Here is a 57,671-nt window from a genome sequence, read left to right as displayed (position 1 = left end):
GGGGAAATGTTACCCAAGGTGCAGGTTTCAGTGAAATTAACGGCCTTTTATTCCCAATTTGACCCTTTAGATGCGGATGGGAGTGAGGCAAAAGTTAGCGATCGCATTCGTATTTTATTACGTCGGGCTAAGGAATTAGGGGCGGCTGTCCATTTTGATATGGAACAATATGCCTATAAGGATATAACTTTAACTATTCTCAAAAAACTTTTACTGGAAGAGGAATTTCGCCAACGTACCGATATTGGCATCACTCTCCAAGCATATCTGCGTGACAGTGCAGCAGATGCCAAAGATATGATTGCTTGGTTAAAGCAGCGGGGTTATCCTCTGACTATTCGCTTGGTTAAGGGTGCCTATTGGGATCAGGAAACTATCAAGGCAGCACAAAAGCATTGGCCTCAGCCTGTGTATAACGATAAGGTGGCGACGGATGCCAATTTTGAAGCCATTACCCAGTTATTGTTAGAAAATCACCAGTATGTCTATGCTGCCATTGGTAGTCATAATGTGCGATCGCATTCTCGCGCTATTGCCATTGCCCAAAGTCTGAAAGTCCCTCGTCGCAGTTTTGAGTTGCAAGTCCTCTATGGGATGGGTGATAAGTTGGCGAAGGCTTTAGCTGATCAGGGTTATCGGGTACGGGTTTATTGTCCCTATGGTGAGTTATTGCCAGGTATGGCTTATTTGATTCGGCGGTTGTTGGAGAATACGGCGAATAGTTCGTTTTTACGGCAAAATTTGGAGAATAAACCGATTGAGGAATTGATAGCACCGCCAGTTGTTGATTTGTCTCACGCAGAGGCGCAGAGGCGCAGAGAGGAGTCCGCTAAGTTTGTTGGGGCAGCGGATAGTGATTTTGCACAGGAGGGGAGGAGAAGGGTTTGTCAGGAGGCTTTCCGGGCTGTGCGTCAGCAGTTGGGGAGAATTTATTTACCTTTGATTAATGGGGAGTATGTACAGACGGATACTGTGATTGATTCTGTAAATCCTTCTCAGGTTAGTGAGGTGGTGGGGAAGGTAGGATTAGTTAGTGTGGCCCAAGCTGAGGAGGCGATGGAGGCTGCTAAGGCGGCGTTTCCTGGTTGGCGAAACACTCCTGTTAAACAACGGGCGGATATACTGCGAAAAGCTGCTGATTTGATGGAACAAAGGCGGGCAGAACTTTCTGCTTGGATAGTTTTGGAGGTGGGGAAACCAGTTAAGGAAGCAGATGCAGAGGTTTCAGAGGCGATCGATTTTTGTCGCTATTATGCGGCGGAAATGGAACGGTTAGACCAAGGTGTTGTTTATGATTTAGCCGGGGAAACTAATCGTTATATTTACCAGCCTAGAGGCATTGTGGTGGTAATTTCTCCCTGGAATTTCCCCTTGGCTATTGCTTGCGGGATGACTGTGGCAGCTTTGGTGGCTGGTAATTGTACTTTGCTTAAACCTGCGGAAACTTCCTCGGTGATTACTGCTAAACTGACGGAAATTTTAGTTGCCGCGGGCATACCCAAGGGTGTGTTTCAATATGTGCCTGGCAAGGGTTCTCAAGTGGGTGCCTATTTGGTCAATCATGCCGATACTCATGTAATTGCTTTTACTGGCTCTCAGGAAGTGGGATGTAGAATTTACTCAGAAGCTTCTATCCTCAAACCTGGTCAAAGGCATATGAAGCGAGTCATTGCGGAGATGGGCGGCAAGAATGCTATTATTGTGGATGAAAGTGCTGATTTAGACCAAGCAGTTGCCGGGGTAGTACAGTCAGCCTTTGGTTATAGTGGCCAAAAATGTTCTGCTTGTTCACGAGTGATTGTGTTGCAACCTATCTATGAAACCTTTGTCCAAAGGTTGGTGGAAGCAACTAAATCTTTGAATGTGGGGGAAGCTGAGTTACCAAGTACACAGGTAGGCCCAGTCATAGATGGTAATGCCCAAGGGCGCATCCGCGAGTATATTGAACAAGGTAAACAAGAGGCGAAACTAGCTTTAGAGTTACCTTCGCCATCACAAGGGTATTTTGTTGGCCCTGTTATTTTCTCCGATGTTCCAGCAAATGCAATTATTGCCCAACAGGAAATATTTGGCCCAGTGTTAGCGATAATTCCGGTGGCAGATTTTCAGACAGCTTTGGCTGTTGCTAATGGCACAAACTACGCTTTAACAGGTGGGCTTTATTCCCGCACACCTTCCCACATTCAGCAAGCACAGAATGAGTTTGAAGTTGGGAACCTGTACATTAACCGTAATATCACTGGGGCAATAGTCGCCCGTCAACCCTTTGGTGGGTTTAAACTTTCTGGTGTGGGTTCCAAAGCTGGTGGGCCTGACTATTTATTGCAATTTTTAGAACCAAGAACCATCACAGAAAATATTCAGCGTCAAGGTTTTGCACCTATTGAAGGTGCAGAGTAAACCAGTTGCTGTTGTAGGGGTGGGTTTTTCCTCCCCTTTTTTCTATGTTGTCTATTTTCAAGTTGCACACCAGAAAATTAATGTTCAAATAAGTCTTTAAACTGCAATAAATCCAAGGAAACGATGGTGGGTAAGGCTTGGAAACAATTTTGGGCTAATTCTAGCCTTTCTTCCCTTTCTAGCATGGTTTGCAGTTTCTTTTGGACGGAAAGTAGATAACGCACATCGTTAGCAGCATAACTCAATTGGGCCTCGGATAAGTTGGCAGCGTTACCCCAATCTGAACTTTGGGCACTTTTATCTAGTTCTACCTGTTCTAATTCCCATACAACATCTTTGAGTCCATGACGATTTGTGTAGGTACGGGCTAACTTGCTGGCTATCTTAGTGCAGAAAATGGGTTGAACAATGATTCCTAAATGATGACGTAAGGTGGCCACATCAAACCGGGCAAAGTGAAAAACTTTCAGGATGTTGTTAGCTTCGAGGAGTGTTTTGAGATTGGGTGCTTGAGTTTGTCCCCTAGCAATACGGATAGCTGTAACTTGGCCTGCGGGGTTACATAGTTGGACTAGACACAGGCGATCGCGCTGTGGTAATAATCCCATAGTCTCTGTATCGACAGCGATCGCTTCGGCTGTTAGATAATGGGAGAGGGCATCTGCACTCAAATCGCGATCGCAAACCTGAAAGTCTTGTAAAGTCATGGAACTGTGAATGATAAATGATAGTGTCTATCGGAACAGTCGTCTTTCAGACACTAGAATATTATCTTCCACAGTATCTATCTCGTGTTTAAGAATATTTGTGTTAAATAGACTTCACCCTTACTGTTGGCAGCTACTCCTACGCCTGTGAGATTATAACGTCCTTTCAAATTCTTTAGATGTCCAGGGCTGTTAATCCAACCAATCACCGCTTGTTGTGCTGGATTACTATATCCCAAGTTAAAAGCTACATTCTCGGCAGCACTATTATATTTCAAGGGAATGGCTTTAACGCGCATTTCAAATCCATTATGGCTAAAAGGAACTTTTCCATTGGCCATATTTTGACTGTGAATTCTCGCTTGGTGGGAAATATTAGCATTTAAAGTTAATTTTGGCAGTCCATGGACTGCACGATATTGATTTATTTGCTCAAAAACTGATTTTTCTAGGCTAGTAGTCTCAAAAGTAACATTAGATGCTACCGCTTGGGTGAAGATGCCAAATGACTGCTGATTTTTAGATGTTTTGTTTGTAGAACTATTACCTGGAGTAGAAGCAGTCATGAATCCACTAGCCAGGACAAGCGTACTTAAAGCAATGCCAAAAGCAGTTTGTCGTAACATAAATAATGAGGGAGTTTATGGAGTTTTCAGACATATACCCTATCTTCTGATCCCCAGAATATGTACCAGGATACTATTAAGTAATCATGAAGTGTACGGTTGCCTGTTGAGAGCAGTTATATCTTACTAGCAAATATTCTGGCTATCACTTCATCTATCTTGGGTATGTTGTTTCTGACCAAATAGTATCTCTTGGTAGATGCTAAATTTAATGTTATTGATACTACATTATTAAATAATAATTCCAGCAAAAAATAGTATCCACTGATAGATGTATCTCGTGAATACTAAATTTTTTTACAATTAACAAATTGAGTAGTTATCGACTCCGTAGAAAAATTTGGGTAAAGTATACTTCTCCTTTATTATTAGCCGCTACCCCAATCCCAGTAAGGCTGTAATTACCTTGGATATTTCCTAAATGTCCAGGACTTTTCAACCACCCTTTAACAGCTTGGGTTGCTGGGTCACTAAAGCCTTGATTATAAGCGACATTTTCCGCAGCGCTACTGTAAGGAATACCTATAGCTTGCAATCGTTGTGGAAATCCATCATGGCTAAATGCGACTTTGCCAGAGGCCATATTTTGACTATGAATTCTCGCTTGTTGATCTATCTGAGAATTGCGGGTCAGCAATGGTAAATTCTTAGAGGCTCGATAGGCATTAATTTGCTGAAATACCGCAGCTTCTATATTAGCTGTGTTTGTTGATTGTGCCAGTTGGTTACTTTTGACACTCATGGATGAAGATAATTGTGGATAAGTATTAATAGGTGCGGACACAGCATTCGTTCCACTAGCAATTACCAAGGTTGTGACAAAAATTCCGGAAATAGTATTTTTGATCATGATTGCGTTTCCACCCTTATGACTATTTGCGTTTTTTTATAGCTGTATACAAGGCAGTTAGGATATTAACTACAACTAAAACTGTTACTGATAAAGGCGTTTAGCACTGTAACCCCGAAGGGGTGCGCCAGTCGCTCATGGGGGAAACCCCCAAGACCGCGCTGGCTTACCTGTAACCTGTTCCCTGTCACCTGTTATATCTACAAGAGAATACAAAAGCTATGGTTGGTTGCCATTCTACAAAAAAAGCTGAGTGTTATAATGCAACTCAGCACGAAGGAATATATTTATAGCCGTAAACAAAGCAGTTAGGACATTAACTACAGCTAAAACTGAGATATCTACAGGCTTTTAGCACTGTCACCTATTGCCTGTCACCTGCTATAACTGTGAATTCTTAGAACTTCAAAGATTTAGCAACTGTTTGTACATCTTTATCACCCCGTCCAGAACAGTTAATCACAATTTTTGGACTACCGCTAAGTTGAGGACAGAGATATTCCAAATAGGCGATCGCATGGGAAGTTTCCAAAGCAGGTATAATACCCTCAAGCTTAGATAAACGTTGGAACGCGTCTAATGCCTCAGCATCGGTGATACTGTAATATTCTGCTCGACCGATATCTTTCAAGTAGCTGTGTTCTGGCCCCACACCAGGATAATCTAAACCAGCACTAATAGAGTGGGCTTCAATGACTTGACCATCATTATCCTGCAATAAATAGCTCATCGCTCCATGCAAAACACCTACTTGACCTTTAGTCAAAGTAGCCGCATGTTTACTAGTATTTACACCTTCCCCAGCAGCTTCCACACCAATTAATCGCACAGATGGCTCATTCACGAACTCATAAAATAGACCCATCGCATTGGAACCACCACCCACACAAGCCATGAGAATATCTGGTAAACCACCCCATTTTTCCATTGCTTGAGACCTGGTTTCTTGACCAATGACCTGATGGAAATCACGGACTATCATCGGATAAGGATGGGGCCCAGCCACGGAACCAAGAATGTAATGGGTGGTTTCCACATTCGTTACCCAGTCCCGAATAGCCTCAGAGGTAGCATCTTTGAGAGTTCCAGTACCAGCCTCCACAGGACGCACTTCTGCCCCCATCAAGCGCATTCTAAACACATTTAAGGCTTGGCGTTCCATATCGTGAACACCCATATAAATCACACATTCCAGTCCAAACCGCGCGCAGACTGTAGCCGTAGCTACCCCATGTTGTCCCGCACCAGTTTCGGCGATAATGCGCTTTTTACCCATGCGCTTGGCTAACAAAACTTGTCCCAAAGCGTTATTAATTTTATGTGCGCCAGTATGATTTAAATCTTCACGTTTTAAATAAATTTGTGGACCTGTGCCATCAGGACGGGCATAATGAGCAGTCAGTCTTTCCGCAAAATATAACGGTGTTGCACGTCCAACATAATCACGCAACAACTCTCCTAATTCTGCTTGAAAATTAGAGTCATGGCGATATTGCTGATAAGCTGATTCTAGTTCAGCTAAAGCTGGCATTAATGTTTCTGGAACGTACTTACCACCAAAGCGTCCGAAACGGCCCAGATGGTCAGGAACAGAAGTTGCTAATTGAGAATTTGGGGATAGGGGAGTAGTAGTCACAGATTGGCTAAAATCAAAGAACAGAGTCAATTTTAATTCTAGAACTTCTAGGATGCCTAATCCCAGCCATCACCAGAAAACTATCAGGAAGTTCCTGACCCCAATTCACGAAAATTCTCATCCATATAAGTTTTATGCCTAATTCCCATTCTCAATCTGACAAACGTGTTGTCTATCAAGAATTTGGTAATGATAACGCTGCTGCTTTTGAACGCCCTACCCCTGACTTACCACCCCAACAACAAAACGTCAGAGTCCAAGCTACTCGTGCGGGACGGAAAGGGAAAACCGTTACTGTTATCACTGGTTTTCAAACTAAGCCGGAAACTTTAACCGCTTTAGTCAAACAATTAAAAACCCAATGTGGCACAGGTGGCACAGTTAAAGATAACGAAATTGAAATTCAAGGCGACCATAAACAAAAGATTTTAGAGATTTTGCTGAAGCTAGGTTACAAGGCCAAAATTAGTGGCGGTTAATCTCCTATTTCCAGCAAAATTAAGCTTTATTTAAAAATCACCAACTTCCTCAGAGTACGGTTTACCGTAATATTTCAGGAATCATCGCTGCGATCAGTGTTGTTAGTGGAGCATAATTAAAATCTGTGATTTTGATTTGTACAGATTTTTTTTCAATCATTGACTGGAGGTTACCTATGGACTTAGTGAGGATTTTAGTTGCGATTTTTCTACCACCTCTAGGAGTATTTTTACAGGTGGGTCTTGGCAAGGATTTTTGGATTAACTTACTTTTGACATTTTTAGGTTATATCCCTGGTATTGTTCATGCGGTGTGGATAATTGCTAAAAAATAGTCACTTATTAGGAACTATGGAGATAGGTTGAAGATTGGTCTATCTCCCCCTTATGAACTTACAGCACTTAATCTTTTAGCTAGAATTACATAATCATCTAAAGCATAATGAGTCTGATACTTCTGAACAGTATATTTTTGAAGTATTGGACTCATTTTTGATTGTTTTGGTAATTTTTCTTGGGCAAATTTAGCAAAATCGCCGCTAGATAATATATTTCTCAAGCCAGTTGATGTTAAATATTTATACCATACTAACTCCAGTCCTAAATTTTTCAAAAAGTTCTCCACCAGATTTTTCTCTTGGCTTTTATCTTCTTTTGGTTCAGCATCACAAATTTTGAATAATTTCTTATCTTGTACAATTAGTAAAACATATCCTTGGTCATTTAGACATTGTGTAAATATTTGCTTGTAAATATGATTGGCTTGTTGACTCTTCTCTAAATCATTAAAAAAGCAGTGAGAGACAATGATAAAATCAAAGAAGTTTTTGGGAAGTTGGCTAGATTTTATATTCAGTGTAAAAATATCGGCAGTTACAAACCGAAAATAAGCATTCATATCACTCATTTGAGATTCTATATATCTGCGCCAAAATTGCAATCCTCGATACTGGAAACTTTCTTGCTTTTCTAGGGAATAGTAAGAGATGTGCATTGGAGAAATTGCCATTAAGTTACTACAACTTTGGAGAAATAAAGCCAAGCCATAAGCTGCTGTACCTGGGCCTGCTCCAATATCCAAAATTTTCAGTTGAGTAGATATTAATCCCTGTTGGTAAATTAAAAACCAAGCTAAAGATAAACAATATACATTTTCTAAAAAATATTTCATGAAATAAATATGAGGAGTCAGACTAAATCCATAATCTGGATCTTGTCCCACTTTCAAACGATGCAGATCCTCCATAGCATCTTCTATTTTGATTCTCAGTTGTGTTTCAGAATATTTTTTAAACTCAGTTTCTATATATTCAACTAATTGTTGTTCCAAATCATCAAATATTTCTGCATCTATCCCAGTTACTTGGATTTTATAATCATCATGATCAACTAAATTAAAAGTTGTATATATATATTGGAGGAAATCTGGTGCTGGGTTTAATAATAGATTGCTTCCCCGCTGTGATACCTCCGTCACCTGTTTTCTTAAATTGATGATTTCTCGCTGATGTTCTATCGCTGTACGTTCTAGTTTTAGTTTATCCTTAAACAATTGTTCTAGATAGGATAACTTGAATCCAGCAGATTGAATCTGTTTCAATAATTGAATAGCTTTCCTTGTATTTCCACTATTTAAGGCAGATTTAAACTGTTGATGCAGCCACCACTTAACGAAAATATTACTCATAAGTAAATCCTGCTTTTCCTTCTTTTATTTCTATTCCTGGTAGTTGAGAAACCAACTTTTCTTTGAATTGGAGATATCCAAAATGTTTGGAGTCATACCACCAAGCGTATTTATTTTTAATTTCCTTTGCTTCTTGACGAGTTGAAGCTACCAACGAACGCTGATCACTAGGATGAAAATCTTGAATTACTACTCTATCGGCAATAGCCAATTTTTGAATAAAGTCTGATTCATCTGTTGGTAATGTAGGTAGTAATGGTGTAATGGTCACTGAAAGTTTTGGCACAAATCCTTTTAAACTATCAATACTATGTTTAATTTTGTAGATAGCATTAAACCTAGCTTTAATACTAGGAGAACGAGGTTCAAAATCTTTGCGTACAACCTCACTGCCTGAGGGAATACTCATATTAATCCGTAGGTGCTGGAATCTTTGTAAATAATCAATATCTCTAGTAATAATCGGACTGCGCGTTTGAATTACTAAAACAGGACGATATGGCAACATCACTTCCAATAATCTGCGAGTTAATTGCAGTTTAGATTCCAAAGGTTGATAAGGGTCTGTCACACTACTCATGTAAATCTTGGGAGAAAGATGAGGATTTTTGCGATACCAATTTTCTAGTTCTTTTTCTAAAATATCCGCAGAATTTTCTTTAAAAATTACCCATTTACCCCAATCATGACGCATTTTATTATTAGGGCTGAAAGCGGCAGCATAACAATAACTGCAACCGTATTGACAGCCTCGATAAGGATTAATAGTAAAATCATAGGCAGCAATAAAACCGCTAGCTTTGGTCAGTATTGATTTAGCATTTTGAGCATAAACATTTGTATCACCAAACTTTTCCCTAACCAGTTTGGTTGCGGCTTGATCTGTATAACCTTCATACTGTGCTTTTGACATATTTAATGAAATGAAAATTGCACATTCATCAGAATAAAAGGTTATTGTTATAAACTGAAAAATATCTCACTGCTGGAACTGTTGATAGAAAAGTCTATTTTGACAATCCATGTAAATCTACATTTGTATTTATAAATCTAGTTAAATATATTTTTTATACTTTAACGATAGTATATTTACTTAAACTGACGCGATCGCTAATTTGCTTCACTTCATTGTGAATAGCTACAATATTCTACAGAAAATTGATATTTTTGTCAAATCGCAAATAAATACACATAGGCGTGATGAATATGATAATAATTAACTTTATTGAGATTATAGATAATAAAAATACGTATTTACTACCTTGATAATTCATTGATGTATAAATAAATTAGATTTTACGGCTAACAAAATACTGGTTGAGAAAATTATGCCTCACATAGTCAGTAGTAACAATTTAGCTATGGTCAGTGAAACAGTTTCCCAAAGTTGGCAAAATACAAAAAACTTGTTTCAAAAACCTAGTGAGCAAATGATGAACTCACTTGCAGAATTAACGAATCAATCTCTCAGCAATTTGACTGCAACTCAGGAAAAAGTTAACAACCCTTGGCATCAAACATTAAATCACGTAGTAACTCAAGTTACTGATACAACTGTAACAGCCATGAATAGCGTTACTAGCACTGCCAAACCAGCAGAAACTTATGTACGCGAAACATTAGGAAAAACTCAAACTTACCTACAAGATACCTTAGAACAAGCAGTCAATTTAAGTAACAGCGCTTCCCAAGTAATTGAAAAGCCTATCAATAATATTATTAATCATCAAGTAGATGTGATAACTAATTGGATTAATAATCATCCAACTATATTTTGGTTGATAAAATTACTAAATTGGGCTATTAATCATCCAATTACTAGTTTATTAATAGTATTTATAGGGTTATTTATTGTATGGAAGCTGTTTCAATTATTTAGTCGTATACTTGAACAAGGTTTGTTGTTTACACTCAAAACTCCTATTAAGTTCATCTATTCCCTGTTTTATTTAAGTTGGGATATTTTAACTAAGAAATTATTAAATAAATCAGTATTAATCCAGGCGAATCAAAGTGATTTGCAAAGCGATAATCCCAACTCAGATCATAATGAAAAATTGCTATCTCTATTAAATAGACTAGAAACTATTAGACAGGAACAAAATCATATATTGCAGGAGATAAAAACTTTATTGACAGCAAATAAGTGACAAAAACGCTTTAATACAGTTTAACCATCATTTTTGCCCGAAGTCTCATCCATAACGTAGTGATTGTTATTAAAAATAGACCCAGAAATATATCTGAAATTTTACAAGATTTATGATGATAAATAACAAGTATACTCTCCATAATGACTGGCGGTAATAATGCTCCAATCACAAATATTAATCGATAAATAATTAATCTGTTTTTAACAAGAGTAGTCAGGATACTTAAACACATACCCATAGTAATATATATGAGTCCATAGTAAAATAGTTTTTGGTTAGGAGGAATTAAATTGAGTAAATTTAAGGAATAGGATTTGTTTAAATTATCTATATATACTTTAAATTGAGCACGTTGATAGGTGATGACAATTTTATGTGGACGCTTGTCAGTAAAAACTTTCGGTATACTTAATCTTAAATTAGCCCCGTTTTCTCCCAAAAGAGGTGTTCTTAATCGTATTTCTAAACTGTTTTTAAACTGACCCAATGTAAAATTTCGACGTAAATAACCACGAGAAATGGAAATAATTCGTGCTGGGCCAATTTGTAAGGTATTACCAGTAGCAACAGTAGTAAAAATTGTAAATTCTGAACTATTACGCAACTTTGTATTTACTAATGTAGCAGGAGTTTTTGTTTTTAACCACTGGCGATTATTTAAAGAAATAGAATCTGGTGATTTAATTATCGGTGTGTGACCTTGCCATAATAATTCTGACAAATTATTGCGCCTATCTTGATAATTTTTACCACCACTGAATTCATAAGAAGCAATCCAATTATTAGTCTGAATATCTATTTTTTGGGAATGTGATAATAATTTTCCAACTTCCTGTGTAGAGATAGCCTGATCGGCAATATGAACTTGTGATATACTACCATTCCAAGGTCTAATTCCTGTCGCTTCATTACCTAGTACCAATGGATAATGTAAATTCCAGTTATTGAGACTAGTGGCAAATTGCCAGTAACTGGACATGATAAATGCTAAAAATATATATCCAACTAAAACGAATAAAATTTGTTGAGGAGAACGAGAAATTTTACTATTTTCTAACCGATAAACCAGATAATTAAAGCTTTGCTTATTCCAGATATAAAAACAAATAAAACCCACAATGCCGCCGATAGTATTATTAACAATATCTGCTGGAGTTGGTGTTCTAGTAGGTAAGAAAACTTGCAGGATTTCTACCGTTGATGATAAGCCTGCACTCAAGAGAACCACTGATAACAATTGACTAAAATATTTTACCCGACCCTGGTGAATCAGAGCAGTAATGCTAAACCCTAAAGGCATAAACAATATTATATTGTTCACCATGTCATTAAAAGAACTAGCATTATCAAAACTAGCAATAATCCTGCGGGGGGAAAGATGGTCTGGAAAAGAAAAATCAAAGGGATAAGTAGTAGCTAAAACAATAAATAATGCACTCAAAAAGAGTAGAATTCTGTATTTGTATTTGCTGATATTTTGCAGGTTCATACTAATTGATTTTCTAGGGATATTTTGTGAATAAAAAGTCAGCTATATTTTGTTAATAGCCAATTATGGCTAATATTAATAAATCCTTTTTATATTAATTAGGTGTAGAAACAATAAAAAATCCTTACTTTTCCTTAAAGTTTTTAATAAAGAGGATTTATATCGCTTCAGCAATCATGGGTTATTAAAACAGATTCACTGTAGTGCTAATTTATTCAATAATCCCCAGTGACTTTCAGTGCAATTTTCTTGATAAGCAAGTATAATCAGGATGGTTGAGGGGTGAGACCCCTCAAAATATAGATTAAAAATATCGGTGATTATATTTTTGAAATTTTTTTATGTCAACTTGCTGAGTGCAGAGATTTGCAGTTTACTTTTTAAAATAAAAAAGTTTCTTTAATAATTAATCTTTTATTTAAAAAAATGCCAAATTGGCTAAATAGACATTCAAAAAATAGTATTCTGCTGAATATATACTGATGTGTGTTCTCAATTTGTTCATCAAAAAGTCAGTTTTTCAGTGCAATTACTGTAGATTGTCCACGAATTTGCATGAATATATAGTTTCCTAATCTCCAGCCTATCAATATAGCGGGCTGTTTCATTGCTGGGTGCTTGATAACGACTTCATGTAAATCAGAGACAAATCCAATTAAAAAATTTGCTGTTTACCAACATCTACTAATTTTAAGTGCATCTTTTGACCAGGCTGTAATGTATCTACTGTAAACAGCGATCGCCTTCAATTAACCACTTCATACTTGATCCTTCTCAATTTTGACGCAGAGGGATCAATTTACAGCCTCTAGTAACGTGAACATCAGGGTTAGACATGACTTACCAACTGTCTTCTTCTCACAACAATTCCCAATCAGGTATCACTCCTGAACAGTTCAATCAAATCATTGAAGCCATTGCTGATGGTAAATATTCCTGGGCTTGTGTACTAATTTTGCGTTTTATTGGATACAATCCTATTCATTATATCCCGCAACGTACCTACAGCCGTTTAATTAAAGATAACAGTCGAGTTGTCACCACATCACCACCAGCACCACAGAAGACACAAGCCCAAAATCAAACTTCTGTTCATCCCCATCATCATTTAAGTTTTATCTCCAAAGTACGCAATTATCAATAAGGTGAAATACCTACAATAACTAGAAGGTATAGTCCCCTTAATACCTAACGGGTGCATAACTGATTTTCCATGAGAGAACAAGTTATGTACCTGTACCCACAACTTTGTTGATTAACTGATTAACAACCATGTTAGTCCTAAAATCACTATGGATAAAACCTCTCACGGCAATTGCTGATAGTTGGCATAAGTTATCTTGATAGGCAATCTCAATCTTGTTGCTTGGACTCACCATCTATCAATCATTAAATCGGCGTTTTATATGTTCACTTGCAGGAGAAAAAGCTATCCTAGATCGTTGGCTATCTCATCTTCTTTAAGAGTGATCTAATGAACAAATTTATACTCAACCTTCTTGCTTCTCCAGTGCTGATTAGTTCCATTCTGACCATGGGAGTAATGGTAAATCAAGCCCAAGGGATAGAACCAACAAGCAAAAATAGCGATCAACTCACTTGTATCCGTAATAAACATAAAGTCGGTTTGGTTTGCGCTAGAGCTTCTGTACTTGCTCAAATTCCTACCTATCAACCTCAACAGGAAAATCTTCCTACACCCGGAGATGTACCAATGCTGGAGTTTAACGTTGAAGAGAGCGATATGGCGATCGATCTATTTGGTTGTGATTGCCCCGCTTGTATAAACTCTCTTCGTCAAATGCGTGGTGTTACACCTTTGGTGTACTAAGGAAGACGAGACAATAATTTTTTTTCATCATGAGGGTGTGTTATGCCAGAGGCTAACGCACCAGCCTTCTAATAAACGCTTCAATCAGACCTTCAATGGCGGTAAAAACTGCCAACCTCCAAACTAGCTAGCAAATAATTACAGCAGCCCAAGAAAATTTTTGCCACCTGCATTGACAATAATATGGCCAATTAGTTATATAGTTAATTAACAAGTAAATTTGTTTGTCTGCAATCTAACTACTACAAATCATTTAACATGGCAACTACATTGAGGCAGCCCAGTAGCACTAGCTTTTGGGATAATTTCTGCAATTGGATTACCAGCACACAAAACAGAATGTATATCGGCTGGTTTGGAGTATTGTTAATTCCTACTGCTTTAGTCAGTACAATCGTCTTTATTTTGGCCTTTTTAGCGGCTCCACCAGTAGACATTGATGGCATTAGAGAGCCTGTCACAGGTTCCATTCTCTATGGTAACAACATTATCACTGCTACTGTTGTCCCCACTTCTGCCGCTATTGGCTTACACTTTTACTCAATTTGGGAAGCTGCGTCTTTAGATGAGTGGCTTTACAATGGTGGCCCCTATCAAATGGTCGTATTCCATTTCTTAATTGCCATCTACGCTTATATGGGTCGCCAGTGGGAGTTAAGCTATCGTTTGGGAATGCGTCCTTGGATTGCTGTTGCCTTTTCTGCACCTGTAGCAGCTGCCACAGCAGTATTGTTAATCTATCCCATAGGCCAAGGTAGTTTTTCTGACGGGATGATGCTGGGCATTTCTGGAACTTTCAACTTTATGATTGTGTTTTCCCCTGAACACAACGTTCTCATGCACCCATTTCATATGCTTGGTGTAGCGGGAGTGTTTGGAGGCTCTTTATTTGCAGCAATGCACGGCTCCTTAGTGACCTCTAGTTTAGTCAAAGAAACTTCGGAAATCGAATCTCTCAATGCAGGTTACAAATTCGGTCAAAACGAAGAAACCTATAATATTGTTGCTGCCCATGGTTATTTTGGGCGCTTAATTTTCCAGTATGCCAGTTTCAATAATTCTCGCTCCCTGCACTTCTTTTTAGCAGCTTGGCCTGTAGTGGGCATCTGGTTTTCCGCACTGGGTATCAGCACAATGGCTTTTAATTTAAATGGATTTAACTTCAATAGCTCAATTTTGGATAGCCAAGGGCGGACAATTAACACCTGGGCTGATGTACTTAATAGAGCTAATTTAGGCATTGAGGTGATGCACGAGCGCAACGCTCATAACTTCCCTCTAGACTTAGCTACTGGTGAAGCCCAACCAGTTGCTCTTGCCGCTCCCACTATCCTGAGCTAGTTTTTGTCAACATTCCTACTGTTCATTTTACCTAACTTGCACCCTGGAATGGGTGCTTTTTTTCTCCTTGTTAATTCTAGACAAACTCTAAGTTTTCACTGGGGTTGAGTTCGTCAATAATCCGCCAAATTTCCTGTAACATTGGATCTAGACCAGTGCGAGCAACGGCGGAAACTAAAAAAACCGGAGCCAAGGAAAGATGATTTAACTGCAAAGCTAAAGCATCTAAATCAACAGTTTCCCGATCCACTGCATCAATTTTATTGAGGGCGATAATTTGGGGTCTTGCTGCTAAACCTCTGCCATAAGCCTGCAATTCCTGTTGAATAGTATTGAAATCACCAATAATATCTTCACTGGTGGCATCAATGAGATGTAATAGTACCCTGGTGCGCTCAATATGACGCAGGAAATCATGACCCAATCCTGCTCCTTGGGACGCACCTTCAATGAGTCCAGGAATATCCGCAAATACTGTACCATCGCCGGTGGGCTTTCTTACTACACCTAAGTTGGGAATTAAAGTTGTAAAGGGATAGTCAGCGATTTTTGGTCGAGCCGCAGATAATGAAGAAATTAAGGTAGATTTACCAGCGTTAGGTAACCCAATGATTCCTACTTCTGCTAATAGTTTTAACTCTAGACGTAAATGCTTTTTTTCACCTTCTAAACCGGGCAGGGCGTATTCTGGAGCGCGGTTACGGTTGCTTAAAAAATGTTGATTCCCCAGTCCACCTTTACCACCTTCAGCCACCTTTAAGGTTTGACCAGATGCTGTTAAATCACCCAAAATACTTTCTGTTTCCAGGTCATAAATAACTGTACCGCAGGGAACTTCAATAATTAAATCTTTACCTGATGCACCTGTGCGATTATTGGGGCCACCACGTCCCCCATTTTCTGCTTTAAATAGATGGTTATATCGAAAATCTAGTAAGGTTTGCAGGTTCTCCACAGCTTGGAAAATCACAGAACCGCCGCGACCACCATTACCCCCAGAGGGTCCACCGGCGGGAACATATTTTTCTCGACGAAAGGCGACAATGCCATCGCCACCTTTACCTGCTTCAACTTCGATGACTGCTTGATCAATAAATTGCATAATTGAATGAATTGTTGTTAGTGATCATTTGTCAGTTGCCACTCACAATTGACTACTGACAACTGAACTTAAATATATGGTGAAACATCTTCACCGCATTCGTCTGCGAGATAGGAAAGAGCGCGGAAGCGTAAACCTACAAGTTGCTCATATAAAGGGTTGATTTTGCATAATGGCGGGATGTGTACTATTTTGTGTCCAAATAAAGTGACATCCCTTTCAAAAGGACATTGGGAAGGAATCATTTTACACAAAAATCGCGCCACTCTGGGATCTTGAATTTCTAAACCATCTAACCAGTGACGGAGGGGTTGGAGTGCATCGGGGTGGGGTGCGGTGGCTAGCAGAATAGAGGATTGGCTTGTATTGTTGTCTTCTAGGGTATGACGTAAGGCTTCGATAAATTCTGTTTTCAGCCCTAAAGCTTGGCAGAATTGTTGCAGAACAGTGTCTTCACTGGGAGAATAGATGCCATCAGCGATCGCTACCATAAAAGCAGTTCGCAAAAAGTTTTCTCCTATTGCTGTTCCTGTGCCTAAAACCGTCCTTAACTCCTCTGGTTGAATTACCTCCAAACTATCCCATTGTAAACAAGGCGCTAATTCTTCCTTGGTTAAGTGAGTAATTAATTGTTGTTCTTGGTCATCAAAGTTACCATCAGCCCAAGCAATGGTTAGTAACCCGCGCAACCACACAGTTACTTGTTCGCTACTATAGGGAGATTGGGCAGTCGTCTTTGTCATTAGCTTTCCACCTTCTAGTTTTCTCATCCATCCTAAGCTACCTTCAATCTAGCTGTGCTGTGTGTCGTCTAGTTAACTAACTAGTCAAGAAGATTTATCGGTAATTGGTGATTAATCAAATATCATTATTATTCCCGTGACCAGTGACCCATTATCTATTAAAGTAAATTTGGTAATTTTTTATATTTATATATGTTTCGTTTTGGCATAGAACATGAAGTTGCCTTTCTGAATAAAGAAGGGAAATTTGCAGATTTTTCTTGTACTAAATTTGCAGATTTTCAGCAAATTGTAGACTTATTACCTACCTATGCAAGTGATTATCCCCAGTTGCGAGTTGGTGATGCAGGTATTAAAAAGAAACGTTGGTATATAGAAGGATTTGAAAGATTTGCCGATTCGGAAACGGTCACGGACTGTTTAGGCAAAGGCATAGAAATTAGAACTACTATCCATCCCAATATTCAAGGAGCAATTACTGAACTCACCGCCAGTTTTCACCTATTACATAAAATAGCCAAAGATTTTGGGTTTTATCCGGTACTAATTAGTTTTAATCCTTATACTAAAAATTTTGAACCCCAACCACCATTAAATGACTATGAGCGCAGTCAATTACTAGCTTATCCTGATGAACAAACCGCCAATATTTATATGGTGAGCTATGGACCAGATTTAAATATTTCCCTCACAGATTTACCAATTGAAGAAGCCATTGATATTGGTAAAAAGTTTACGTATTATAGTCCCTACATTGTACCGTTTACTTATAGTTCTCCCTTTTATGATGGGAAATTATGGCATGGTTTATCAGTACGTACATTTATGAGAACAGGTAAAAGACCAGCAACCCTTGTATTTGTACCAGAAAAATCACAATTAATTCACAGTACACCTGCCTTAACTAAAGTTGCACGCATTCCTGCTGAAGTAGGAAGAATTGAATTTAAATCTTGTGATAGTTGTGATAACTTTTCAATTTATGCAGGGTTATTAGCCTTATTAAAAGGTTTAGCAATAGATAAAACTTTACCTGGTAGAGCTATTGTTCCCGATGCCAATTTACATCAAATTTCTGCGATATCTGGCTTTAGTAATCCAGATATTTTTGTTCATGGTAGTCAAATTTTAGCGGCAGCAGAAGCAGCTTTAGGGAATGATACAGATATTAGTTATTTACAAGTATTAAAAACAATATTATCTAACAGAAAAACCAAATCCCATGAACTAATAGAGAATTTTCAAAGCTCTGGCTCCATTGAAACAAGTTTGAGACAAACTTATGACGGTTATTGATTAGGATTAGGAATTGGTTGTATTGCTTTCCCTGGAGGAATTTGTTCAACCTTGATTAAAGCCTCAATGACAGATTTGACAATTGGTGCAGCTACAGTACCACCATAGGCATTTGCCCCTTGGGGTTCATCAACTATTGCTAATACTACATAGCGGGGAGATTCTACGGGTAAAATAGCCACAAAACTGGTGATTCTTGCACCTTTAATATATCCACCATTGGGGCTAGCTTTTTGGGCTGTACCAGTTTTCCCAGCAATGCGATAGCCAGGAATTTGCGAAGCTTTACCAGTACCTTCATCCACTACAGTTTCCATCATTTCTACAACTTTTTGAGCAGTGGTAGAAGAAAAAATTTGGCGTGGGGTTGGTAGCTGAGGTACATAGTGCATTTGGCCATTGCCATCCACCAGTCCTCGAATCACATGGGGTGTGACTAATTTACCACCATTGGCTAAAGCACCGTGCATTTGTACTAGTTGAAGGGGTGTAAGTGAAAAGCCTTGTCCAAAGGAGGTAGTTGCAGGTTCAATGGGTGAGGAGGTGAATTCTTCTTGGCTTTTGAGCCGACCACTGACTTCAAAGGGCAAATCTGTATCAACCTTTTGTCCTAGTCCCAAACGTTCCAACCAGTTGTAGTAAATGGGATTTTTTAAACGTTGGATAATTTGTACCATACCAACGTTACTGGATTGCTGGAGAATTTGGGCAATATTCATTTGTCGAAAGGAATTCCTCTCAGCATTTTTAATAATGCGGTCAGCAACTTTGATAGTTCCGGGATCATCAAAAACATCATCAGGTTGGATTACACCGTTTTCTAGAGCGATCGCTATATTCAATGGCTTAAATGTTGATCCTGGTTCATACAAATCTGCCACTAACCAGTTTTTGAACAAAGATAAATCCGCCTTCGAGTATTCATTGGGGTTGTAACTGGGTTGAGACACCAGTGCCAATAGCGACCCATCAGTGGCATCCATGACAATCACCCCACCACGATGGGCTTTGTACTTCTCCACTTGTTCCTTCAAGGCAGTACGGGCAGCCCTTTGTAATCGATGATCAAGGGTCAATTGCAGTTGTAAATCATCAGAATGTAAAAATCCTTGGGGAGCATGATCTGGCATCAAGGCCCCATTACCAGCCCGGCTGAGGCGTACTGTTTGTCCAGCCCTCTCCAGCAACTTTTCTTGGCTATATTCCACTCCAGCTTGGCCGCGACGGTCAAGATTCACATATCCCAAGACATCAGCCGCTAAATCGTTTTGCGGATAAAATCGTGAATATTTTTGAATAAACTCTAGCCCATTTAAACGTAAAGATATCAAACGGCTATATATTTCTTCTGGTAAAGACGATGTCAGTAAAATTCCGCTTCTTTTGCTGTTAAATATTCGGACTAAATCCGCCACATTCCGATCCATAATCGGAGCGATTAGTTCGGCTATTTCTTCTGGAGATTGATTAAATAATTTGGGATGGACATATAAACTATAAACTGGGCGGTCAATAGCTAAGACATTTTTATTGCGATCTACAATAGGACGGCGTGGCATAAAGGGACGAATATTCACCATTTGTTGATTTCGTGCCCTTTCTGCCAGTTTAGTCCCGCTAATAATTTGTAATTGATATAACTTGAAGCCCAATCCTAAGCCAGCAAAAATAAATATTGCCCAGACGGTTAATAATCGATTTTTAATATTAGCGACTTCCCCGGTAATTTTCCGGTGCTGATGTTCTGATTCTGCTATTTGGGATAATTTTTGATGTTTTTTGAATTTTAATTTGCGTAAATTTTGAAACTTAATTCTGCTGGGTGACTTATGCATTGGGATCGTCCTTATTTGGGCGGGCTGCATCATATCTAGTGTATTTTGATCGGCTCAAGGATGAAAGCCGCCCTTATTTACCAATGACAGCCTACTGGCATTACTACTACCACCTAAAATGAAATCAACTTTTGTTACTTCATTACTACCTTAGTTGATTGGGAGTACCAAAGAGGTCAAATTCCGAGTTTAATATCCTAGTGGTGATGGAGTTTGGAGTTGAACTGGTACATTGGTGGTGTTCGTTGCCGCTGGGTTCGTGGTTTTCTGAGAAGCTTCTGGTAAGAAAATAGTTCTTTCAGGAGTGGGAAAAACCAGCCCGGCAGTTGGCTTTTCTGCTTCCTCAGCCATTTTGCTTTTGAGTGTAGCGTTGGTTGTAATTAACTGACGTTCATTGCGGTGCAGGTTTTGTAGTCTCTGGTAGGCTTGGCTCCACAGGGCTTGAGAATATACGCTGAAACCATAGACTACCAGTGTGGCAGACACAAACAGAAATGCAGCAATCGAGGAATAACGATTCATCGCGTATAGACGTAATAACCATACAGGTTCTGCACCGGGAGTTGGCATCATAGGTAAATTTCCACTGGATTGAGAGTTATTTACATTTGCCGGTTGTTGATGAAGGTTGCTGATGGGTCTGACTGGAGCACCTGGATGAATAGCAGTAATGGATGGACGGGGAATATCGCCACGCTGTTTTTTTCTTGGGGATGAAGTCGATGAACTAGGAATAGGGGCAGTCCGATTGCTGGCTCGACGATTTGCCGAACGTCGTTGACGCGGCGAGAGATTAGTCTCTGGTTGTAACCAAGGAGTTTTAGGAGCAACAGCTGATTTGCGGGCAGCAGTCATAATTTTTGAAGATGGAAAATACTATAATTTTTGGCAATTTGACGATCGCCTATCCTGGTGTGAACAAAGATCACATCGCAGTCATCCTCACAGAGAATCAATCAGGGTTAACTGCAACAGAGCATACATCACCTTGGTAGTTTAGTCTTGACCATTAGCGATCGCCCACAGGAAAAAGTAGGTTTGTGATGTATCATATCTAAAACTATGGCAAACAGGGGCGGTAAGGGGCAACACTCTGGAAAATTATCACAATTTTTGGTATGGTGAAGTGTTTCCATAGTTCAGGGTGTCAGCACCCCCAAATTGGGGAAGTTACGCGTCAACCATAAAAAACCCCCAAATAATCAACCCCTTCGCTATGAACGAAAGAAATACTTGCTTCCTTGTTGTCGTTACCAGCCATTCCCGCAAAAAATTGCGTTTTTCAGATGTAATCTCAAATCAATTAACAAAAATCAACAAATAAGGTATCTTAATCAACAGGCGAAAGAATTCTATTGCCCTAATTGGTGAAAGAGGAGTTATGAAAACAAGAATCTTTGGTTTTGCTCTCATGTTAAGTCTGGCTACCCTGCTTGGAGCCTGTGAAGGTGGTGGTGACACTGGTACTCCTACCAGTTCTCCTGCTGCAACCACCGGTGGTGAACCATCTGATACTGCCAGCCCTGCTGCCAGCCCTGCTGCTAGCCCTGCTGCTAGCCCTGCTGCAAGTCCTGCTGCTAGCCCTGCTGCAAGTCCTGCCGCTACAACCTCACCTGCTGCTAGCCCTGCTGCTACACCCACAACTACTCCCTAATTAACATTCAGACAACGCTCCTCACTACATCGTTGTCCATAGCCTTAATTGAGTCGATCTCCAATTAATGGCTGCATGTTTTTTCATTCGGGCCAAAACAAGAAGACAACAGTAAGAAAGCTCGTACTGTCTTTGTCTGTCTGTAATTAAAGCCTCAAAATTTGTATAAACAGCATCAGCACTGCCAATTCTCTGCTTTTAAACATGAGAATTTAAAACTAACTTATTTTAGCGGCAGCTTTGATGCCGATGTAAGCACCTACCCAGTCGATTTTCCGACTGTTTTCTTATTTTCACCTACCTGAGCCACAATTATTCTTTAATCAACAAGAATTGCTCGGCGATTGTAGTGAAAGACATATAGGTAGATTTACATCTACCTATATATAAAACTATCATTTGCTAGTAAATTTGTACCCCTTTACCCAAGTAATGGGACATATTAACTCTGAAAAATTTGATAAATCAAACATCTTTTTGTTTTTGAATTAGTTAGTTTTATTCTGTCAGATGCTAAAGTAGCTCTATGTTGCTACTGCAATTTAGTACATCTCATTATTGTCGGAAAGCTCGGCTAGCACTGGGTTATAAACAAATAAATTACCATTGTCAAAACCTTACGCCAGGGCTACATATTCTCAAAGTTAAACCCCTCACAGGTTTAACGACTTTACCGCTGTTGCTGCCATGGGAGGGAGAGCAGGCATCAAGCTTAACTAGCTGGCCAAAAGCGATCGCTGATTCAACAGCAATTATCAAATTTTTAGAAGCTTACCAACCAGAGCCATCATTATATTTACCAAATCCAGACCAGCAAGCAGAAGCCTTGATGCTAGAAGACTGGTTAGACGAAAGTATCGGTACAGCCACCAGGTTTGTCTATTATCAATTTCGCGCTAGGGAGGGCAAAAGTATTGACCCATCACTCAGCAGTCAAATCGTCATTCAAGTAGTCAGAAGACAATATGGCATTGATGATGCCACGGTGGATTTAGCTACTAAAAGACTAGCCAATGCCTTAGCAGAACTAGGAAGACGCTGGCAAAAAAGAGATTATTTAGTGGGCGATCGCTTCAGCGTAGCTGACCTGACCGCAGCTGCATTATTAAGTCCTCTAGCCTTAATTCCTGAATATCGTCAACAATACCCTTGGTTATTTACCAAAATTACAGAAATCCATCAATTATGTAGAGAACCACTACCACCAGGATTGTGATGCTGATTTTTAGTTAAACATAATTAGTTTTACCAAGCCAGGGAAGCAAGAGAGGTAACACAAGGATGGAGAGAAACAGATACTATCTATGGCTAACAAATGAGGGTGAGAATTGAAAATCCATGAAATCTCTAAAACTTCTGATTTTGAGTATCACTACTGCCATAGTGGTGTGGGTGGCTGGTCATAGAGACACAGCAGTAAAAGCATTACCACCACCAGAAGACATACCAGAAGAGATACTCAGAACCGAAATTATCACAGAAGCGCGATCGCCCGTTGATGGTAAACGCTTAAGTGCCGCCGAATATGCCGAACTACAAGCACAACAGCAAACTAGCCCACCCCCAAAACTAAACACTCGAATTCGAGAACAAGTATTTCTATTACGGATACGTCGAGTTTTGCTCCAGTTATTCCCATTTTTAAGTATTTAGCAGCCTGAAAATTCTCATCCACAGTTAACGGGGAATTAACATAACACTGGCGACAAAAGTGCAAATAAATGTAAAGAATATATATATACATATTAACAAAGCCGATTTAGTTAATCACCTTATTCCACTTAGGTAGCTTCATGTCCATCACCACGGTCGCCTCTGAACAGGTTAATAGCATCGTTTGGAATCAGCATCATGATCCATTTGAGGTATTAGGGTCTCACCTCATTGAAAAAGATGGTAAAACTATCTGGGCTGTGCGAGCCTACCTACCAAATGCCAATGCAGCATGGGTAGTTCTTCCAGAAGAACGGAAAGAATACCCCATGCAATCAGTACATAACCCCCACTTCTTTGAATGCACAATCGAAATACCAGAACTGAAAAACTACCAGTTACGCATTCAAGAACAAGGTCATGAGCAAGTCATCTATGACCCCTACGCCTTCCGTTCACCTCGATTGACAGATTTTGACCTGCATTTATTTAGCGAAGGCAATCATCACCGCATTTATGAAAAGCTGGGAGCACACCCCACAGAAATCAATGGTGTGAAAGGTGTTTACTTCGCTGTTTGGGCCCCCAATGCCCGTAACGTTTCAGTCTTAGGAGACTTCAACTACTGGGATGGACGTAAACACCAAATGCGTAAAGGCCCCACCGGCATTTGGGAATTATTTATTCCTGAAATTGGAGTAGGGGAACATTACAAATATGAAATCAAAAATTTTGAAGGACACATTTACGAAAAATCTGATCCCTACGGCTTCTACCAAGAACCCCGGCCAAAAACAGCATCTATCGTCACCGATTTAAACTCATATACTTGGAATGATAGCGACTGGATTGAAAAGCGTCGCCACACAGACCCACTAACGCAACCTATATCAGTCTACGAAGTACATTTAGGTTCCTGGTTACACGCATCTAGTGCAGAACCAGCCAAACTTCCTAATGGAGAAACCGAACCTGTAGTCACTGTTTCGGAATTGAAGCCTGGTGCTAGGTTTTTAACCTATCGGGAATTAGCAGCTAAACTCATTCCCTATGTCAAAGAATTAGGATATACCCATCTAGAACTTTTACCTATTGCCGAACACCCCTTTGACGGTTCTTGGGGTTATCAAGTGACTGGCTACTATGCCCCTACTTCCCGATTCGGTAGCCCAGAAGACTTTATGTACTTTGTTGACCAATGTCACCTCAATGGTATTGGTGTCATAGTTGATTGGGTTCCCGGCCATTTTCCTAAAGATGGACATGGTTTAGCCTTCTTCGATGGTACTCACCTTTATGAACATGCAGACTCCCGCAAAGGTGAACACAAAGAATGGGGAACTTTAGTCTTCAACTATAGCCGTCATGAAGTCAGGAACTTCCTAGTAGCCAATGCCCTATTTTGGTTTGATAAATATCACATAGATGGGATTCGTGTGGATGCTGTCGCATCCATGCTCTACCTGGACTATTGTCGTAAGGATGGGGAATGGCTGCCTAACCAATATGGTGGTCGAGAAAATTTAGAAGCAGCTGACTTCTTGCGTCAAGTTAACCACCTACTCTTCAGCTATTTCCCTGGTGTTCTCTCCATTGCTGAAGAATCTACAGCTTGGCCCATGGTATCTTGGCCAACCTATACAGGTGGTCTAGGCTTCAATTTGAAATGGAACATGGGCTGGATGCACGATATGCTGGACTATTTCAGCATGGACCCATGGTTCCGTCAATTCCATCAAAATAACGTCACCTTTAGTATGTGGTATCACCACAGCGAAAACTTCATGCTGGCTTTGTCTCATGATGAAGTGGTGCATGGTAAGAGCAATATCGTCGGCAAGATGCCTGGTGATAGATGGCAAAGTTTTGCTAATGTGCGTTGTTTATTTGCCTACATGTTTGCTCATCCTGGCAAGAAAACCATGTTTATGAGTATGGAGTTCGGCCAGTGGAGTGAGTGGAATGTTTGGGCTGATTTGGAGTGGCATTTACATCAGTATGAAGCTCACCAACAGTTGAAAAAATTCTTCCAAGACTTGAATCACCTCTATCGGTCTGAATCCGCTTTATACAGCCTAGATTTTGCCAGAGAAGGGTTTGAGTGGATTGATTGTAGTGATAATCGCCATAGTGTTGTTTCCTTTATCCGTCGCGATAAAGATAGTGATAACTGTGTGGTTGTCGTTTGCAACTTCACCCCACAGCCTCATTCTCACTACCGTATTGGAGTCCCAGAAGCTGGCTTCTATACTGAATTATTCAATAGTGATGCGCGTCAGTATGGTGGTAGCAATATGGGCAATTTAGGTGGGAAGTGGACTGATGAGTGGTCTTTGCATAATCGTCCTTATTCCTTAGATTTATGTTTACCACCTTTGGGAGTTTTAATTCTCAAATTAGATAAACAGAAAACTGCTCAAGTGAAGAAGTAAGACATAAAGGGTGGGCATTGCTCACCCTAACCTTTAAAGACAATACGGTTCTTTCCCTGGGTTTTGGCAGCGTATAAAGCTTCATCAGCTGCATTTACCAATTGCAAAAAATCCTCTCCTGGCTGGGGAAAAGTAGAAGTTACGCCTATACTAACGCTTAAATATGGGCTAATTTCGGATCTTGCATGAATAAGATAGATTTTTTCCACAGCTAAAAGAATATGTCTGGATATGTGCAGTGCCCCTAATTTTTCAGTGTTGGGCAAAATCACTGCAAACTCTTCACCACCGTACCTTGCTACTAAATCTCCTGGTCTTTGCACCACACTTTTGATGGCTAATGCAACTTGTCTTAGTGCTTCATCTCCCAGTGCGTGACCATAAGTATCATTATAAGCTTTAAAGTTATCAATATCACACAAAATAAAAGATAAAGGTAGTTGCTCTCTAGCCATACGTTGCCACTCCCGGTCTAGAGTATCATCCATTTTACGGCGATTATATACTTGGGTTAATCCGTCAATATTTGCTAAATATTCTGCATATAATGCTTTATCGTGCCACTGTTGTCCAACTGCATCGCCATGCTCAATAATAGTTTGCATAATAATTTCTAAATCTGTTTTTTCTTGAGAAATTATTTGCAATAAGGATTTTAGCTTTAGTTCTGCTTGCTGACGTGCTTGTACTTCATCCTTCAGCTTCTGATTTAAACTTTCTAGCTGAGATTCTACAGCATCGCCATGTTCAACCGTAGTTTGCAGAATTACTTCTAAATCTGCTTTTTGACGAGAAATAATATCCAATACAGATTGAAGGGTAGTATATTTTTGATGATATCCAGAAATAGTTAATTGCAGTTGTTGATTGATTTCTTGCAGCTGAGCCTCGATACAATCTCCATGGGCAACTGTAGTTTCTAAAGTAATTTGCAAATCTATATTAGCTTGCTTAAGTTTGTTCACCTGTTGACGAAGGCGTTTGATTTCTATCCGTAATCGCTGTTCCTCCGTAGTTTTTTGTAATATATTCATATGTTCATTGATATATATCTCCTGGTATTATTCATAATAATTCTATTTTAATACTAGGCATTAATCTTTGTAAGTTTCTTAACGACTTGGTTTGCCAAAGAATTTTATTGGAACCATGCAAAGCCAGTTGAATATTGCCTTGGTTGCGTACTTCGACGACAAACATTGAAAGCATACTCACACCAGAGCTATTCAGGAATTCCAACTCTTCAAAATTTAAAATCAAGGAATTATACTCTGAAACAACTTTAGCTAGAAAATCCTGAATTGTCTGATATGCTTCTATGCCATTCAGTCGCAAAAAACCCTTAAAAAAGACTGTTGATGTCGAGGAATCGAAATGAACTGAATAGTCTTTTGTTTTGATTTCCTGTTGATGAATATTCATACTTTAGTCAATGAGTAAATTTTTAGTTTTGGATAATTTGTGTTAATATGAAGATTCTTTTATCATCGGCTTTATTGCAGCTATTGATCATATTAGGGCAATTGGGTGACAATAATTGATAATTACAATTATCTAGGGATATTAAATTTTTATTTACATGATAGATGCAGAACTAAAATTTTAAATTAGCCATAACATTGACTTTAATAAATTGTTTCTCTGCTGCCAACGGTTCAAACTTCCAGCCGAAATCAACCTCATAATCATGAATTAATGTTAATAAACCCATGTGGGAAACTTGAGAATTAGATGCTGTACTTTCTAATTGTTGAATATATAAATCTTGAATGGGCAAGTTGATAATTTTTTCGATAAATAACTGATAGGTATGCACCACTGATTTTTCGGATACATTAGATACTAGTATAAATAATTGGTTTTCATATAAATGTAAGGAAATATTAACAGGAACATTAGCAGAAGTATCACTAAACTTCATGGCGTTTTCTAACAATTCATTGGCTACATAGCTAATAGAAGCTTTTACTGTATCTTGTCTGTTAATATAACTGTTAGGAATTTCTTCGCCAGGAAAGAAATTAGCAAAATAATCTCCTAAAAAATCAGCAGATAGACCATAGTTAATCCAGCGATGGTTACGAGCCACAGAATTAGGAGAAAAACTAATCACTAAATATTCATCACTAACGGGTAAATCGTTGATAAAATTGCCAAATATTTGAGCCATAAAATTGGTTAAATGGGAAAAATATTAGTAATGCAACTACTGATTATTTAAAAAATGATATCAATGATGAAACACAAAGATAAGAAATTAATTTAGTAGATAGGATTTATTGATCATTTATTTTTGTTTAATTACTAATAAAGTAATATCATCGTAAACAGTGTGTAAGCCAATATGTTGTTTCACGTCTTCAATCACAGTGCTACAGATAGCATGAGCTGACTGCTCCCAGATTCTGCCAACAAGATTACATAGTCTGTCTAAGCCGTACATAACTCGATTATCACCCTCAGCTTCTGTAATTCCATCAGTATAGAGGACAATGACATCATCTTTACATAAATCTACCTCCATACTATTCACAAAATGAGAAATATTTTCAGTTAATCCGATAGGGAAACCTAAGTCAATCGTATCAATTAATTCAATGATTCCACCGGAACGGACTATGATAATGTTATCATGCTGACCACTGATTTTTAGCTTTTGCTGACAATAGTCGAGTAAGGCTAAGGTCATATTTTTATGAGATTTCATTCTGCGGAGATTGCCATAAACGGCTAAGTTTAATAAACTCAAAAATTCAATGGGATTGGTAATATTACTTTGCAGTAAGGTACGTACAGCCATCTGTACCATCATCATTAATACGCCACTTTCTAAGCCATGGCCAGTAACATCACCAATGCCAATTTTGATATGTCCTTGATGAACTAGTACATCGTAGTAGTCACCACCAACTGCCGAAGCAGGTTCCATAAAAGCGGCTATTTCTAATTCTTGAATGTTATTTAGTTCTTTTTGGCTTGGTAAAAGCATTCTTTGCAATTTACGAGTAACTTCTATTTCTGCTTGAAGACGAAGATTATCAGCTTTGAGTTTGACTAAATTTAAATGGGTGCTAATTCGAGCTAATAATTCTTCCTTGTCAATTGGTTTTGTTAAATAATCGTTTGCTCCTACTTCGAAGCCGTTAACTAAATCTGATGTTTGGTTTTTAGCAGTTAATAGCAAAATTGGTAATTCACTAGCTGACCAAGTTTCACGAATTTTTTGAGTTAATTCATAACCGGTCATTTTGGGCATCATCACATCAAGTAAAATTAGGTCTGGCTTTAAGCCTGTTTCTAATAGTTTTAAAGCTTCTATAGCGTTGGTGGCTTGGCTAATGGTATATTTTTGCAGTGATAAAATGTTGACTAGGACTTGCAGATTAATTACTTCATCATCAACAACTAAAATATGTAAGTTTTGATTTTCAGATGTATTTGCAGATTTAGATGTAGGAATATCTTCAACTACTACTGATAAATAAGAAGATGTTCTGAGTAACTGAATATTTTCATTAATATTAGCTTTAGGGTCAGCGATGGATATAGGTAAGGTAAAAATAAATTGAGAACCTTTGTCCACCTCTGATATTACCCAGATATTCCCACCATGTAGTTCAACCAGTTGTTTAGTGACTGTTAACCCTAAGCCAGTACCTCCATAAATTCTGCCTGTGGAACCATCAGCTTGTTCAAAAGATTCAAAGATGTTGATTAATTTATCTTCAGGAATACCAATACCTGTGTCAGATACGATAATTTCTAAATGCTGATTCACCAGCAATGCAGATATTTCTATTTTGCCAGAATCGGTAAATTTTATAGCATTACCAATGAGATTATAAAAAATTTGCTGAAGCCTATTTTCGTCAGCAGCGACTGGTGGTAAATCTGGATGAATAGAATTAATTAATTGTAATGCTTTCTTGCCAATCAGTGGCTGGGAAAGGGCTATAACTAAATCGACGATTTCTTGGATACGAATTGGTTTAATTTGAAGTTGAATATTTTTGTGTTTGAGTTGGGAAAAATCGAGAATGTCATTGACTAAATTAGCTAGTCTTCTCCCACTAGCTACCACCATATTTAAATTAGCGATCGCTTGATTGGGTAGTTCTCCAGCAACTCCATCAATTAAAGATTCTGTAATACCAATAATCCCATTTAAAGGAGTGCGTAATTCGTGAGAAGTATTGGCTAAAAATTCATCTTTGAGTTGATTTAGCTGGTGTAATTCGACATTTTTTTCTGCTAGTGCTTGAAATGATGATTGCAATTGTTCTGCCATACTATTAAAAGCATTAGCCAAAATACCCAATTCATCATTACGTACTATTTTAACGGTCTGTTGAAATTCTCCTGATGCTAAAGCTATGGCAGAATTTTTCAAATCTAAAATTGGTTTGACCACATATTGAGCAGTGGCAATTCCCACACTGGTGGCCATAACTAGAGCTATGACACATAATATAATTGTGGTTTGTGTATTGGCATTAATTTGTGAGATAAAGTCTGATTCAGGAACGACTATGACAATTAGCCAATCTAATCCTTTCCCATCTTGGAAAGGTTGAACTTCTAAAAAATTGCGTTTACCATTGATGAAAAAGCTTAATTCTTGAGATTGATTAATTTGCTGTAAATTATCAAAAGTTTTTTGTAAATGTTGGGCTGTCTGTCGGACTAAAAACTCTTGACTTTCTATGGCTTTAATTCTTTTGGGTTGATTATCTTTACCAACTGTATAAGGTTTTTCTAAATTAGAGGAAGCAACTAAGTTACCATCTCTTTCAATAATAAAGGCTTGCCCAGTTTTACCTATTTTTAATGTATGCAAAAAATGGCTGATTTGCACCAGTGCCATATCTACAGTAAATACGCCTTGTAGTTGACGGTTCTGGTTATAATGAGGAAGAGAAATACCAATACCTAAACCATCATAGATGGAATATTTGTAAATAGGATACCAAGCGACTTTGCCATGATTTTTTGCTGCTTGATACCAACTTCTCTGTCGGGGATAAAATTTTTTATTAGTGCGATAAAGTTGTGTCCTTTGTCCGTTCTTATCAGTATTATAAATGTGAACTATATGATTATTAGTGGCATTGGCTAGAGATAATTTGATTGTGCCATTACTGATATCTCGACTAGCACCCACATATTCATTTTTTTCGTTACCATAGGACACAAATGTGAGATACTTAAATAAATGTATTTGTTGCCAAAGATAGCTTTCTAAAGATACTAAATTATTTGGGTTCAGTCTCTGGTCACGAATATCTGAATCGATAATTTGAGCTATCACATAAGGTGTAGCAGTAAAAGTTGTGAGGTCAGCTTCAATGCGATCGCTAATTTCTTTCCGTAATTGAGATGCAACATTATTTACAGCTTCCTGACCATTACGGTATGATAAATACCCCACAATACCAACGGTAGCAGCAATTTGGAGCACAAATGGCACTACCAGAACGAAACGTAAAGGCACTTGTCCACATGCTTTGGTAATTGGATGGACGAGGAATTTTGGTAGCATATTCTAAACCCTGAGTTAAGTAGTCATGCTGGTAATTACCTAACTTTCGGTAAGCGAGCATGAGCAGACAGACAAATCTTTTGGAGAGATGATCTAAAATTTTAATCTGTTTCGTTAAGTATTTTTACAAATTTTTTAGATATTTTTGTAACAAACCAGTAAAGATTTCTGGTAGTTCTAGATGGGGAATAATACCAGATTGAGCGATCGCATGAAAATGAGTAATTACACGGTAATTTAACTGCTGCAAACGTCTTCCCAAGGTAATTTTGGTAAATTGTGCATCTTCTCCCCAAAACATAACCGTGGGAATTTTTAACTGTTGAATATATAAACTCAAATCAAAATATAGGTCTCCTCGCAGAAATGCTAAAGCTGCAAATTTAGCATTTGGTTGTTGTGCAGATGTTAAATAAGCTGCAACTATTTCTGAAGTCAATCTTTCTGGGTGAGCAAAGAGAAAATTTTCTAAAAAGTTTCTCACTGCAACTTCATTTTCGGCACCTAATCCATAAATTAAATTGTCTAGCAAAGGTGTATTAATAATTGCTAAAGGTAATCTTCGTCCTACCCCTTGGCCAAAGTCATCAAACCCAGCAGGACAAACTAAAAATAATCTGTCAAATAATTCCGGTTTCATAATAGCTAACCGAATGATTAACCCAGCAGTGAAAGAAGAGGCAACTACTGTCACAGGTTGTTCACAAGTTTGGGTAATAAATTCAGTAATTGTAGTTAAATAATCTTGTATTTGATAATCCCGGACAGGATGCTCAGACTCACCCCAACCAATTAAATCTGGTGCTAAAATACGATAATCAAATCCAAAAGCTGGATAAACTTTAGACCATTCAAAAGCAGATGCACCACCACCGAAATTATGCAGAAATAAAAGAGCAGGTAATTGGTGAAGATGATCTATTTCCCATGGTGCAGCGACTTGTGTATAATAAGCCATTCTACCCAAGGATGTATTAATGGCTTTCTGACCAAAGCCAGGGGGTTGAAATTGCAGCATATTTATTCAGATGATTTAACTAGCATTATCTCTAGTAATTTGTACCAATTGGTTGAGATTATCACCACTGATATGATAAGCAGCACCAAAACCTATAACAAAGCGTCCTGTATGGGGAGTTAATTTAAAAATGCGAAAATCTGGTAAAATTCTCAGCATATCAATGATTTCCCCAAATCTACTTTGAAATTGTTCTACAATATATTTCCATAGTTCAGTTTCTCTCTCAACTAAACTGGCAGTACAATCAAAACTTAATCTCTGTCTGGCAAAGATTTGTTTAGTTTTTGATTCATCTTCAATAAATAAAATACTAACCTGGGGATGAGCTTCAATATTTTGAGTATGAATTGATAAACCACTGACATAGATATAGATATTTTTCGATTCATCTATGACAAAAGGAGTATAACTAGCGTTAGGTACACCCTGTCCATTAACCGTACTAATGATAATACTGGCAAATTGGGATGTAAATTTTTCATATTCAGCTTGGGCTTTTTCTAATGAAACCATAAGTTAAAGCTTTCAATTTGCTAAGATAGTCTCAATTATTATACATTGATAATAGATTCATTAATGGCAATTAAAGGCTATAAATCAATAGAGTTGAGCATAGTCAAAAGCCTAAATTGTGTAGATTGGCTTGGCTCAAGTACATCCAAAGTCTTCAATACTTTTTTTGGTTTGTGCTATTGCTTAACCCACCCTGCTTTTCTCGATAATAAAACCTATAGGACTATAATATGAGTTGATAATTAGCATCGGCTAATATCTATATAGCTATTTTCATTCCAGTACAAAGCAGTAATTATTAAACGCAAATGGACACAGATCAACGCAGATAATTTTGGTAATTTATTAGAGTAGGAAATTCTATATATTTGTACTAAGAATTGATACCTTTTCATTTAAATGTATAATAAATCTTCAAAATAATAATTTTTATTTATGCAGTGAGTTGGTAAAACGGATAAATATGACTAACCAAAATCGTTCTCAATGGAATTTGTGTAGGTTTATAAAAACCCTAGCCTACTTTGAAGTCATTCCTCTGTTTAGTTGGATAGAAAAATTATTTTCAGGTAACAGTCGGGAGATAGAAACACAATCCAAAGGAGAAACAAAAAATATGGGTGTCATCTTAGTAGCAGGTGCAACTGGTGGTGTGGGTAAAAGAGTTGTTGCTAAATTAGTAGGACAAGGATATCATGTACGATGCTTGGTGAGAGATATAGAAAAAGCGAGAAATATTCTCAGTGAAGCAGTTGATTTAGTAGTGGGAGATATTACTAAACCTGAGACTCTCAATCATTTAGTCATGGCTAATATCCAAGCTGTGATCTGTTGTACTGCTGTACGTGTGCAACCAGTAGAAGGAGATACCAAAGATAGAGAAAAATACTACCAAGGTGTGAAATTTTATCAGCCGGAAATAGTTGGTGATACTCCAGAAAATGTTGAATATCAAGGAGTAAAAAACTTAGTCACAGCAGCAGCTAAGTATTTACCATCTGCAAGCGAAAAGGTAATTTTTGATTTTACTCAAACATCAGCTGAGTTAAAAAATATTTGGGGTGCATTAGATGATGTGGTGATGGGTGGGGTCAGTGCTAGTAGTTTTCAATTAGGAGAAAAATCAGCATTGTTTAGTGGTAATGTTTCTACTGCTAATTCCGGTGGCTTTGCTTCCGTCAGGACTAAAAACTTTGTGCCTGTAATTAACTTATCAGGATTTACTGGTGTGAAATTACGGGTGAAAGGAGATGGACAACGCTATAAAATCTTTTTGAGAACAGAATCAACTTGGGATGGAGTTGGTTATAGCTATTCCTTTGATACTGTGGTTGATAACTGGATAGATGTGACCATTCCCTTTGCTGATTTAACCCCTGTTTTTCGTGCTAAAACTGTTAAAGATTCCCCACCAATTGATGCCAGTAAAGTTTGCTCATTGCAACTGATGTTGAGCAAATTTGAATATGATGGTGCGCTGAATCCCAAATTTGCTCCTGGTAGCTTTGCACTGGAAATAGAATCTATTAAAGCTGTAGGAGGAAAGAATTTACCTCAATTCGTATTGGTCAGTTCTGCGGGTGTAACTCGTCCAGGGAGACCGGGAATTAATTTAGATGAAGAACCACCAGCAGTGAGATTAAATGACCAATTAGGAGGAATATTAACTTGGAAGTTGCAAGGTGAAGAAAGTTTAAGAAACAGTGGCATTCCTTACACAATTATCCGCCCTTGTGCTTTAACGGAAACAGCAGGAGGAAAAGAATTAATTTTCGAGCAAGGAGATAATATTAAAGGTAAAATCAGTCGTGATGATGTGGCAGAAATTTGTATACAAGTGCTAAAACAGTCCCAGGCTTGTAACTTGACTTTAGAAGTCAAGGAAGGAGAAAACATAGCTCATAGCTCTAATTGGCAACAGCTATTTTCTGCCTTACAACCGGATAAATAATTTGACAAAAATCTCATCCTATGATGAAAAAGTTACTGTTAGCTGGGGTTGTGATGATTTTGTTGTGGAGTGGTGTTTTTTCTCATCCTGTTTCCTCACAACAGACAGATTTTCGGGTGAATAATCTAGAATCAGATTTGCGAGGGTTGGAGATAAGGTTAAATCAACTGGAATTAATGGTAGCTCAAACTCGTTCTTCTGGTTCGAGGAACTTGAATAATATCCCTCCCCAGACTGGTAGCTCTAGAGCTAGATTACCATCAGAGCGCGATCGCATGATCGACAGATTATCAACATTGGTGGTGGAATTGAAGCAACAAGTCAACACCTTAGAGAACCGAGTGACACAACTAGAATCACGTTACACAAATTAAAAATTCAAAATGAACAAAGCTGGTTTTAGCAGGGTTTCCAACTGTCTACTGTAGTTAATTTGCTTCAATTCATTAATATATGGATACACAGAGTCAAACAACCGCAATTTATGAAGGTGGATGTCATTGTGGTGCAGTGCGGTTTCAAGTCACAGTAGATCATCATAAAGTAGATGATTGTAATTGTTCTATTTGTCAAAAAAAGGGATTTTTACATTTAATTGTTCCCAAGGACAAATTTAAACTGTTGCAAGGGGAAGACGTGTTGACAACTTATACCTTTAATACAGGAATTGCTCAACATAAATTTTGTCGAATTTGTGGAATTCATTCCTTTTATATTCCCCGCAGTCATCCTGATTGTATTGATGTCAATGTGCGTTGTTTAGATGGCAATGTCATCAATGATTTTGAAATTGTTCCCTTTGATGGCTTAAATTGGGAAGCGAATATTGATAAATTACTTAATTCTTAACCTCATTAACAATGACCTGGTACAAATCACCTCTAAAACCCTTATTCACCTATGGAATACTGGCAACTATAGCCGTAGTAATGTTATTTCCTCTCCTGTGGTTGTTGAGTACAGCATTAAAATCATCAACAGAAAATATATTACAATCACCACCCCAACTCATACCAGTTCAACCCACCTTACAAAACTTTATTCAAGTTTGGCAAGCACTGCCCTTTGGACAATATTTATTTAATAGTATCTTAGTGGCGTTTCTAACTGTGGGATTAAACTTACTATTTTGTTCCCTGGCAGCTTATCCCCTAGCGAGAATGTCATTTACAGGCAGAAATTTTATTTTTCTGGCAATAGTTTCGACGATTATGATTCCCTTTCAAATCGTCATGATTCCTCTGTATATTTTAGTAGGGCAATTAGGGTTGAGAGATAGTTATTTAGGGATGATTTTTCCTAGTTTAGCCTCTGCTTTTGGTATTTTTCTCTTACGTCAAGCCTTTTTAGGCGTGCCGAAGGAATTAGAAGAAGCTGCCAGATTGGATGGTAGTTCAGAGTTAGGTTTATGGTGGCACATTATGTTACCTGCCATTCGTCCAGCTTTAATTACATTAGCAATTTTTGTGTTTATTGGGGCTTGGAGTGATTTTTTATGGCCGTTAATTGTGATTCAAAATGAAAATTTATATACTCTACCTTTAGGAGTAGCTAAATTAGCGGGGACTTTTTCTTTAGATTGGCGATTAGTTGCCGCAGGTTCGATTATTTCTATTGCACCAGTGTTGATATTATTTTTGTTTTTACAAAGATATATTGTCCCTACAGATACGGGGAGTGGGGTCAAGGGGTAATGTTTTTTGCACGCAGAGGCGCAGAGGTATAGATTGTAGTCTTCGATACGGCAGTTGCTCATGGGGGACAAGGGAGACAAGGGGGACAAAGAAGACAAGGACGAATATCTTCTTGTTCCTCCTCCTCTCTTTCTGTCACCTGTCACCTGTCACCTATCACCTGTCACCTCCTATACTTCTACTCCCAAATTAACTAGGTATGGTTCCTCTAGAGATTGGAGGGTGCTAGCTTGAATAGCATCTAGGTAGCGTCGCAGGGAAGATACTTGTTGTGGGTTGGGACGATAGGTGAGATTGCCTTGTTTTTCAAAGAGGGGGACGGCTGCTAGGACTTGGTAATCAAAGTTGACTTGGGAGTTTTGGGTCAACCAGTTGGAGTCTAGGAGGGAGGGAATTAAACCAGGGGGTAGTTCTCCTTCTAAAAATGCCAGGAGTCGTTGCTGACAAATACGGGTGTTGATACCGCGATTTTCAAATAACTGCAAAACTTCGGTGAAGGATAGGGTTCTTTCGGGTAGGAGTTTCAGCAGTTCTGTAAATAGGAAATAGTCGGTGTATTGCTGTCTGGGGACTTCTAGGACTTGGGGATGGAGTGGTAAGACTGACAAGCCATAAGCAACACGGCTACTGAAGGTTTCGCTGTCTACGCTAATATCTTGGATGATTTTGGCGTTGGGAAGTTTTTGCCGTAACCAACGATTAACTGTCTCCACGGAAGCTACACCCCCGGTGAGAACTGCTTGGTTGATGCCTTCGGTGGGAATACCACGGGCTACTAATAATTTGTTGAGTTCGCGGTTGAGACGACGGACAAAGGGGACAAAGACTTGACTTTCTAAGTCGCGACGTTGCAAGATCCAGCGTTGGTCAGCTAATTCTAAAATGAAGGTTTCTTGGTGCTGTAAAATCAGTTTTAGAGCGATCGCTGCATCTAATAAAGCTTGTCCCAAAATTGAGCTTTCTAGCCGTTGCTGCAAGCGAATACGCATGGCCGAATCTGGTTCTCCCACTCGCGGTATTTCCAAAGCTTCTAACCCCAAGGAATGCCATTGCATTTGGTCTAAACCGGGGATGGAGGGTTGCCAATGCCAAAGATTACTATCGGCTGTGTTACCTTGAGATTCTGCCTCAAAGCGAGATTGACGTGATTTCGGTGGTAGGAGTAATTGGCAAATAATATCCTGTTCAATTCCCTTCCCAGCATAGGCGAAACTGTGAAGCATGAAGTCTTGGTGCTTTAGTTCCTCCATTTCTGTGGGTAAGTCAACCAAGGCCATTTCGGTGGCTGTAGAACCGATATTCACCACCAGAGTATTGCCAACTAAAGGATGCTCACTATTTTTCAATATCCGCAAACCTTGGGGAGTGCTGACTTGAATTAAGGGATATTTCACACTATCTAATTCTGGCAGCAAACTAGCGATCGCTTCTTCAATAAAAAATACTTGTTGGGGATGGGAAACAAGTTTACTGGCCAATATAGCTTCCCGCACATTAAATCGATATTGTTCCGTCCAGCTAGAGGGACAAGTGCAAATTACCCCAGCCAAATTATTAATGATATTGGTATAACTTTGCCCATCTAAACCAATAGCATTGGCAATTAAAGCCGGAGTAGTGCTAGTTTGATTAGATTTTAGGGTTAATAGGAGTTTAGAGAGCGATCGCACCACCCAAATTAATGGCCCAGCCGCAAACTCATTTAACTGTAACACTGGTTCCCATTTTTGTCGTTCCCGCTTATAGGGAATAGCCACCTGTAAATAGGGTTTTAACTGGGTAGAGTAGAGATTTTGACTAGCTGGGTCAGTATCCTGTGCCACAGATGTCGGTGAGGTTTGCTCAGTATTGCCAGCCTTTTCTCCTTCAGGATGGGAAGTTGTGGTAGTGGGTAAATAAACCTCTGCTGGTAATCGAAAAGATTCTTGGAAAGTATTTGTGTTAGCTTGAGTTTCCGCAGACCAACAAATGGGATAAACAATAGATGTAGCGCGATTTAATAAAGCCGCAGAAATGCCAGTGGTTCCTAAATCAATCCCTAAATACCAAACAGAATCAAAAACCCGGTTGGCATCGGCAGGTGTATCGTTGAAGTTTATACCCGTTAGCAAAGAACTGAGTGAAGCAGAAATAGAGGCTTCCTTTTTTTTTTCAGCGACAGGGTTAATATCTACCTGAGTCTCCAACTCAGGCAGTTGTACCGCATCCAACGGAGTAGAGGAAATATTTTCCGTTACCCCAACCTTTGGGATGTTTTCCACCGGGGAAGTCGGTTGCCAAGATGAGCCTATTTGTTGATCAAAATCTGCTAAATCATGATTTAATCGCTCCAGCTGTTGCTCATTTAAAATGATTTCTGGGATATTAGCTGCCTCATAACTCTCTAAAGATAAAAGATTTTCTTGGGGAGAAGCAGGAATATAGTTGTTATCAAGGGGAACTGCTGCTGGTGCAGATGGCGTTAGTTCTGGAGTATGGTCTGGAGAAACTTCAACATCGCTATCAATTAATAAATCCGTCAACACTGTAATCGTATCCGCACCATCGGGCAGAGAAGGGGCACCCCCTAAAGTAGTATCATTGGTGTCTATCCACAATAACGTTGGTGAAGCAGCAGAAATTGACGGCTGAACCTCTGGTATTTCTGGTTGTGCTAATAAATCCAAATCAGCCTCTTCTGGTTCTACCTCTGCTTCTACAGATTTGAGTAGCGTTGGTGATGTAGTTGGTAACTCAACTTCCTTCTCTTCTACTTCTGGTGCTGATAAATCTTCAGCCACTGGTTGTGGTTCCACTAAATTAGGCACAGCAGCTATTTCTGGAGATTCACTACCTACCTGGGTTGTTGGTGCAGCCGCAATAGAACTTGATTCTTCACTACTAAATAAACTTGCATACAACTGTTCTACTGCATCCCCACGCACCACCACATTAGCAGGTTGGACAGGAGTGCTGACACTAACATCATTAGTTGTACTAGCAGGAGGCTGTTCACCAGTTAGCTGTGATAACACCACATCTAAATCCGCCAAAGTCACAGGTTCACTAGTCTCAGCTACATTCGAGAATAAAGATAAATCCTCTAACTGCGTTGATGTTTCTGGAGTCGGACTTAACCCAACTTCTAAATTAGAACTACTTGCAACATTTAACTGAGACAGACTATCTGGTTGACTAGAGGTTGATGATAGAGGTTGTTGTAGATTCTTAATCAACGTCGCAATCAACTTTTCACCCTGTAGTCCTTGATTGTGCATATTCGCTACTGCTGACGACAAGGACTCATGATAGGTTTTAATATTTTGCTCTAGAGATTCAAAAACAACATTAACCGTACCATCCAAGGACAGTAAACGCTGATCTAACTCCCTGGCCAAATTAGCTAACTTCTCCATCCGTTCCGTTGATTCTAAAATTGGTGGGATGGCAGTTGGTAACAATTCTAAAGTTTGATGTTGACCACCTTCCGGATTATTAGCAGCGATATTCGCCATAATTTGGCTAAAAATCGGCATTAAGTTGGGAACCAGACGACTTACGAGCACCTGTAAGAACTCGGAAATCATTTGTTCTTGATGTGCTAATTGTTGCGTTAAGGAGTAATTTTGTAACCGCTTTTGTTCTAATTGCCTAATTTCTTGAATTAAAGTTTCTCTTTCTTGTAACAAATCGGAAATTTCTGTTTTTAAAGGCTGTAATAATACGGAAAATTCAACTTTTAACTGTTCAACTTCAATGGCTGCTTGGGCTGGTGCAGAGGGATAATAGGATGATACAGACTGTCTTTGACTCTGCTCCACAAAACGCTCTAACAACTGGGAAGAGACTGGAGACACAGATTCATTACCTGATGCCTCACTACCATTCATCTTGACCAGGAAGTCACGGACTCGCTGTAAAACTTCTCTTTCTTCTTGCCCTTGACCGGAAAGCAGCTTAGACAGGCGCTTACCGCCATTAGCTAGTAAGTTGTCGATATCTGCGATCAGTTTGTGAATATCGTCTGCACGGGAAGTCACGTTAAATTACCTTAGAGAGAAATGTACGTTGATAGAGATGAGACTTATAATTACTGAAGTTCTAAGTAGCAAAAATTTTAGCTTAAACTTCTCTGGGGCAATTATGTGATGAATTAATGGGATATGCAACATAAGCCGTAATTCAGTTATTGATGTTTTCTCTATCCTGTCTGCCATTGGACTGATCCAGAAATTCTCACTGCCAAAAGCCTATTGGCACTTCCTCCTTTCCTCAAGGACAATAATCATATGCAGAAATTACGTCGAGTTTCTCTGTACATCCGTTATATTGAGCCTGATATATAACTGATCAGACTGGAATCAAGGCGGTGAGGACATGAGCAAAAAAGTATGTTTATCTCCACCCTAGTTCACCTACTGTCCTTGCTTTTCCTAGCTCCTGCTGCCTCTCACCTGCTATATCTTAGATAAGGGACTGTGTTTTAATAACTTAGGCTGATGATGGCACTATTGCTTGTTGTGTTAATAGCAGCTTTAATAAAAATGTTCTCATGGAAGACCGATATAGTTTGCAAACACCCGCTCACATTTGGATTAACTCAGTCCCCTTTTTTCAAGGGCTACCTGAGTCTGTGGTGGAAAAAGCCACCACTCATCTTGTTAGCCGCGCTCACCCACCCAATCAAGTAATTCTGCTAGAAAATGACTGGGGTGGTTCTGTATATTTTATTTTAGATGGATGGGTAAAAATTCGGACTTACAATTTAGAGGGTAAAGAGGTAACACTGAATATTCTCGGTAAGGGCGAATTATTTGGAGAAATGGCAGCGTTGGATGAAGTGCCTCGTTCCACTGACGTGATCACTCTCATGCCGACTATGATTGGCAGTATGCCTGCTCAAGATTTTGTGAAGTTGTTAAACAGTGAGCCTTTAGCAGGATTGAGATTAGCACAGTTGATGGCCCGTCGTCTGCGGCAGGTCAATCGTCGTTTGCGGTTGCGGGAATCAGACAGTCAATCACGGGTGGCAGATACTTTGCTGTTTTTGGCAGAAGGTCAAGGTAAACGTGGACAGACAGGTACAGAAATTCCCAATTTACCCCATCGAGAACTGAGTAGCTTGAGTGGACTAGCACGGGAAACGGTAACAAGAGTATTGACACGGTTAGAAAAAAAAGGTTTGATTGTCCGGGATCAAGATATTCTGTGTATTCCCGATTTGTCAGCTTTAGAAAAAATGATAGTTTAGTTGCTTGTTTATTTATCCACAATATTTGTCTCTATCCTGTCTAAATACTAAACATGAGTATTATTGATTCCCAAAAAGAGGAACCAGAAGAAGAGCGATCGCTTGCTTCTTCACCGCTACAATTAACCCAACCCCAAATTCAGGTTGATGCACCCTTGCGAATGGTGGAAACGGCATTTTTAGCCAGCACTGCCAGTTTAATTTGGTTCATTAATTTCTATTTTCCCTTGGGGCCAGTCCTGAGAATCTTTTTTCCTGTCCCCATTGCTTTAGTTTATTTACGTTGGGGCAAACGGGCAGCTTGGATGGCAGCCCTAACTTCTGGCTTATTGTTAGCCGTGCTAATGGGGCCTGTGCGGAGTTTATTATTTGTGATGCCCTTTGCCTTTATGGGCGTACTTTTAGGGGCAACTTGGTATCGACGTGTCTCCTGGGTTGTTTCCATCACCTTAGGCATGATATTAGGGACAATAGGGGTGTTTTTTCGCCTGTGGCTGCTGTCGCTGTTATCGGGTGAAGACCTGTGGATTTATGTAATTAATCAAGTTACGGATATTATTGGCTGGATATTCCTCAAACTGGAAATTTTAGCTAGTCCCAGTGTATTTTTAATTCAAGCTGGTGCGATCGCTTTAATTGCCCTCAATAATTTAATTTATCTATTTGTCGTCCATCTGGCTTCCTGGTTATTGTTAGACCGACTAGGAAATCCTATTCCCCGTCCACCACGTTGGGTGCAAGTATTGATGGATTATGAATGATTAGGAGTTCAGGAGTCAGGAGTTCAGAAGTTCAGGAGTTCAGAAGTTCAGGAGTTCAGAAGTTCAGGAGTTCAGAAGTTCAGAAGTCAGGAGTATGGCTGATGCCTTGGGGAATGCCACGCTGTGCGAATAGAAATATAGCTGCGCTACGGCACACTACGTGAAGGCGAACAGAAGCAAGAAGATTAGTCACATCTTCTGCCTGTATGTAACAGAAAATAGTTTTATGATTAAAATTTATACTAATATTTCTCAAGGCGAAGCCTGGATAAAGGGTTATTTTGGTTGCTTACCTACTTTTGTATGTGTATTAGGTTTTACAGAAACGGCGCTAATTCCCGGTATTTCGGCGGCGGGATTAACTCCAGAGGATAGAAAATATACTGCCTGTGCAGATGCAGAATATTTATATTTTGGGGCAGAACATCAGCCACAGTATGCCTTACCCCCATTGACTGCGGGGGCTTCTCCGGTGATTATTTCCCGTGCGGTGGTTGCAGACCTGAAAATTCCGGTTCATATATTCAATGCAGGTTTACCACAGGTGCCGGCTATACCTGCTATTGATTTAGATGGGACTGTGGCTAAATGTTTAAGTCAAGGTGCAGCAATGTCAATTGATGCCGTTCAACATTTACTGGAACAGGGTTTGCTTTGGGGGGCGCGCTTGAGTGCTAATTTGACCCAAAGTTACCTGGTGTTAAGTGAATGCGTAGTTGGTGGTACGACTACTGCTTTGGCTGTTTTAGAGGGTTTAGGGGTGAATGCAGGGGGTAAAGTCAACAGCAGTCACCCAGTTTGTAACCATGAGCAAAAATGGGCGGTTGTGCAAGCTGGGTTAGCAAATTTGCCTCCCACAAAAGACCCTTTGGCATTGGTCGCAGCCATAGGAGATCCGATGCAAATAGTAGTAGCGGGAATGGCGATCGCTGCTAGTCGCAGTTGTGGTGTGTTACTAGCTGGGGGTACTCAAATGTTAGCTGTTTATGCTTTGATAGAGGCGATCGCTCAATCTTACCAATTACCATGGCAACCAGAAGCCATTGTTGTTGGCACCACCCGTTGGGTCGCAGAAGATCCAAGTGGTGCTACAGTCGATTTAGCAATGAATTTAAACAGTAATATTCACGACTTTGTTCATAAACCTACCCTCTTAGCTACCCAATTAAGTTTTGCTGATTCCCGTTATCCACAACTCCAAGCTTATGAGCAGGGTTTTGTCAAAGAAGGTATTGGTGCTGGAGGTGCTTGTATAACTGCCCATCTTTATCAAAATTGGCAGCAGGATCAGCTTTTGGCAGCCATTGAAGCCCAATTTGAACAACTTATCCGCTTTAATAATTTATAACAGGGATCTCTTTTTCACATCCTCTCGGTCTTAAGTCTCGTCACACTTAAAACTTAAGAAATTCTCTCTCTGAGTAACTGTTCCTCCAACGCTGCAATGCGATTATAGGCAGCCGTTAATTGTGCTGTGAGTCTCTGAATTTGAATATCTGGAGTTATCTGCCTATCTCCTGCTTGACGGTTCAATTCTGGATAAAATCCATCCGTCAAAATATCCTTATGTTCTAGTTCGGAATTAAAAGTGATATAGCTTTTTAGCTGGTAGTTTTGAGGTTCTTGAATTTCTAGATAATTATCTCTGGATGGGGATTGATCGGTGGCCAGACTTGATAAAGCTTGAGAGACTCTATAATCTAGTTTCTGAATGACTTGATAAAGCGCATCCAGTTTTTGGCTTAATGACAGGATTTCTTGTTCAAATGTCTCCATTTAATACCTTCTGCCCAAATATTTTCTCTATGTTATTCAATATATTGACAATATTAATCATACTTATGAATTATTTAATTTTTCAGTGAGTTTTTGAGAATCTAACACTTTTATTAGTAAACATATACATAAGGTAATCAGAACTATTTACATAACTCCTTCATTTGTTGAGAAAAGTTAAGTTGTCACTATGAATTGAACTACAGTCACGTGAATAGGACAGCCAGAAATCTCAATAATATGTGAAAAATTTTCTTTTTTCGTCTTTACTTCAGATGTTTACAGCGCAAATAACAATGCTCTAATAGTTTGTTGATTTAAATCATGTTTCTGCTGCGCTCTTCCCTGCTATCCACCCTTGAACACCTGAAGGAGTAATTTCCTCAATTCAACCTGACTCCCCTATGGCAATTTGCTATTATCTGTTTTTGAAGAGGATAAAGTCAGTCAGATATTCCCCTGCTCTGCCCTGACTACTCCTGGACAGGATATGGTATGTATAGTGGAAAATTAGAAAATCAATGGATCGCAGGTCTTTTTTGCTGGGTACAGGTACATTAGCAATTTCCCATCTCCTGACTGGGTGTGCGGGAAAAGAGCAGATAGAACTAAAAGTGCAGTTATTACAAGGTTCAATACCTGGTCAGCTAGTTAATCAGTTTCGCAAAGGTTTGCAGAAACAACAACAGGTCAAGTTTACTCCTATTGGTCAAATAGAACAGCTATTTAAACAATTAAAAATTTGGCAACAGCAGCAACAAGGAAAAGAAAAAACTGACTGGACTAGTTACATCCCATTCATATCCGGTCAAAAACATCCTCTGGCTGATTTAACCACAGTGGGAGACTATTGGTTAAGCGCAGCAATCAGTCAGAAACTGATTGAACCTTTAGACACCACAAAAATTAAACAATGGTCTTCTTTAGATAGTAAATGGCAAGAACTCGTCAAACGAGATGAACAAGGAAATCCCGACCCCCAAGGGAAAATTTGGGGTGTACCTTATCGTTGGGGTAGTACAGCCATAGTTTATAATCGGGATAAATTCCAAGCATTAGGTTGGCAACCGACTGACTGGAGTGATTTATGGCGTAGTGAATTGCGATCGCAAATTTCTCTCCTCAACCAGCCACGGGAAGTAATTGGTTTAGTCTTAAAGAAGTTAGGTCATTCCTACAACACAACCAATCTTGACCAAATTTCTGCCCTAGAAACAGAATTAAAGTCCTTAAATCAACAAGTTAAATTCTACGATTCCACTAAATATTTAGAACCACTGATTATCGGTGACACATGGTTAGCTGTAGGATGGTCTAATGACATCATTCCTGTTTTAGGACGTAACCCCCAACTGAGTGCATTTGTTCCCAAATCGGGAACAGCAATGTGGGCCGATGTATGGATACGTCCCCAAGGTGGAAAAAACAGCGATTTAGTTTATCAATGGATAGATTTCTGTTTACAGGAACAAACAGCTAACACAATTAAGTTGCTCACTAAAGTTAACTCTCCCATTGCTACCAATGTGAATGTCAAAGAGTTTCAACCACCAGTGCAAAACTTGCTATTTCCCAGTCCAGAAATTGTAGCTAAAAGTGAATTTCTCTTACCCTTATCGCCACAAATTAACCAACAATATCATGATTTATTTACCAAAATTCAACAATCCACATGATTAAAGTTTCATATTAATTTTGCATAAAGCGGGAACTGTCTGGAAATTACAGGTATAAGTCCCCAAAGCTTCTCGCTGGTAATTAAAAACTCGAATATTATAACCAAAATTCCTGGCTGCACTACCCACCCGATTGACAAACTCGTAGCGTTCCAAATAATCTAACAAACTCCAAATTTGCTGATTGACAATTAAATCAACACGGGCAGGTTCTCGGTCAGAAGCCTGATAAGCCAACCAATTATCTAATAATTTCTTTTCCGAAGTTTCCTGAATCCACCATAAACTTGGTACCGTTAACCCGACTGGATTAATGGTATTGGCAGTAATTACAGAATCATGGGGTTGAGTTAATAAATTTAATTCTAAAGGTGCAGTAGAAGGTAGGGGTATATTGTCTGCTTCCGAGGCAAAACTAGGACACACCTTACCAACAATAAGGCTAAAAATGAACAGCAGGGGAATTGTGTGAAAAATAGCAAATTTTGATTTCAACATAGCTAAACCACGAAATACATTCAAAATCAACCTTTGCGTCTTTGCTCCTTTGCTCCTTGGCGTGAAACTTCCCAGCTTAAATGATGTCATAGCATTTTGGATTTTTGCTTGTCAAATACCCATCATTAGACCAAACCCATCACAACTTGAGTATGATTGCCATAACCCATCATAGGTATCTGTTAAACTGGGTGAGAAACCCATGAACTTGAAGAATCATCAATTATGCTGAAGCGTTCCAAATTTGAGACAACCCAGTCTCAAATTATGCACCGTGCAGAAGATTTGATTAGTGCAGCCTCTAATCGTTATCGGATTACAGTTCAAGTTGCAAATCGCGCTAAACGTCGCCGTTATGAGGAATATGAAAATAACGAAGATGTGATGATGAAACCTGTCCTTAGGGCGATTATTGAAATGTCCGACGAATTGACTCAACCAGAAATCATCGGCGAAGTGTAAACCATTGGAGATGAAAGTAGCAGTGCTGAGAGAAAATAAATCTCAGTAATACTTTGATCTCCCACATTACCATGTCAAGAGTAAAATTATTGCCTTTAGGCTGCCGTTATACCTTAATTATTTGCTCTCTAGTAGGGGGTATAGCGACTTCTAGCATATCACCTGCGATCGCTCAACGCATCAGTCCTAGCGATATCTGGCAGCAAGTGTATGCAGAATTGCCCGATTTACCAAAAGAAAATCAATATATCAGCAAAGAAAATGGTCAGAGGGCAGAAAATAACACCTTAATGAGTCGTTTGATTCGTTATCACATTTATGTAAAAGGTCGGTCTCCCATTTATCGCCTGGATTGGAAGTTAACCTTAGCTGATTACCTCGATGCCAATGAAACGATGTATGAAGCCACATATCCAGGTAATGATAGTTTAAAACAAAATCCCATAGAAGGCGATCGCGCCACCATTGGTAAACTTACCCGTCGTCAACGAGACAGCCTCGTACAAGTCTTAGTAAACATCTTTAACCCAACCGTTTTCACCTTACCCCCATCTACCCCCACACAGCCAACCACCACGCCAATACAGCCATCAGGAGGGGCTGATTTGCTGAAATAATGGGTCAATTCCCAAATCAAAAATTGCAATTTGAGTCCATGGAACGTTTAATTAAAAGTGGTGCGGGTTGGCGCATCGGCTGGAATGCCAGCGCACCCATATATCAAGGTTTAATCGGTACTGATGATTGGGCAGTAGAATTAACAGAACCAGAATTAAATGACTTTTGTCGTCTCTTGCATCAACTAGCCGACACCATGAAGTCTTTGGAAAGTGAACTCATGGACGAAGAAAAGATTGCCTGTGAAGCCGAAAGCGATTTATTGTGGATGGAGGTAGAAGGTTATCCCCATGCCTATAGTTTGCGGTTTATTCTCAATTCCCAACGTTGTGGAGAAGGGAAATGGCAACCTGAAGCTGTCCCTGGTTTAATCCAAGCCAGTGCCTCTCTCAAATTTTTTTGAAAAAAGCTTGCTATTTCTTTAACTCTGTGATAATTTTAGAAAAGTGACTTAACTCGGTTTTAGATAAAAGAGTTTGAAAATCCCCAGTTCAAATAAAAATCTAAATTACTGAATTAAGTAGACGGGGCGTAGCGCAGCTTGGTAGCGCGCCACTTTGGGGTAGTGGAGGTCGTGGGTTCGAATCCCGCCGCTCCGATTGATGAAATAAGCGTAAATATTTAGTTTGGACAGACAAGACGATTATATTGCACAGGGTGAAAGTGCGATCCCTTTCCATAGGATTTTCACTGCATGACAGTCACCTTGAGGGTACAGAGAACAAGGTGCTTGATTGGTTATATCTGTAAAAAAGCAAATTTTTCTCCTCAATAATTTTAGCTATTAACAGCACGGTGTGGGTGAAGTAGTGGTGTGTACAAACTATAGGTGCATCACGGGAAATGAGGATTTCACCCAAAATTGGCATAGGTCTATTAATGGTGAAGAATTTTTGAGAATATATTATGACTAGCAATTACCAAGACTAGACTGTTTCCAATATTACAAAGACAAATAGCTTTCAACGGCTAGAAAAGTTGGCTATATAGAGAAACTTCATTTCTGCGGGTATAGCTAAAAAATAAGGTGATGGTCAATTCTTGAATATAGAATCCTCCACCTCAAATTCACAATGGGTATAGCTTACATGATGAAAAAGCATCGTCGCCATAATAAAGCAGTCCATAAATCATCCCTCAAAGAATTTTTACATCAGCCAGGAACGCCTCCAGGCACAATTATTATTGATGAAAATGCGGAACAGCCAAATATTGTTTTAATTGATTACAATCGAGCTAACTTAGTTAATAAAAAACTCCAACAACCTGAAGACTGTTTTCAATATTTAGATACAGAATCAGTCTCTTGGGTTGACGTTCAAGGTTTAGGTAATCGTGATATTATCCAAAGATTAGGTCAGGTGTTTGATTTGCATCCTCTGGTATTGGAAGATGTGGTCAATATGGCAGAACGACCAAAAGTAGAAGATTACGAAGACCAGTTAGTGATTATTGCTCGTATGGTTGTTCCTAATATAAATAACCATAGCTTTCATAGTGAACAAGTGAGCTTTGTTTTGGGTAAATATTACCTATTAACAATTCAAGAAGAACCAGAATATGATTGCTTTCAAAGTGTGAGAAACAGAATTGAAAAAGGTAAGGGCATTATCCGCAGACAAAGCGCCGATTATCTAGCCTATTCTCTTTTAGATGCCATTATTGATGGATTTTTCCCTGTCTTAGAATTATATGGTGAACGCCTAGAAGAATTAGAAGAGGAAGTAATATTTAATCCCAATCAACATACTTTGCAGCAAATTTATCAAATTAGGAGAGAACTACTACAATTACGGCGAGCAATTTGGCCCCAAAGGGATGCAATTAATACCTTGATTCGAGATGGTAGCGAATTGATTAGTGAGGAAGTGAGAATTTATCTCAGAGATTGTTATGACCATACTGTGCAAGTTATGGATATGGTAGAAACCTACCGAGAATTAGCCTCTGGTTTAATGGATGTTTATCTTTCTGCCGTTGGCAATAAAATGAATGAAATCATGAAACTATTAACAGTAGTTTCGGCAATTTTTATTCCTCTGACATTCATTGCTGGTATCTACGGCATGAACTTTAATACTGAAAAATCACCCTTTAATATGCCAGAACTCAATTGGTATTGGGGTTACCCCTTTTGTTTAGGATTAATGGCACTGATTGCCGTTGTACTGCTATTTATATTTTGGCGCAGAGGGTGGTTGTCAAATTCGTTTCACATCAAGTAATAATTATTTATTCATATGGTGCGATATTAGAATTAAACAGACATTGCTCTTTATCTTTGACTATACATCTAAATTAATTCGTAGTTATGGCAAACAACGGCGACCAAAATTTAATTGTTTTGACAGTTTATATTCTAGGCATATGGTACACATTTCAGCGGATGGTGGAATCCATTGATGATATAGTGAAACTAGACTATCAAAAAAAAGTAGTTGACGAACAACTACAAGAGCAAAATTTGCAAGATAAAATTTCCGTTTCCTTTAAGACGAATACATATTCCTTAGACAAGGTGCAAGATGACTTGAAAGAGTTATCAATGAGTATTGAAAATAAATCGGATAGTTTGGCAGTATATGTAGATTGGGATAATAGTTCTTGGGTAGTAGAACATACTAAACAATCACGCCGAGTTATTCGCAAATCGCCTGATGTGACTCGCGACTTAGCTATGCCCCAGGTAGCGACAATTATTGCTCCCAAGAAAACTATTTCCGAAACTGTCACCGCGGAAGACGTTTTAAAACTAGATAAGGATTCGGGAACCTATAAACCGGGAGCGCCTTTAATTAATATTATGGGGCTGAAAAATCAAAAGGATCAAAAGAAGCTGTTTAAAGACTTTATGGATGGTAAGAAAAATTTGGAATTTTCCCTACAATTGGTGTTGCGAATTTCCGAAATTCGGGTGGGTTTAGCACCTGGTGTGAATGTACCACCGGTGTCGATTATTAACTGTCCTTTTACTATCACCAAGTTACCTTGGACTTATGCACTACCTTGGAACAAGAAAAAATAAGTGCCAAGTGACAGGTTTGTGGTGAAAATATCTCGACTTGATGGCAGGGGAGTGGCAAACTAGAGAGAGGGGGAGAGTAGGCGTAGACGGTTGCAGAGCAGTTGATGAGACTGCTTTGAGGAAAGTCCGGGCTCCCGAAAGACCGAACTTGCTGGATAACGTCCAGTGCGAGCGATCGCGAGGATAGTGCCACAGAAACATACCGCCAAAACAATCCAAAATGTCAAATTTTGAGTTGCATGGTAAGGGTGCAAAGGTGCGGTAAGAGCGCACCAGCAACATCGAGAGGTGTTGGCTCGGTAAACCCCGGTTGGGAGCAAGGCCAGAGGAACCACGGTTGGTCTTTTACCAGTTCCGTGAACATAGAGCCGCTAGAGGCGTTTGGTAACAAGCGTCCCAGATAGATAACCGTCCTTGAAAGTAGTGCATAACTCTTTTAAGAACAGAACCCGGCTTATGTGCTGCTCTCTCCTCATTTCATTGGCTGTTTTGTTCTGTTGCTAGCACACCAATACTCCAAAAATCTTCAACCAATCAACACTCGGAAACGGATGTAAAACGTAGATTTTTTAATTCCTAATTTTTAATTTTTAATTGGTATTACCTGATGTCCCGCGTTTATCCTCGTCGTCAAAGACAGTTAGAAAGTTTAGTCCAAAAGTTGGGTTTGTCACTAGATGCACCAATCAAGTGGCAATTACTAGATTTGGCGTTGACTCACCCTACTGTTTCCGACTCAGCCAATTATGAACAGCTAGAGTTTGTGGGTGATGCGGTGGTGCGATTGGTTGCGGCTGTGGTGTTGTGGGAACATTACCCAGATTGTTCGGTGGGAGATTTTGCAGCTATTCGTTCGGTATTGGTGAGCGATCGCATTCTCGCTAAATTAGCTAGAGAATATGGTTTAGAACTATATTTACTTGTCGCTGGTAGTGCTACTGCTGATCATGTGGGTCAAGAATCACGACTTGCAGACTCCTTTGAAGCTGTTCTCGGTGCGCTTTACCTCAGCACTCACAATCTTGAGCTAATTCGTCCCTGGTTAGACCCTCATTTCCAACAACTCACTAAAGAAATTCGTCTTGATCCAGCGCGACTCAACTATAAAGCCGCTTTACAAGAATGGACACAGGCTCAATATAAAGTTTTACCAGAGTACCGAGTCGCCGAAAGTAATCAACCTAATGTGAGTCATGAGCGCTTCATTGCAGAGGTATGGTTATATGAAAAAATGCTCGGTCAAGGAAAAGGACGGTCAATTAAAGCTGCCGAACAAGCCGCAGCCAAGGTGGCTTACTTAGCTATTAGTGAACAGCAAAAACAGTAGAAATTCGGTTTTACAGACTCGGCTGATGGCAAAGGAAAATTGGTACAGTCAAGAATATTTATCTGTGCCCAAAGCTTTGATTTATTTCACCACTGAGCAACACAAAAAATTCATAATATTCACTGTCAAAGCCAATCTTCCAAAACCTAAAATTTAAAATTTACACATGATCCTTGACCTTACAATATAAATTATTGTCAGTTGTAAGTTGCCGTTACGGCTGACAACTCAAGAGTGACAACTGACGACGAACACATGACAAAGATAAATATTGCGATTATCGGGGTTGGACGCTGGGGAGTGCATTTACTGCGGAATTTTCTCGCACATCCCCAAGTTGCGGTGGTAGCGGTAGTAGATCCACAACCAGAAAGATTAGCAGCCGTTAAACAACAGTTTAATTTAGACGCAAATATATTATTAACTACCGATTGGCAAGCTATTAAGCAAGTGCCAGGATTAACAGCAGTGGCGATCGCTACTCCAGCTACAACTCATTATGCCTTAATTAAAGATGCACTCCAGCAAGGCTATCATGTCTTAGCAGAAAAACCCCTCACCCTGGACGCGGAAGAATGCCGAGAACTGTGTCAATTAGCAGAGTATCAACAGTTGATTCTCATGGTTGACCATACCTATCTATTTCACCCCGCTGTCGAACGAGGTAAGGCAGTCGTTCACGCAGGAAAGCTTGGTCATTTGCGATATGGTTATGCTACTCGCACAAATTTAGGGCCTGTACGTCAAGATGTGGACGCGCTATGGGACTTAGCGATTCACGATATTGCTATTTTTAACAATTGGTTAGGTGAATTACCCATCAAAGCCCAAGCCAAAGGAACAGTGTGGTTACAACCAGGAGAAGACTCTCCAGGATTAGCAGATTTGGTGTGGGTCAAGCTCACATATCCTGATAACTTCCAAGCTTATATTCATTTGTGTTGGTCAAATCCTGATAAACAAAGGCGTTTAGGTGTTGTGGGTAGTCGAGGTAGCCTGATTTTTGATGAAATGTCCCCCACATCACCATTAACCTTGATTCATGGTGAATTTAATCAACAGGGAAATCTATTTATACCTGTGAATCACACACCAGAAACCTTGGAGATTGAAAAAGCCGAACCATTACAAAAAGTATGCGATCGCTTTGTCCACTGCGTCCTCGAAAATACTCCGTCTCTAGTTTCCTCTGGATGGGTGGGTAGAGAGTTAGTGGAAATTCTCATCGCTTTGACAACATCTCTCAACCAAGGTGGTGTTCCCATCAAAATTAGCAATGGTTATACCAATTAAAAATGATTTCAAGTCTTTAGGTTGAAGCTATCTTTGACAGCAAAAGGCTTTTAGCACTGTCACCTGCTTACTTGATGCAAATGGCTATGAGTTAACATCTTTTATATTCTCGCTGCTGTTCCCTGTTCTCGATTACCTGTTTCCTGGGGCGTATTTTCTTCTTTATTGCCTAAATCTTCTTTTTTTGCTTGAGGGGGTAATAAAGAACTATCAATTAAAGGTAACTTAATTTGTACCGTTGTACCTTGTTGTAAACCCAAACTTTCCAAGGTGATTTTCCCACCCATTAATTCAATTAAATTGCGAGAAATGGCTAGCCCTAAACCAGTCCCTTCAATTTGACGGTCAGTTGAGGTATTGACCATGACAAAAGGTCTAAACAGTTTATGTTGCTGTGTTGGATCAATGCCAATTCCTGTATCTTTAATGGTGATTATGACATGGGAATTATGGGCACTATGATGAATTTCTGTTGAGATGGTAATACTACCTTCATCTGTAAATTTAGTGGCATTACCGATAATATTAATGAGCACCTGTTTGAGCTTCACAGCATCGGCTTTAACGGGGATTTCTTCATCATTTAAAGTGCAGATTAACTGTAAACCTTTTTGTTGTACATTGACCGATTGTAAATTAATTACTTCTAGTAGTAATTGCCGTAAATCTATAGGTGTGGTGACAACAGAAAGCTTACCAGCTTCAATTTTAGAAATATCTAGCAAATCATTAATTAAACCTAATAAATGAATGGCGGTTTCATCAGCCTTTTTCAGAAACTCCATTTCTTCTTCTCGGTCATCACACAGACCATCTCTGACAATGCGAATACAATTAATAATAATATTTAAGGGATTTCTTAACTCGTGGGAAGTTGTAGCTAAAAATTGACTTTTAACTTGATTGGCACTTTTCGCTTCTTTCCAGGCTATTTCTAATTCTTCAGCCCAAGCCTTGAGCCTTTCTACCATTTGGTCTAAAGCCTGAGCTAACTGATTAAATTCACTAATTTTGAAGTTGCGAGGAATGGGTTGAACAGCATGGTGACTATGCAAATGAATAGCATAATCACTCAATTGTTCGACAGGTTCTGCTAAATCAGGAACCAAATAAAATGAAGCTAATAAACTGGCTCCAATTAAACCCACAGTTAAAACTATTAAAATTAGTTTTATTTCTTCTAAGCCAAAAATAGCATTTTCCACACTAGTCACAGCTAAAATAATCCATTTTTTCTGTGGTTGAGAGAGGGGATTATTAATGGCTGTATACCCAGCAACTAATTCCTTGCCAGGAATGAAAGCTAAATGAATAGAATCACTGCGTCCTGCGATGGCATTTTTGATTAAATCTTGGAATTTATCAGCATCAGTTTGAGTTTGAATATTAGTACCAATTCTTTCCGCTAAGGGATGGGCTAAAATCAAACCATCTTCGGCAATTACCACTAATGCACCGGTAAGTGAGCCTGGTTGATTTGCAATTTGTTGATGTAACGTGGTTTTTAAATATAAGGCATAAGCTAAATTACCACGACGATTATAGACGGGTACGGAAAATAATAGTTGTAATTGATTTTCTGGGTCTCTTTTACCAGTCGTCCCGGCTTTAGGTGGCAATAAAACTTTGATGTTAACATCATCATTGGTAAAATTTGGTTTTAATTCATCAATGGCTTTGTCACCACAGGTACTGCCAATAGTCCGACCTTGTTTGAGGCTAATTAATTGTAGACAATCAATGTGGGTGGGTAGTTGCTGACTTAATTGAGTGAGAAAAGTTTCCACTGGTTCTGAGTCACCGGACTGCAACACCTTAGTTTGGCTTGCAATCTGCAAATTAATCTTGAGAGCAGCGATCTCATCAGCAATTTTTTCACCCTTATTAATGGCACTTTCTGTTAAATTCTGTCGCGCAGTGTTTAAAAGACTGGAACGAGCTTTGTTTAAGGCGGCAAGTTCTCCTACTAGTAACACCGGGACAAACAGGATTAATAGTTTTGTTACTAAAATTCGCCGAAACGACGATTGACGGAAATTAGCCATCTACTGTCTCACTTCGCATCTGCAAACCACGATAGCAACGATATGCAATTAGACGAGTACCTCTGTGGGGAATTGATGAAAAATTAAAACTTAAAAAAACTTTTATGGCTCAAAAAAAGATAAAATACACCAAAAATCGGAGAAAGTAGATTTAATAGTCCCTTGTGTTGCCCCATCTATAGGTCAGTTGCCAGTTGTAGCAGGTGACAGTTAACAGGCTTCGCCGTGAGCGTCAGCCGAACGGTGACAGTGCTAAAAGCCTTTGGCTGTCTCAGTTTTAGTGTTAATTAGTGTTCTAACCACTCTGTCCAATGCTATATCAATGACAACTGTGTACTGTTAACAGATTTCCAACAACACAATCACACAGAAAATATCCAAACTATCAAACCAACCCAATGGTGCAACATCGTCCTCATACCACAGTGGTTTTGGCCATGAGTGCAGATGGCAAGATAGCAGATTATAGGCGATCGCCTGCTCGGTTCGGCTCAGGGGCTGATAAAGCACACCTGGAAAAACAAATTGCTGCCTCTGATGCCGTTATCTTTGGTGCTGGGACTCTCCGTGCCTACGGTACAACACTCACCGTAACAGATCCAACTCTCTTGCAACAGCGACAACAAGAAAATCGGCCTCCCCAGCCGGTACATATAGTGATTTCCCATTCGGCGAATCTGAATCCGGAAATTAAATTTTTTCGACAACCTGTCAGACGTTGGCTACTCACCACTAGTTTAGGCGCACATTTTTGGCAAGAAAGAGCCGAATTTGAACAAATTTTGATTTTTGAAACTCCCGATGGAGAAATAGATACCCTCTCAGCTTGGCAATACTTGGCTAAGGTGCAAATCTCCCGTGTGGCCGTTTTGGGTGGGGGTCAATTAGTGGCAACGTTGCTGGCTGCTAATGTAATTGATGAATTTTGGCTCACCGTTTGTCCTGTGCTGTTGGGTGGTGCAACTGCACCCACACCTGTGGAAGGCCAGGGATTTTTATATTATTTTGCCCCGCAGTTACATTTGCTAGAAGTTCAGCAGATTGAACAAGAAATATTTTTGCATTATCAGCTGCTACGACCAACGACAATGGATTACCCTAATTAAAGCTTGTGCTAACTTTTGGATCTTAACCACAAGATGGTGGAAAACATCAAACCTCACTATTCTGTCGTTTGGACTAACAAAATTGCCGAAGTTCCCCAAACTGCCTGGGATACTTTAGCCCTACCATTGAAAACTCCATTTTTAGAGTGGGAGTGGCTGAATAATCTCGAAACTTCCCACAGCGTCACAGCTAACACAGGTTGGATGCCCAATCACTTGACCTTGTGGCGAGATCGAACTTTGATAGCTGCTGCACCCCTTTATCTCAAAGGACATAGTTACGGTGAATTCGTTTTTGATCATCAGTGGGCAGAGTTAGCTTCCCGATTGGGAATTGAGTATTATCCTAAGTTGTTGGGAATGACTCCGTTAACTCCCGCAGAAGGCTATCGGTTTTTAATTGCTGCGGGGGAAGATGAAGAAGAAATCACGGCGATGATGTTGCATGAAATTGATAATTTCTGTGTAAAGCATCAGATTTCTGGCTGTCATTTCCTCTATGTTGATCCCCAATGGCGACCGATTCTAGAACGTCAAGGTTATACGGCTTGGTTGCACCATAGCTATATTTGGCAAAATGGGGGATTTACTAACTTTGACGATTATTTGCAAATTTTCAATGCCAACCAACGCCGGAATATTAAACGGGAAAGAAAGGCTGTGGAAAAGGCCGGGTTAAAACTGCAAGCGTTGACGGGAGAAGCTATTCCCAAGTCTTTGTTTCCCTTGATGTATGATTTCTATGCCGATACTTGCGATAAATTCGGTTGGTGGGGTAGTAAGTACCTGACAAAGAAGTTTTTTGAGCAGTTACACCATCACTATAGTCATCGGGTCGTGCTTTTTGCTGCCTATAATGAACAAGACCTCCGGCAACCAATGGGTATGTCTTTCTGTATTTATAAAGCAGACAAACTCTATGGACGGTACTGGGGGAGTTTTCAAGAAATAGATTGTTTACATTTTGATGCTTGTTATTATGCTCCCATAGAATGGGCGATCGCTCAGGGTATCCAACTTTTTGACCCTGGTGCTGGTGGTCGGCACAAAAAACGTCGTGGTTTTCCTGCAACTGCCAATTACAGCCTGCACCGTTTCTATAACAATCGTTTAGGGCAAATCTTACGCCCTTATATTCTGGAAGTGAATCAAATGGAAGAACAGGAAATAGCGGCTACTAATGCAGAGTTACCATTTAATCACGGGTCTAATCAATAAAAAA

At 39.3% G+C, this 57,671-nt stretch carries 52 protein-coding genes, 1 tRNA gene and 1 other RNA gene (1 of these 54 cut by a window edge); 32 read left to right on the top strand and 22 right to left on the bottom strand.

Annotated features, from left to right (window positions below):
• A protein-coding gene (pruA, locus tag H6G73_RS03340; RefSeq protein ID WP_190601520.1) for an L-glutamate gamma-semialdehyde dehydrogenase crosses the window boundary here: on the top strand, positions 1 to 2,400 show its 3' portion. It extends 585 nt beyond the left edge of the window; only the last 2,400 of its 2,985 coding nucleotides appear in the window; its start codon lies beyond the left edge, outside the window; its stop codon occupies positions 2,398 to 2,400.
• Positions 2,401 to 2,477: 77 nt separating this feature from the next.
• On the opposite strand, the gene H6G73_RS03335 is transcribed toward pruA, so the two are convergent.
• The 4 genes from H6G73_RS03335 to trpB all read right to left on the bottom strand — a co-directional run bounded on the left by H6G73_RS03335 (position 2,478) and on the right by trpB (position 6,219).
• On the bottom strand, positions 2,478 to 3,107 hold the full coding sequence (locus H6G73_RS03335; RefSeq protein ID WP_190601519.1) for a ribonuclease D: 630 nt from the start codon (positions 3,105 to 3,107) through the stop codon (positions 2,478 to 2,480).
• A gap of 77 nt (positions 3,108 to 3,184) precedes the next feature.
• Positions 3,185 to 3,733: a CAP domain-containing protein gene (locus H6G73_RS03330; protein WP_190601518.1), complete on the bottom strand. Its 549-nt coding sequence runs from the start codon at positions 3,731 to 3,733 to the stop codon at positions 3,185 to 3,187.
• Positions 3,734 to 4,052: 319 nt separating this feature from the next.
• Positions 4,053 to 4,583: a CAP domain-containing protein gene (locus H6G73_RS03325; RefSeq protein WP_190601517.1), complete on the bottom strand. Its 531-nt coding sequence runs from the start codon at positions 4,581 to 4,583 to the stop codon at positions 4,053 to 4,055.
• 397 nt (positions 4,584 to 4,980) lie between these two features.
• Positions 4,981 to 6,219 carry a tryptophan synthase subunit beta gene (trpB, locus tag H6G73_RS03320; RefSeq protein ID WP_190601571.1) on the bottom strand — a complete coding sequence of 413 codons (1,239 nt, stop codon included), beginning with the start codon at positions 6,217 to 6,219 and terminating at the stop codon, positions 4,981 to 4,983.
• 134 nt (positions 6,220 to 6,353) lie between these two features.
• Between trpB and H6G73_RS03315 the strand changes: the two genes are divergently transcribed.
• On the top strand, positions 6,354 to 6,698 hold the full coding sequence (locus H6G73_RS03315; RefSeq protein WP_190601516.1) for a translation initiation factor: 345 nt from the start codon (positions 6,354 to 6,356) through the stop codon (positions 6,696 to 6,698).
• Between the two features lie 176 nt (positions 6,699 to 6,874).
• The gene (locus H6G73_RS03310; RefSeq protein ID WP_190601515.1) at positions 6,875 to 7,033 is read left to right on the top strand and encodes a YqaE/Pmp3 family membrane protein; all 159 of its coding nucleotides are present in this window, start codon (positions 6,875 to 6,877) and stop codon (positions 7,031 to 7,033) included.
• Between the two features lie 50 nt (positions 7,034 to 7,083).
• Here the strand turns inward: H6G73_RS03310 and H6G73_RS03305 are convergent, their stop codons facing one another.
• Both H6G73_RS03305 and H6G73_RS03300 read right to left on the bottom strand, forming a co-directional pair.
• Positions 7,084 to 8,385, bottom strand: a complete 1,302-nt coding sequence (locus H6G73_RS03305; protein WP_190601514.1) for a photosystem II assembly protein — start codon at positions 8,383 to 8,385, stop codon at positions 7,084 to 7,086.
• Complete coding sequence (locus H6G73_RS03300) at positions 8,378 to 9,298, bottom strand: SPL family radical SAM protein (protein ID WP_190601513.1); 921 nt, start codon at positions 9,296 to 9,298, stop codon at positions 8,378 to 8,380. Before H6G73_RS03300 ends, H6G73_RS03305 begins: the two co-directional genes overlap by 8 nt.
• A 415-nt stretch (positions 9,299 to 9,713) precedes the next feature.
• Between H6G73_RS03300 and H6G73_RS03295 the strand changes: the two genes are divergently transcribed.
• A complete protein-coding gene (locus H6G73_RS03295) occupies positions 9,714 to 10,535 on the top strand; it encodes a hypothetical protein (protein WP_190601512.1) in 822 nt (273 codons plus the stop codon).
• A gap of 10 nt (positions 10,536 to 10,545) precedes the next feature.
• Here the strand turns inward: H6G73_RS03295 and H6G73_RS03290 are convergent, their stop codons facing one another.
• Positions 10,546 to 12,027, bottom strand: coding sequence for a VanZ family protein (locus H6G73_RS03290; RefSeq protein ID WP_190601511.1), 1,482 nt, complete (start codon positions 12,025 to 12,027; stop codon positions 10,546 to 10,548).
• A gap of 835 nt (positions 12,028 to 12,862) precedes the next feature.
• Between H6G73_RS03290 and H6G73_RS03285 the strand changes: the two genes are divergently transcribed.
• The gene (locus H6G73_RS03285; protein WP_190601510.1) at positions 12,863 to 13,171 is read left to right on the top strand and encodes a HetP family heterocyst commitment protein; all 309 of its coding nucleotides are present in this window, start codon (positions 12,863 to 12,865) and stop codon (positions 13,169 to 13,171) included.
• Positions 13,172 to 13,253: 82 nt separating this feature from the next.
• Here H6G73_RS03285 and H6G73_RS03280 read toward each other — a convergent pair whose 3' ends face one another.
• Positions 13,254 to 13,406 carry a hypothetical protein gene (locus H6G73_RS03280; protein WP_190601509.1) on the bottom strand — a complete coding sequence of 51 codons (153 nt, stop codon included), beginning with the start codon at positions 13,404 to 13,406 and terminating at the stop codon, positions 13,254 to 13,256.
• A 95-nt stretch (positions 13,407 to 13,501) separates the two neighbouring features.
• Between H6G73_RS03280 and H6G73_RS03275 the strand changes: the two genes are divergently transcribed.
• Complete coding sequence (locus H6G73_RS03275; RefSeq protein ID WP_190601508.1) at positions 13,502 to 13,858, top strand: hypothetical protein; 357 nt, start codon at positions 13,502 to 13,504, stop codon at positions 13,856 to 13,858.
• Between the two features lie 258 nt (positions 13,859 to 14,116).
• Positions 14,117 to 15,199 (top strand): photosystem II q(b) protein, encoded by a 1,083-nt coding sequence (gene psbA / locus H6G73_RS03270; protein WP_190601507.1) that lies wholly within the window; start codon positions 14,117 to 14,119, stop codon positions 15,197 to 15,199.
• 76 nt (positions 15,200 to 15,275) lie between these two features.
• On the opposite strand, the gene obgE is transcribed toward psbA, so the two are convergent.
• Positions 15,276 to 16,301 (bottom strand): GTPase ObgE, encoded by a 1,026-nt coding sequence (gene obgE / locus H6G73_RS03265; protein ID WP_190601506.1) that lies wholly within the window; start codon positions 16,299 to 16,301, stop codon positions 15,276 to 15,278.
• Between the two features lie 68 nt (positions 16,302 to 16,369).
• On the bottom strand, positions 16,370 to 17,044 hold the full coding sequence (locus H6G73_RS03260) for a Mo-dependent nitrogenase C-terminal domain-containing protein (protein ID WP_190601505.1): 675 nt from the start codon (positions 17,042 to 17,044) through the stop codon (positions 16,370 to 16,372).
• Positions 17,045 to 17,236: 192 nt separating this feature from the next.
• Here H6G73_RS03260 and H6G73_RS03255 point away from each other — a divergent pair, with 192 nt between their 5' ends.
• Positions 17,237 to 18,340 carry a glutamate--cysteine ligase gene (locus H6G73_RS03255; RefSeq protein WP_190601504.1) on the top strand — a complete coding sequence of 368 codons (1,104 nt, stop codon included), beginning with the start codon at positions 17,237 to 17,239 and terminating at the stop codon, positions 18,338 to 18,340.
• On the opposite strand, the gene H6G73_RS03250 is transcribed toward H6G73_RS03255, so the two are convergent.
• On the bottom strand, positions 18,334 to 20,175 hold the full coding sequence (locus H6G73_RS03250) for a peptidoglycan D,D-transpeptidase FtsI family protein (RefSeq protein WP_190601503.1): 1,842 nt from the start codon (positions 20,173 to 20,175) through the stop codon (positions 18,334 to 18,336). The two genes, H6G73_RS03255 and H6G73_RS03250, sit on opposite strands and share 7 nt — an antisense overlap.
• A gap of 189 nt (positions 20,176 to 20,364) precedes the next feature.
• Positions 20,365 to 21,030 carry a hypothetical protein gene (locus H6G73_RS03245; protein ID WP_190601502.1) on the bottom strand — a complete coding sequence of 222 codons (666 nt, stop codon included), beginning with the start codon at positions 21,028 to 21,030 and terminating at the stop codon, positions 20,365 to 20,367.
• Between the two features lie 11 nt (positions 21,031 to 21,041).
• Here H6G73_RS03245 and H6G73_RS24710 point away from each other — a divergent pair, with 11 nt between their 5' ends.
• The 5 genes from H6G73_RS24710 (at position 21,042) to glgB (ending at position 25,914) form a co-directional block, all read left to right on the top strand.
• Entirely contained in the window at positions 21,042 to 21,170 is a 129-nt protein-coding gene (locus tag H6G73_RS24710) for a hypothetical protein (RefSeq protein ID WP_256443762.1), read from the top strand.
• A 386-nt stretch (positions 21,171 to 21,556) separates the two neighbouring features.
• Complete coding sequence (locus H6G73_RS03240) at positions 21,557 to 21,829, top strand: hypothetical protein (RefSeq protein WP_190601501.1); 273 nt, start codon at positions 21,557 to 21,559, stop codon at positions 21,827 to 21,829.
• Positions 21,830 to 22,355: 526 nt separating this feature from the next.
• Positions 22,356 to 23,045 carry a glutathione S-transferase family protein gene (locus H6G73_RS03235; protein ID WP_190601500.1) on the top strand — a complete coding sequence of 230 codons (690 nt, stop codon included), beginning with the start codon at positions 22,356 to 22,358 and terminating at the stop codon, positions 23,043 to 23,045.
• A gap of 122 nt (positions 23,046 to 23,167) precedes the next feature.
• On the top strand, positions 23,168 to 23,482 hold the full coding sequence (locus H6G73_RS03230; protein WP_190601499.1) for a hypothetical protein: 315 nt from the start codon (positions 23,168 to 23,170) through the stop codon (positions 23,480 to 23,482).
• 140 nt (positions 23,483 to 23,622) lie between these two features.
• Positions 23,623 to 25,914, top strand: coding sequence for a 1,4-alpha-glucan branching enzyme (glgB, locus tag H6G73_RS03225; protein ID WP_190601498.1), 2,292 nt, complete (start codon positions 23,623 to 23,625; stop codon positions 25,912 to 25,914).
• Between the two features lie 26 nt (positions 25,915 to 25,940).
• Here the strand turns inward: glgB and H6G73_RS03220 are convergent, their stop codons facing one another.
• The 6 genes from H6G73_RS03220 to H6G73_RS03195 all read right to left on the bottom strand — a co-directional run bounded on the left by H6G73_RS03220 (position 25,941) and on the right by H6G73_RS03195 (position 32,987).
• A complete protein-coding gene (locus H6G73_RS03220) occupies positions 25,941 to 26,948 on the bottom strand; it encodes a diguanylate cyclase (RefSeq protein ID WP_190601497.1) in 1,008 nt (335 codons plus the stop codon).
• A 31-nt stretch (positions 26,949 to 26,979) separates the two neighbouring features.
• A complete protein-coding gene (locus H6G73_RS03215) occupies positions 26,980 to 27,336 on the bottom strand; it encodes a slr1659 superfamily regulator (RefSeq protein WP_190601496.1) in 357 nt (118 codons plus the stop codon).
• Positions 27,337 to 27,508: 172 nt separating this feature from the next.
• Entirely contained in the window at positions 27,509 to 28,084 is a 576-nt protein-coding gene (locus H6G73_RS03210) for a slr1658 superfamily regulator (RefSeq protein ID WP_190601495.1), read from the bottom strand.
• A 117-nt stretch (positions 28,085 to 28,201) separates the two neighbouring features.
• A complete protein-coding gene (locus H6G73_RS03205; protein WP_190601494.1) occupies positions 28,202 to 31,453 on the bottom strand; it encodes a SpoIIE family protein phosphatase in 3,252 nt (1,083 codons plus the stop codon).
• A gap of 124 nt (positions 31,454 to 31,577) precedes the next feature.
• Positions 31,578 to 32,471: an alpha/beta fold hydrolase gene (locus H6G73_RS03200; RefSeq protein WP_190601493.1), complete on the bottom strand. Its 894-nt coding sequence runs from the start codon at positions 32,469 to 32,471 to the stop codon at positions 31,578 to 31,580.
• Positions 32,472 to 32,486: 15 nt separating this feature from the next.
• Positions 32,487 to 32,987, bottom strand: a complete 501-nt coding sequence (locus H6G73_RS03195; RefSeq protein WP_190601492.1) for a HugZ family pyridoxamine 5'-phosphate oxidase — start codon at positions 32,985 to 32,987, stop codon at positions 32,487 to 32,489.
• A gap of 463 nt (positions 32,988 to 33,450) precedes the next feature.
• On the opposite strand from H6G73_RS03195, the gene H6G73_RS03190 reads away from it, so the two are divergent.
• The 4 genes from H6G73_RS03190 (at position 33,451) to H6G73_RS03175 (ending at position 36,632) form a co-directional block, all read left to right on the top strand.
• A complete protein-coding gene (locus tag H6G73_RS03190; protein WP_190601491.1) occupies positions 33,451 to 34,938 on the top strand; it encodes a CIA30 family protein in 1,488 nt (495 codons plus the stop codon).
• Positions 34,939 to 34,958: 20 nt separating this feature from the next.
• Complete coding sequence (locus tag H6G73_RS03185; protein ID WP_190601490.1) at positions 34,959 to 35,312, top strand: hypothetical protein; 354 nt, start codon at positions 34,959 to 34,961, stop codon at positions 35,310 to 35,312.
• Between the two features lie 79 nt (positions 35,313 to 35,391).
• Positions 35,392 to 35,787: a GFA family protein gene (locus H6G73_RS03180; protein ID WP_190601489.1), complete on the top strand. Its 396-nt coding sequence runs from the start codon at positions 35,392 to 35,394 to the stop codon at positions 35,785 to 35,787.
• Positions 35,788 to 35,798: 11 nt separating this feature from the next.
• Positions 35,799 to 36,632: a carbohydrate ABC transporter permease gene (locus H6G73_RS03175; RefSeq protein ID WP_190601488.1), complete on the top strand. Its 834-nt coding sequence runs from the start codon at positions 35,799 to 35,801 to the stop codon at positions 36,630 to 36,632.
• Positions 36,633 to 36,802: 170 nt separating this feature from the next.
• On the opposite strand, the gene H6G73_RS03170 is transcribed toward H6G73_RS03175, so the two are convergent.
• Entirely contained in the window at positions 36,803 to 40,651 is a 3,849-nt protein-coding gene (locus H6G73_RS03170) for a hypothetical protein (RefSeq protein ID WP_190601487.1), read from the bottom strand.
• A gap of 512 nt (positions 40,652 to 41,163) precedes the next feature.
• Here H6G73_RS03170 and H6G73_RS03165 point away from each other — a divergent pair.
• The 3 genes from H6G73_RS03165 (at position 41,164) to cobT (ending at position 43,971) form a co-directional block, all read left to right on the top strand.
• Positions 41,164 to 41,862, top strand: coding sequence for a Crp/Fnr family transcriptional regulator (locus tag H6G73_RS03165; RefSeq protein ID WP_190601486.1), 699 nt, complete (start codon positions 41,164 to 41,166; stop codon positions 41,860 to 41,862).
• A 53-nt stretch (positions 41,863 to 41,915) separates the two neighbouring features.
• Positions 41,916 to 42,623, top strand: coding sequence for a DUF2232 domain-containing protein (locus H6G73_RS03160; RefSeq protein WP_190601485.1), 708 nt, complete (start codon positions 41,916 to 41,918; stop codon positions 42,621 to 42,623).
• A gap of 226 nt (positions 42,624 to 42,849) precedes the next feature.
• Positions 42,850 to 43,971, top strand: a complete 1,122-nt coding sequence (cobT, locus tag H6G73_RS03155) for a nicotinate mononucleotide-dependent phosphoribosyltransferase CobT (RefSeq protein WP_190601484.1) — start codon at positions 42,850 to 42,852, stop codon at positions 43,969 to 43,971.
• Positions 43,972 to 44,024: 53 nt separating this feature from the next.
• On the opposite strand, the gene H6G73_RS03150 is transcribed toward cobT, so the two are convergent.
• Positions 44,025 to 44,399, bottom strand: coding sequence for a hypothetical protein (locus H6G73_RS03150; RefSeq protein WP_190601483.1), 375 nt, complete (start codon positions 44,397 to 44,399; stop codon positions 44,025 to 44,027).
• Between the two features lie 521 nt (positions 44,400 to 44,920).
• On the opposite strand from H6G73_RS03150, the gene H6G73_RS03145 reads away from it, so the two are divergent.
• Complete coding sequence (locus H6G73_RS03145; protein WP_190601482.1) at positions 44,921 to 46,075, top strand: extracellular solute-binding protein; 1,155 nt, start codon at positions 44,921 to 44,923, stop codon at positions 46,073 to 46,075.
• Here H6G73_RS03145 and H6G73_RS03140 read toward each other — a convergent pair whose 3' ends face one another.
• Positions 46,076 to 46,573 (bottom strand): hypothetical protein, encoded by a 498-nt coding sequence (locus H6G73_RS03140; RefSeq protein WP_190601481.1) that lies wholly within the window; start codon positions 46,571 to 46,573, stop codon positions 46,076 to 46,078.
• A 225-nt stretch (positions 46,574 to 46,798) separates the two neighbouring features.
• Between H6G73_RS03140 and H6G73_RS03135 the strand changes: the two genes are divergently transcribed.
• The 9 genes from H6G73_RS03135 (at position 46,799) to H6G73_RS03095 (ending at position 53,298) form a co-directional block, all read left to right on the top strand.
• Complete coding sequence (locus tag H6G73_RS03135) at positions 46,799 to 47,035, top strand: DNA-directed RNA polymerase subunit omega (RefSeq protein WP_190601480.1); 237 nt, start codon at positions 46,799 to 46,801, stop codon at positions 47,033 to 47,035.
• A gap of 71 nt (positions 47,036 to 47,106) precedes the next feature.
• On the top strand, positions 47,107 to 47,652 hold the full coding sequence (locus H6G73_RS03130; protein ID WP_190601479.1) for a hypothetical protein: 546 nt from the start codon (positions 47,107 to 47,109) through the stop codon (positions 47,650 to 47,652).
• A gap of 38 nt (positions 47,653 to 47,690) precedes the next feature.
• Positions 47,691 to 48,056 (top strand): DUF1818 family protein, encoded by a 366-nt coding sequence (locus H6G73_RS03125; RefSeq protein WP_190601478.1) that lies wholly within the window; start codon positions 47,691 to 47,693, stop codon positions 48,054 to 48,056.
• Positions 48,057 to 48,178: 122 nt separating this feature from the next.
• Positions 48,179 to 48,252, top strand: a tRNA-Pro gene (locus H6G73_RS03120).
• A gap of 489 nt (positions 48,253 to 48,741) precedes the next feature.
• On the top strand, positions 48,742 to 49,878 hold the full coding sequence (corA, locus tag H6G73_RS03115; RefSeq protein ID WP_190601570.1) for a magnesium/cobalt transporter CorA: 1,137 nt from the start codon (positions 48,742 to 48,744) through the stop codon (positions 49,876 to 49,878).
• 86 nt (positions 49,879 to 49,964) lie between these two features.
• Positions 49,965 to 50,678, top strand: a complete 714-nt coding sequence (locus tag H6G73_RS03110) for a hypothetical protein (RefSeq protein ID WP_190601477.1) — start codon at positions 49,965 to 49,967, stop codon at positions 50,676 to 50,678.
• Between the two features lie 73 nt (positions 50,679 to 50,751).
• Positions 50,752 to 51,150: RNase P RNA component class A (gene rnpB / locus H6G73_RS03105), an RNA gene on the top strand.
• Between the two features lie 135 nt (positions 51,151 to 51,285).
• Positions 51,286 to 52,005, top strand: a complete 720-nt coding sequence (rnc, locus tag H6G73_RS03100) for a ribonuclease III (protein ID WP_190601476.1) — start codon at positions 51,286 to 51,288, stop codon at positions 52,003 to 52,005.
• A 255-nt stretch (positions 52,006 to 52,260) separates the two neighbouring features.
• A complete protein-coding gene (locus H6G73_RS03095; protein WP_190601475.1) occupies positions 52,261 to 53,298 on the top strand; it encodes a Gfo/Idh/MocA family protein in 1,038 nt (345 codons plus the stop codon).
• 101 nt (positions 53,299 to 53,399) lie between these two features.
• On the opposite strand, the gene H6G73_RS03090 is transcribed toward H6G73_RS03095, so the two are convergent.
• The gene (locus H6G73_RS03090; RefSeq protein WP_190601474.1) at positions 53,400 to 55,343 is read right to left on the bottom strand and encodes a sensor histidine kinase; all 1,944 of its coding nucleotides are present in this window, start codon (positions 55,341 to 55,343) and stop codon (positions 53,400 to 53,402) included.
• Between the two features lie 398 nt (positions 55,344 to 55,741).
• On the opposite strand from H6G73_RS03090, the gene H6G73_RS03085 reads away from it, so the two are divergent.
• Together H6G73_RS03085 and H6G73_RS03080 are read left to right on the top strand one after the other, a co-directional pair.
• Positions 55,742 to 56,449: a RibD family protein gene (locus H6G73_RS03085; RefSeq protein WP_190601473.1), complete on the top strand. Its 708-nt coding sequence runs from the start codon at positions 55,742 to 55,744 to the stop codon at positions 56,447 to 56,449.
• A 33-nt stretch (positions 56,450 to 56,482) separates the two neighbouring features.
• Positions 56,483 to 57,667, top strand: coding sequence for a GNAT family N-acetyltransferase (locus H6G73_RS03080; protein ID WP_190601472.1), 1,185 nt, complete (start codon positions 56,483 to 56,485; stop codon positions 57,665 to 57,667).
• The last annotated feature ends 4 nt before the right edge of the window (positions 57,668 to 57,671 follow it).

It is taken from the genome of Richelia sinica FACHB-800, from assembly GCF_014698825.1.
In the GTDB taxonomy this organism is placed as follows: domain Bacteria; phylum Cyanobacteriota; class Cyanobacteriia; order Cyanobacteriales; family Nostocaceae; genus FACHB-800.
The sequence above is the reverse complement of the archived record's forward strand: the minus strand, read 5'-3'. Positions and strand labels throughout refer to the sequence as shown.

Coding starts and splice junctions, on each gene's coding strand:
- H6G73_RS03335 (WP_190601519.1), bottom strand. CDS start 3,107: ATGACTTTACAAGACTTTCAGGTTTGCGATCGCGATTTGAGTGCAGAT.
- H6G73_RS03330 (WP_190601518.1), bottom strand. CDS start 3,733: ATGTTACGACAAACTGCTTTTGGCATTGCTTTAAGTACGCTTGTCCTG.
- H6G73_RS03325 (WP_190601517.1), bottom strand. CDS start 4,583: ATGATCAAAAATACTATTTCCGGAATTTTTGTCACAACCTTGGTAATT.
- H6G73_RS03315 (WP_190601516.1), top strand. CDS start 6,354: ATGCCTAATTCCCATTCTCAATCTGACAAACGTGTTGTCTATCAAGAA.
- H6G73_RS03310 (WP_190601515.1), top strand. CDS start 6,875: ATGGACTTAGTGAGGATTTTAGTTGCGATTTTTCTACCACCTCTAGGA.
- H6G73_RS03305 (WP_190601514.1), bottom strand. CDS start 8,385: ATGAGTAATATTTTCGTTAAGTGGTGGCTGCATCAACAGTTTAAATCT.
- H6G73_RS03300 (WP_190601513.1), bottom strand. CDS start 9,298: ATGTCAAAAGCACAGTATGAAGGTTATACAGATCAAGCCGCAACCAAA.
- H6G73_RS03295 (WP_190601512.1), top strand. CDS start 9,714: ATGCCTCACATAGTCAGTAGTAACAATTTAGCTATGGTCAGTGAAACA.
- H6G73_RS03290 (WP_190601511.1), bottom strand. CDS start 12,027: ATGAACCTGCAAAATATCAGCAAATACAAATACAGAATTCTACTCTTT.
- H6G73_RS03285 (WP_190601510.1), top strand. CDS start 12,863: ATGACTTACCAACTGTCTTCTTCTCACAACAATTCCCAATCAGGTATC.
- H6G73_RS03280 (WP_190601509.1), bottom strand. CDS start 13,406: ATGGTGAGTCCAAGCAACAAGATTGAGATTGCCTATCAAGATAACTTA.
- H6G73_RS03275 (WP_190601508.1), top strand. CDS start 13,502: ATGAACAAATTTATACTCAACCTTCTTGCTTCTCCAGTGCTGATTAGT.
- psbA (WP_190601507.1), top strand. CDS start 14,117: ATGGCAACTACATTGAGGCAGCCCAGTAGCACTAGCTTTTGGGATAAT.
- obgE (WP_190601506.1), bottom strand. CDS start 16,301: ATGCAATTTATTGATCAAGCAGTCATCGAAGTTGAAGCAGGTAAAGGT.
- H6G73_RS03260 (WP_190601505.1), bottom strand. CDS start 17,044: ATGACAAAGACGACTGCCCAATCTCCCTATAGTAGCGAACAAGTAACT.
- H6G73_RS03255 (WP_190601504.1), top strand. CDS start 17,237: ATGTTTCGTTTTGGCATAGAACATGAAGTTGCCTTTCTGAATAAAGAA.
- H6G73_RS03250 (WP_190601503.1), bottom strand. CDS start 20,175: ATGCATAAGTCACCCAGCAGAATTAAGTTTCAAAATTTACGCAAATTA.
- H6G73_RS03245 (WP_190601502.1), bottom strand. CDS start 21,030: ATGACTGCTGCCCGCAAATCAGCTGTTGCTCCTAAAACTCCTTGGTTA.
- H6G73_RS24710 (WP_256443762.1), top strand. CDS start 21,042: ATGGAAAATACTATAATTTTTGGCAATTTGACGATCGCCTATCCTGGT.
- H6G73_RS03240 (WP_190601501.1), top strand. CDS start 21,557: ATGAAAACAAGAATCTTTGGTTTTGCTCTCATGTTAAGTCTGGCTACC.
- H6G73_RS03235 (WP_190601500.1), top strand. CDS start 22,356: ATGTTGCTACTGCAATTTAGTACATCTCATTATTGTCGGAAAGCTCGG.
- H6G73_RS03230 (WP_190601499.1), top strand. CDS start 23,168: ATGAAATCTCTAAAACTTCTGATTTTGAGTATCACTACTGCCATAGTG.
- glgB (WP_190601498.1), top strand. CDS start 23,623: ATGTCCATCACCACGGTCGCCTCTGAACAGGTTAATAGCATCGTTTGG.
- H6G73_RS03220 (WP_190601497.1), bottom strand. CDS start 26,948: ATGAATATATTACAAAAAACTACGGAGGAACAGCGATTACGGATAGAA.
- H6G73_RS03215 (WP_190601496.1), bottom strand. CDS start 27,336: ATGAATATTCATCAACAGGAAATCAAAACAAAAGACTATTCAGTTCAT.
- H6G73_RS03210 (WP_190601495.1), bottom strand. CDS start 28,084: ATGGCTCAAATATTTGGCAATTTTATCAACGATTTACCCGTTAGTGAT.
- H6G73_RS03205 (WP_190601494.1), bottom strand. CDS start 31,453: ATGCTACCAAAATTCCTCGTCCATCCAATTACCAAAGCATGTGGACAA.
- H6G73_RS03200 (WP_190601493.1), bottom strand. CDS start 32,471: ATGCTGCAATTTCAACCCCCTGGCTTTGGTCAGAAAGCCATTAATACA.
- H6G73_RS03195 (WP_190601492.1), bottom strand. CDS start 32,987: ATGGTTTCATTAGAAAAAGCCCAAGCTGAATATGAAAAATTTACATCC.
- H6G73_RS03190 (WP_190601491.1), top strand. CDS start 33,451: ATGACTAACCAAAATCGTTCTCAATGGAATTTGTGTAGGTTTATAAAA.
- H6G73_RS03185 (WP_190601490.1), top strand. CDS start 34,959: ATGATGAAAAAGTTACTGTTAGCTGGGGTTGTGATGATTTTGTTGTGG.
- H6G73_RS03180 (WP_190601489.1), top strand. CDS start 35,392: ATGGATACACAGAGTCAAACAACCGCAATTTATGAAGGTGGATGTCAT.
- H6G73_RS03175 (WP_190601488.1), top strand. CDS start 35,799: ATGACCTGGTACAAATCACCTCTAAAACCCTTATTCACCTATGGAATA.
- H6G73_RS03165 (WP_190601486.1), top strand. CDS start 41,164: ATGGAAGACCGATATAGTTTGCAAACACCCGCTCACATTTGGATTAAC.
- H6G73_RS03160 (WP_190601485.1), top strand. CDS start 41,916: ATGAGTATTATTGATTCCCAAAAAGAGGAACCAGAAGAAGAGCGATCG.
- cobT (WP_190601484.1), top strand. CDS start 42,850: ATGATTAAAATTTATACTAATATTTCTCAAGGCGAAGCCTGGATAAAG.
- H6G73_RS03150 (WP_190601483.1), bottom strand. CDS start 44,399: ATGGAGACATTTGAACAAGAAATCCTGTCATTAAGCCAAAAACTGGAT.
- H6G73_RS03145 (WP_190601482.1), top strand. CDS start 44,921: ATGGATCGCAGGTCTTTTTTGCTGGGTACAGGTACATTAGCAATTTCC.
- H6G73_RS03140 (WP_190601481.1), bottom strand. CDS start 46,573: ATGTTGAAATCAAAATTTGCTATTTTTCACACAATTCCCCTGCTGTTC.
- H6G73_RS03135 (WP_190601480.1), top strand. CDS start 46,799: ATGCTGAAGCGTTCCAAATTTGAGACAACCCAGTCTCAAATTATGCAC.
- H6G73_RS03130 (WP_190601479.1), top strand. CDS start 47,107: ATGTCAAGAGTAAAATTATTGCCTTTAGGCTGCCGTTATACCTTAATT.
- H6G73_RS03125 (WP_190601478.1), top strand. CDS start 47,691: ATGGAACGTTTAATTAAAAGTGGTGCGGGTTGGCGCATCGGCTGGAAT.
- corA (WP_190601570.1), top strand. CDS start 48,742: ATGATGAAAAAGCATCGTCGCCATAATAAAGCAGTCCATAAATCATCC.
- H6G73_RS03110 (WP_190601477.1), top strand. CDS start 49,965: ATGGCAAACAACGGCGACCAAAATTTAATTGTTTTGACAGTTTATATT.
- rnc (WP_190601476.1), top strand. CDS start 51,286: ATGTCCCGCGTTTATCCTCGTCGTCAAAGACAGTTAGAAAGTTTAGTC.
- H6G73_RS03095 (WP_190601475.1), top strand. CDS start 52,261: ATGACAAAGATAAATATTGCGATTATCGGGGTTGGACGCTGGGGAGTG.
- H6G73_RS03090 (WP_190601474.1), bottom strand. CDS start 55,343: ATGGCTAATTTCCGTCAATCGTCGTTTCGGCGAATTTTAGTAACAAAA.
- H6G73_RS03085 (WP_190601473.1), top strand. CDS start 55,742: ATGGTGCAACATCGTCCTCATACCACAGTGGTTTTGGCCATGAGTGCA.
- H6G73_RS03080 (WP_190601472.1), top strand. CDS start 56,483: ATGGTGGAAAACATCAAACCTCACTATTCTGTCGTTTGGACTAACAAA.